Raw genomic sequence first — 57671 nt, 5'->3', positions numbered from 1 at the left:
GTCGCAATCGACGCCAGAATCGCCAGCGGGATCGACACCGCAATAATCACCGTCGAACGCCAACTGCCGAGGAACAGCAGGATCATCAAACTGGTCAGGGCTGCTGCGATTACCCCTTCACGGGCCACGCCTTCGATGGCCGCGCGAACGAACAGCGACTGGTCACTGATCAGGTCGATTTTCAGGTTATCGGGCAGCGTCGCCTTGGAGTCGGCCAGCTTTTCCTTGATCCCGGCGATCACGCCCAGGGTCGAAGCCGAACCGGTTTTCAACACTGGAATCAGTACCGATTTACTGCCGTCCACGTGCACAATGTTGGTTTGTGGCGGGTTGCCGTCACGCACACTGGCCACGTCGCGGATCAGCACCGTGGTGCCGTTGACGGTCTTGATCGGCAGGTTTTCCAGATCGGCGAACGCCGTGGGGGCGTTGTTCAGTTGCAGCATGTACTCATAGCTGCCGATCTTTTCAGTACCAATCGGGGTGATCAGGTTTTGCGTTGCCAGGGCGTTGGCCACGTCTTGCCCGGACAGACCACGCGCCTGCATCTTCTGCGAGTCGAGGTCGATCTGCACCTGACGCGATTTACCACCGAACGGATACGGCAGTGCCGCGCCCGAGACCGTGGTCAACAGCAGGCGCACCTGGTTCAGACCGATGTCACCGAGGCGCTGCTCACTGAGGCCCTTGCCCGACAACGCGAGCTGCACGATCGGCACCGTTGAGGCGCTGTAGTTGAGGATCAACGGCGGCGTCGTGCCCGGTGGCAATTGCTTCAAGATCGCCTGAGACACCGACGTCAGTTGCGCATTCGCGGTACTGATGTTGACCCCAGGCTGGAAGAAGACTTTAACGATCCCGAAACCGTTCAGCGACGTGGCTTCGATGTGCCGCACGTCGTTGACCGTGGTGGTCAACACCCGCTCGAACGGCGACGTGATCCGGCCGGCCATTTGGTCGGGTGCCAGACCGGTGTATTGCCAGATAACGGCAATCACGGGGATGCGGATTTCAGGAAAGATGTCGGTGGGCGTGCGCAATGCCGCCAGCGGGCCGATGATCAGAATGAAGATCGCCAGTACAACAAAGGTATACGGCCGACTCAAAGCTATGCGTACTAGGCCAAGCATTGTGGTTATCCGACTGAGAACCGAGCAGAAACGGCACAGACCAACGCTTGAAAATCAGCGCTGTATGTTCCACTGCATATCCATGGTTACGTGAAAGGGCTTGGCAAAGATATCCAGATTACAGGTATATGCCAACGATTTTTTTGAACCACTTTCGTCGCAGAACATCAGACATCGGTTACTTTGCGCTTCCGTTCGCTAAAAGTCGTGATTCGGTCGACAACAGCTCGTCGAATAAAGCCTTGCCCTTTGATGCTTCCGGGTCATAATTCGAGGCATATGCCTCCATAAAGTGAGCCCGTCCGTGACTCAAATGGCCGAAAAACCCGTATTGCTTGACTCTGCCACTCCACCGCTCAACAGCTGTGCCAACCGTGCCATCCGTCGTGCCGCCCGCCGTATGGGGCAAATCTACGACGACGCATTCGTGTCAGTTGGCCTGCGCGCTACCCAGTATTCCCTGCTGTCACAGATCGTGCGCAGTCAAGGCCCGACCATGCGCGTCCTGGCTAGGGAAATGGTCATGGACCTGTCGGCCCTGGGCCATACGTTGAAGCCACTGGTGCGCGACGGCTTCGTGGTCCTGACCGTGGACCCCAATGACCGTCGCAGCAAAAGGGTCAACTTAACCGAAGCAGGATTAAGGAAGTATGAAGAAGCCTATCTCATCTCCAAAGTCGTGGGAGAGGCGTTCGACACCACCTTCGGCATCGAGGAGGCGGTACAGGTCAGGGCGGCAATGGACCGCATTGCTTCAGATGAGTTTTTGCTACTGATCAACGCCAAACTGGGCTTCTGACACCGCCGTTCGTCGCCGCTGCCGGCACTTCCGGCACGGCGTTTACACCAAATCATGTAACGACTCTTAACTTCGGAGACGCACCATGATCCGTAAAAGCCTGACCTTCCTCGCCTTTACCACCCTGCTGTCCGCCGCGTCGGCCGTGTCCTTCGCAGCCTCCAGCACCACGGACACCACCGGCACCGGTACCGGCACCGGCACCAAGCCTTCGTCCACCATGACCCACAAGATCACCAACAAGAAAGCCACCAACACCAGCCACGTACCGGGCACCAAAGGTCCGAATGACCAAGGTAACAAGGACCAGTCGTCCTCGGGCAAAGGCCCTGGTAGCGGCGCGGACGGTGATACCACTAACGAGATCAAGTAGTGCCCGTAGCGACGGGGACGCATCGGTTGAGCCGCCTTGCCCTGTAGGAGCCAACTTGTTGGCGAGGAATCTGATCTGGTATTTCAGAGATACCGCCTCGCGAACAAGTTCGCTCCTACAGTGAATGGCGTTACACGGTGCATCTCGCATCACGCGCCAAAAACGCCAACAAATACTGATTCACCTCCCCTGCCTTTTCATTCTGAATCCAGTGCCCGCAGTCCTGCAGTACGTGCTGTTCCAGCAAGGGCACCAACGCTGGCATGCGTTTAAGGGTGTAGGCCTCCAGCGTCGCCACCGGGTCTTTATCGCCGATCAAAAATAACGCCGGCTGTTTGACCTGCAACCCAGCCACCGAGGCTGACAACTCCCAATTGCGCTCGAAGTTGCGGTACCAGTTCACTGCGCCACGAAATCCTCGGCCCTCGAACGTTTGCAGGTACACCGAAAACGCTTCGTCACTGCACCAAGCGGGCAAGGACTCAGGGTCTTGCATGCCCTCGAACAGGGTCGCTCCCAGCGGTTTGGCCTGCAGGAAGAAGTCCTTGGGCACGGCGGCCGAACTGTTGTGCATCATCATGCGCAGGGTTTTTGCCACGTCGGCATCCAGTTCGCGCTCGGCAACGCCCGGGGTCTGGAAATAGACGATGTAGTTGAAGCTGTCTGCGTGCATCTGGCGCATGATTTCAATCGCCGGCTTTTTCGCCCGGCCACCGAAAGGTACCGCCATACCGACCACTGACTCGACCCGTTGCGGTTCGAGCAAGGCCAGATGCCAGGCGATTTGCGCACCCCAGTCGTGGCCGACCATGGCGACCTTGGTCTGTCCCAGTCGGTCCATCGCGGCCTGGATATCAGCGCAAATGCTGAACACGTCATACGCCGCCGGATCGCTGGGGGCGCTGGTTTGCCCATAACCGCGCATTTCCGGCACCAGCACCCGATAACCAGCCTCGGCCAGCGCGCTCATTTGATTGCGCCACGAATGCCAGCACTCGGGAAAGCCATGCAGCAGCCACACCGGATAACCGTCGTGCGGTCCGGCGCTGTACAGGCTGAGGGTGATGCCGTTGACGTCAAGCAGTTGATGGTCAAGCGCAGTCATGTGTAAGCCTCCAGGACGGAGGCTTACTGTGCCGCAGGTCGGGGTTCGCCGGCAGTGTTATCCAGCCGGCGAATACCCATTCCTTAGTCGTTGATCAGCTTGCCGGTGCGAAACGGCTCCCGACCGGCGACTTTGGCCAACCATAACCCTGGCTGGGTGTAGCGCCCTCGGTCAATGGCGAACAATACACCGCTGACCCCGGCGCACACGGTGGTGGCGCGGTCGTTCAGGGGGTCGACGACTTCATACAAGGCGTCGCCCTTCTCCACCCATTCACCGGCCTCACGCAGAAAGCTGACCACGCCAGCGTGCGGCGGGAACAGGTATTGCGTGCCTTCGAACGGCATGCCTTCACAGCACTCGGTGGGCGCTGCGGGCCATTGGCCGTCGATGAAGCCGTTTTCGGCGAGGAACCCGAGGATCGCTTCGGCATTGGCCTGGCCCTGATCGACACGGGTATCGCCCATGCTGCCCAGCTCCAGCGTGGTTGCCAGACAGGCCAACGGAATCTCGGCCTCCGGGAAGGCACGGGACAGACGCAACCACGGCAACGAGCAAGATTCGTCGAACGAACTGCCGCCCGAGTCTTCGGTCAGCAACCCCACGCCAGCCTTGAGCCGTGCCGCGAGCGGCTTCCACAGCGGCCACTGTTGTGGCAACGCGTAGATATGGATCGCTGCGTCGAAATCGCAATGCAGGTCGAGGGTGATATCGGCGTCACAGGCATGACGCAGCAGTAACCGATGCATGGCTTCCAGCTGATTGGCGGCTGCCGGCAAACCATCCAGTTCGTCGCGCATGGCCTGACGAATCAACGCCACGTTGGCCTTGCCGTCGTTACCCAACCGTTCACCGATGGCCGCAGCGACCGGCGTCGCCAGCTCGTGGAAACCACGGTTGAAATTCTTGCCGCTGGCCAGTTCGAAACGGCCCAGGTGGCTGCCTTGGACGTGCTGGTCGAGACCAATCGGGTTAGCGACGGGCACCAGCTCGATGACACCTTTAAGCAGGCCTTGGCTTTCCAGGTCTGCCAGGCGCTTTTTCAATTCCCAGGCGGTGCGCATGCCCGGCAATTCGTCTGCGTGCAAGCTGGCCTGGATGTACACCTTGCGCTCACCGGCGCCGTAACGAAATACGCTGAGGCTGCGCTCGGTGCCGAGACTGGACCAGGGTAACAAGTGATCAATGCGTTGCATGTGCAAACTCCCGCGCGTGATGAATGACGCGCATAAAAAAGGTGGCCGGTACTCGGCGTTGAACACGCGGTAAGGGCCACCTTTTCAGCCGATGAGATTACTCGCCGTAGATGTTGAACTTGAAGTACTTGTCCTGCACCTGCTGGTACTTGCCATTGGCGCGGACTGCGACGATAGCATCGTTGAATTGCTGGGTCAGCGCGCTATCACCCTTGCGCACGGCAATCCCGGCACCGCCACCGAAGTATTTCGGGTCGTTGTATTCCGGGCCAGCGAAGGCATAACCCTTGCCCGCGTCAGTTTTCAGGAAGCCGTCATCGAGGTTGACCGAGTCGGCCAATAGCGCGTCGACACGACCGGAAACCAGGTCCATGTTGGCTTCTTGCTGCGAGCCGTAGCGCACCACTTCGATACCGGCCGGTTGCAGGACGTCGGTGGCGTAGCGGTCGTGGGTACTGGCGCGCAGTACACCGACTTTCTTGCCTTTGAGATCAGTGACTGGGTCCTTGAGAACCGAGCCTTCCTTCATCACGAAGCGCGATGGCGTGTGGTAATACTTGTTGGTGAAGTCGACCGACTTCTTGCGTTCGTCGGTGATGGTCATCGAGGACAGGATCGCGTCGATTTTCTTGACCTTCAGCGAGGGGATCAGGCCGTCGAACTCTTGCTCGACCCAGACGCATTTGACTTTCATCTGCTCGCACAACGCGTTGCCGATGTCGACGTCAAAACCGCTCAGCTGGCCGTCCGGGGTTTTGAACGAAAACGGCGGGTAAGCGGCTTCGATGCCGATGCGAACGGTCTTTGCGTCTTCGGCCATGGCGGAAGCGGACAACAGGGACAGCGCCAGAGCGCCGAACATCATGAGCTTTTTCATCTGTAACTCCTTCGTGCGGGAGAATTTCGATTGGCGGGAAATCGAGTGGCCGGCAGTCTAGAGCGGTGTCTGAAACAGAAATTATCAAGTTGCGACAATATGTTACGGATTCGGAACCGACTGGGTGATGACTTCAACCACTCGTCGCCCGGACCCTCGCTTTCGCAGCGGTGCGGCGATCCGATAAGCCTGCTCCCACAGACCCTGTGCCAGGCACAAATTTACTGTCGGAGCTGCCGAAGGCTGCGATCAATCGACATCGCGAAGGCCGTTCCGACCTTATCGCAGCCTTCGGCAGCTCCTACAGACAAGGTCAGCCTCAGGTTTGTATCCAGCCACAAATCCCTGTGGAGCCAACTTGTTGGCGAAGGCTGACTAACAGACACCCGACAACTTCAAGCCTCCTGAAGAATCAAATCCGCCCCCTTCTCCGCCACCATCAACACCGCCGCATGGGTATTGCCCGAGGTCACGTTCGGGAATATCGACGCATCGACAATCCGCAACCCTTTCATCCCATGCACCTTCAACCGACGGTCAACCACCGAGGTCTGCGGATTGTCACCCATCGCGCACGACCCACACAGGTGATAGATCGATCCACTGTTCTCACGGAAGTACTGGATCATGCCGTCATCGTCATTTACCGACGGACCTGGCAACACCTCTTCCACCGTGATGCTCTTCAACGCTGGCGCTTGCATGATTTTGCGAATCAAACGGCTACCCTGAATCACATCATCGATGTCCTTCTCGGTGCTCAGGTAATTAGGATGAATCAACGCCGCATCCGCCGGGTTCTTCGACGCAATTTCGATATGCCCACGGCTGGTTGGCCGGCACGGGTTGAAGCACAGCAGGAAGCCTGAGTACGGCTCGGGCTTGAGGCTGGCCTTGTTGCTTTTCGGAATCTGGTACGACAACGGGTTGAAGTACATTTGCAGGTTCGGGTGCGCCTGCTCGTCGTTACCACGGAAGAAACCACCGGCCTGGTTGACGCTCATCGCCAGCGGGCCCTTGCGGGTCAGCAGGTATTGCAGGCCCAGCTTGAGTTGGCCAAACAGCGAACTGAGCTCGTCGTTCAGGGTCGGGATATTGGCCTTGTAGTAGTAGCTGACGCACAGGTGATCCTGCAGGTTCTGCCCAACTGCCGGCAGTTCCTTGACCAGCGCAATGTCGTGTTTGGCCAGCAACGCTTTATCGCCAACGCCGGACAGTTGCAGGATCTTCGGCGTGTCCACCGCACCGGCGCACAGGATCACTTCCTTGTTGGCCGTGAAGGTCCGCGCCACACCGTGTTGAGTGATGGAAATGCCGATGGCCCGCTGCTGATCATCGAACAGCACGCGATCCACCAGGGCGTAGTGCTCCACGGTCAGGTTCGAGCGGCCAAGCGCCGGGTGCAGGTGGGCGAAGCTGCTCGAGCAACGCTGACCGTTGCGGGTGTTGACGTCGTAGATCCCCGCGCCTTCGAAGTCCGGTCCGTTGAAGTCGTCGCTGCGCTGGTAGCCCAGTTCATCGCACCCCTGAAGGAACACGTCGCAGATCGGGTGGGTGTGCCCCGCCATCGGCGTGATGCTGATCGGGCCGCTGCCGCCGTGGTATTCGCTGTCGCCCAGCGGATGGTTTTCCAGTTTGCGGAAGTACGGCAGCACGTCCTTGAACGCCCAGCCGTCGTTGCCGTTGGCCGCCCAGTCGTCAAAGTCATGGGCCTGGCCACGGACGTAGACCATGGCGTTGATCGACCCCGAACCGCCCTGCACCTTGCCCCGTGGCGCATAGATTTCACGGTTGTTCAGTTGCTTCTGCGGCTGGCTGTAGTACATCCAGTTGAAGGTCGGGTTGTAGTACATCTTGGCGAAGCCGACCGGGATCTTGAACCAGAACGAACTGTCTTTGCCGCCCGCCTCCAGCAGCAATACCGAGTACTGTCCCGAGGCAGAGAGTCGGTTGGCGAGGACGCATCCCGCAGCGCCCGCCCCCGCAATAATGTAGTCGTATTTCATGCACGGTTACCGCGATAAGTCATTGACGGCACCTTCATCGGTGCCACGCCCGCCCTTGTGCAGGGCGGGATGGTTAAATCAGCCTCTGGCCGGCGAGGTGTCTTTGACGTCGGCCGGCGTCGGTGCCATTTGCAGGTGCAGGCGCTCGCCGGTGTACGGCGAATGTTTGCGCACCACGTCCATGTTCAGCTCGACGCCAAGCCCTGGCTCGGTGGACGGGATGATGTAGCCGTCTTCCCACTGCAAGGGCTTGGTCAGCACTTCGGCGTGGAAACCGCCCCAGGTCATGATGCTTTCCTGGATCAGGAAGTTCGGCGTGCAGGTGGCCAGCTGGAAACTCGCCGCGGCACCAATCGGCCCGTTGTACAAATGCGGGGCGATTTGCGCGTAGTAGGCTTCGGCCATGCTGGCGATCTTCTTGGCTTCCAGCAGACCGCCGCAGCGCGCGACGTTCATTTGCAGGATCGACGCCCCGCCGGCTTGCAGCAGCTTGAAGAACTCGTACTTGGTGGTCAGGCGCTCGCCGGTGGCAATCGGAATGCTGGTCTTGGCCGCGACTTGCGCCATGGCCTCTTCCTGGCCTGGTGGCACCGGCTCTTCGAACCACAGCGGGTCGTATTTCTCCAGGCGCTTGGCCAGGCGAATTGCCGACGACGGCACCATCTGCCCGTGGGTGCCGAACAGCAGGTCGCACTTGTCGCCGACTGCTTCGCGAATCTTGCGGCAGAAGGTCTCGCAACGCTCCAGCACTTCCAGCGAGATCTGGTGCCCCGAATAAGCGGTGTACGGGCCGGCGGGGTCGAACTTCAGCGCGGTGAAACCACGCTGCATGTTTTCCACCGCGCACTCGGCTGCCAGGTCCGGGTCGTCGTAGTCGTACTCGCCCTTGCTGTTGACCGGGTACAGGTAGGTGTACGAGCGCAGCTTCTCGTGAACCTTGCCACCCAGCAATTCATACACCGGCTTGTTCGCCGCCTTGCCGATGATGTCCCAGCAGGCCATTTCCAGGCCGCTGACCACCCCCATCATGGTCAGGTCCGGGCGCTGAGTGAAACCGCTGGAATAGGCCTGACGGAAAAAACGCTCGATGTGGTGCGGATCATGGTTCAGCAGGTAGCGCTCGAACACATCCTCAATGATCGGCAGCATGGCTTTCGGGCCAAAGGTCGCAGCGTAGATTTCGCCGACGCCTTCGATGCCGCAATCGGTCTTGATCTTGACGAACAACCAGTACATCCCACCAATGTGCGGTGGCGGCACGGCAACGATATGGGTTTCAAGGGACACGATTTTCATATCAGGCACCTGCCTTGTCATGAGCGATTGATTTATTGATGCGCGCACGCAGGGCCAGGGCGGCGAGCGTCCCCAATAGGCCGACGAACGCGATGTAACTGAAATACAGTTGGTAACCAAAGGCACCCGGGTAGTGCTCGGTAAGGTAGCCGTTGATCAGCGGAATAAAGGTGTCCGGCAGGTAACCGACTACCGAGACGATGCCGATGGCCAGACCGGTGATGCGCAGCGGGATCTTGCAGGAATCGAGAATCGCCCAGTACAGACCGCGAATCGCGTAGGTCATCAGGCCGATGAAAATTACTGTGCCGATCAACAGTCCAAGGCTGTTCAGCGCAGGGAATACCACCAGACCGAGCATGCCCAGGGTCGCCAGCAGCAGCGCCACGATCAGCACCGAAATGTTGGAGAACTTGTCACCCAGCAAGCCGCCACCGATGCCGCCCAGCGGACGCATCCACAACTTGATGGTGGTGATGGTGCCGGCCATGACCGCGGTCATGCCACCGCCTTGCAGGTAATCGGAGAAGCTGTAGGTGGCCCAGAAGATGTGATAACCGCAGAACACAATGGCGGTGCACAGCCACAGCTCGGGGATTTTCACCAGGGTGATCAAGTCGTGCAGCAGGTTGTATTTTTGCTTGTCGACCGCTGTATCAGCCGCAACTGATTTCGGGTCCTTGAGCATTACCAGCACGCAACCGATGGCGATACAGGTAAAGGAATACAGGTAAACCACATGTTTGAAGCCTTCGCCCACCGTTTCACCACGGCTCTCAGTGGCAAACGCGAACAGGCCCAGGGCAACCGTGGCCAGCAATGCTTCCACCAGACCACGACCGCCGTCGAGGATGCCGAAGAAACGACCCTGTTCGGAGTGTTCGGCAATCATCTTGACCCGCTTGAGCACCGAAGCCCAGAAGGTCAATCCGGTGGTCAGGCCCCAGCAACCGAAGATGATCATCAAGCCGCTCATCGATGGCGCAGTGGAATACCACAGGCCTAACAGGCCGGTGGCGACCAACGAGAAGAAAATCAGAAAGCGCGGCGGCAAACGGTCGGCCAGCCAACCGCTGGGCAAATAGCTGATAAGGAAGATGGTCCCGAGCATCGAGTACAGGTAACCCAACTGGCTGTGATCGATGTGGAACACCTCCAGCATGGTGGTCTGGTACACCTGACGCAGATAAAGAATGGGGTAAATAGCACCGGCGGCCAGCACCAGCAGCATCAGTTGGAAATAACGGCTGCCTTTATCGCTCTTGGTCAGAGCAGACGTGGCTTGGGCGTGAACAGTTGCGGGCTTAGACATGAAGCGAACCTCGGGCTACCCACTGGGCGCCCCTCAAATCATTATTTTTATAGAGGGTGAAGCAGCGGCAAGCTTCAAGCTGCACGTGAAATCGGCGCGATCCCTTCATGCAGCTTGTCGCTTGAAGCGCTTAAAACTTCATTACGACCAGACGCGTCTGGGTGAACTCCAGCATTCCGTGCTTACCGTCGTCGCCGCCCAGCCCCGAACGTTTCCAGCCGGCGTGGAAGCCCTGGTACGGATCGGCCGGGGTGCGGTTGATGTACAACTCGCCCGCTTCGATGGCATTCGCCACTTTCATCGTGGTGCGGTAGTTCTCGGTATAGAGCACTGACGACAGACCGAACTGATGATCGTTGGCCATGGCCAGCGCTTCATCGATGTCGCGGTATTTAAGTACCGGCAGTACCGGACCGAAGACTTCTTCCTGGATGATTTCCATGTCCTGGCGGCAGCCGCTGAGCAGGGTCGGCGGGTAGAAATAACCCGGCCCTTGCGGCATCACGCCACCGGTCTCCAGCACGGCGCCTTCAGCCACGGCACGTTCGACCATCGCATGGATGTTATTGCGCGCACTGGCGTTGACCAACGGTCCCATGGACCCGGCTTCAAGGGCGCGGTCACCGAACTTCACCGCGCTGATTTTCTGTTTCAGCAGCGCGAGGAATTGGTCGTAGACGCTTTCCTGCACATAAACCCGCTCCACCGCCGTACACAGCTGACCACAATGCGTGGTCTTGGACGCGATGATGTCGCTGGCGGCTTTTTCAAGGTCAGCATCGGCTTCGATGATCGCCGGGGTTTTACCGCCCAGCTCCAGCGACGGCTTCGCGATGTTGGCCTTGCAGTAGTCGAGCACGATGCGCCCGGCGTTGACGCTGCCGGTCAAGGTGATCATGCCTACCGCTTTGTGGGTGCAAACGCTGGCAGCCGTGGCGTGGTCCATGGTCAGGATATTGACCACACCCGCTGGCAGGCCAGATTGCTGCACCGCTTTGGCGATTTCAAAGGCCGAAATCGGCGTATTGTTGCTCGGCCGCACCACCACCGTGTTACCGGCAATCAACGCCGGAGCGATTTTGCGCAGCAAGGTGTAAACCGGGTAGTTGAACGGAATCAGTGCCGCGACCACGCCAATCGGCTCGCGTTGCAGCAACAGGTTTTCGTTCGGGGTATCGCTGGGAATGATTTCGCCTTCGATACGGCGTGCCCATTCGGCGTGGTAGCGGGTGATTTGCGCGGCATAACGCGCTTCATTGCTGGCATCAGCCACGCTTTTGCCGGACTCGGCAGCCAGCGCAACACCGATATTTTCGGCGCGAGCGTCCAGCGCGTCGGCAAAGGCACGCAGGTGTTCGGCGCGTTCGATACTGGTGAGTTTGCCCCAGGTTTTCTGGGCGACGGCCGCGGCATCGACGGCACTCACCGCCTCTTCTGCAGTGGCGGCCGACACGTGGCCGATCAAGGCTTCAGTCGCCGGGTTGTACACGGCAATCGACACAGCGCTGGCCGCGTCGATGAACTGGCCATTAACAAAATTTCGCTCGGTTGGCATAGGCCGACTCTCGTGCTCTTTTTATGTGAGAAGTCGGCAGTTTTATCGTCCGCACCGGGATGAACAAACGATAATTTCAAACGTAACAAATTCATAAAACGCATGTTAGTCGGGAACAGCGGGCGTGTGCCGATTACATCGACGGCAAAGGCTCTGGCGCGGGGGTTGACGGCTCAAGCTGACGACGGGACAGCCAGATCTCTTCCTCCAGCCACTGGCTGAAAAGCTGCATTTGGGGAGATTGCGTCTGCTCCGGGCGGGTCACCAACCAGTAGGATTGGTGACCATCGACATGCACATTCAGCACTTGGGTGAGTTTTCCGCAGGCCAGATCGCTGGCCACCATGTTCCAGTCGGCGATGGTGATGCCCAGGCCATCGATGGCAGCGTGGATCGCCAGGTCCAGCAGGTCGAATTCGTAGCCGCGCTGGGTATCGACACCCGTGATCCGCGCCGCGTCCAGCCAGTGATTCCAGGTCAGGTAGCGCTGATCTTCGTTCGCCAGCACGTGCAGCAAGGTCAGGCGATTGAGGTCGATCTCGCCGTCCCCCGACTCCCGTGCGTACAGCGAGGGGGAACATACCGAAATGTGTCGTTCCTGCATCAGCAACGAACTGTCGAGCCCGTCCCATTCGCCGTTGCCGAAACGAATCGCGCAATCCAGGGTGCTGGTTTCCGCCAGACTGTCGTGCAGCGCCGTGGTGATGCTCAACTCGAGCCCCGGATGCTGCTGACGCAGGCGTCCGAGACGTGGCATCAGCCAGCGACTGGTAAAGGTTGGCGGTGCGTTGACCCGCAGGCGATTGGAGTGATTTTTTTCCTGAATGCCGCGCACCGTCAGCTCGATCTTGTCGAACGACTGGTGCAAGGCCCGCAGCAAAACGCGCCCGGCGCTGGTCAACTCCAGATGGTGATGACGCCGCTCCAGCAGGCTTTCGCCCAACTGCTCTTCCAGCTGTCGCACCTGGCGGCTCACCGCGCTTTGGGTCACGTTGAGCAACTCCGCTGCGCGGGTAAAGCTGCCGGTGCTACCGGCCACTTCGAAGGCTTTGAGCGCATTCAGCGCGGGCATTTTTCGTTTCAAGGAGGTTACTCGCGGTAGGTGTGGCTGCTAATTAGCATGGCACGCGGGTGGTGCTGAGTAACATTCCTTTTTGGCTCTGCCGCAGACCTGAGCAGAAAATTGAATCACCGATGTTAACGACGACGCCTCCCGCAGTCCGGCTTGCCGGCGTCGGCGCGCCTCAGATCGCTGTCGCCGGCAAGCCGGACGGCTACGGATGTTTGTTGCGCGCCAGTGTCGTTTTCAACAACAAACCGTCGTCCACGTATAAATGGCATGAGTATTTCGCAGCCTCACTATTCATTATAAGCACTGGTCGATTTTGCCAGTTAACCGTTAGGCTCCGTTAACCCTGCGTCGAAACAACCGTTCATTCATCGACGCACTCTGGTTGGGCAATAGCGTTAATTAACGCCCCACTTTGCGACCCTTTAAACAACCCCGCTCTCTTTTGGGAAGCCTGTATGACTTTATTAGTAAACTCTTCCAAAAGAAGCCTGGGGCTATTAGCGTTTATATTTACCGCCTGCAATGCATCCACCCACGGTTTCAGTATATTTTTGTACTCAGCACTGTTGCCGGAGATTCGCCAACACTTTGAGTTGAGTTACAGCCACGCGGCGTTTATTGCCGCCGTGCTGCAACTGTTTTATATGGGGGCTTCGATTGTCAGCGGGGTCGCCGCGGCCTGGCTCAGCCCGGTGAACATGGTGCGCCTGACCATGCTCCTCAGCCCGCTGCTGCTGGCCCTGGCCGTCGCGACGCCCTGGGTACTGCCCTTCGCCCTGTGCCTGGCGCTTGTATCTGCCTGCGCGGTGTCGAATTGGAACGCGATCGCGGCTCTCGCCAGCGAAGTGATTCCTGCCTCGCACCGCAGCCGGGTATTGGGTCTGGCATCGTCGGGCGCGGCGTTCGCCATTTGCCTGAACGGGGTATTGATTGGCCTGCTGCACGGCATTTCACTCAGTCGCTTCTGGCTGATCTGCGCCGCATTGACCTTGGCGGTCACCCTCCTCACCTTGTGGGCCTTGGCGCCGCTCGGTGCCAACGCCTCACCTCGCCCGCACGCCGCGCCCAGCCTGCGCAGCGTGTTACGCGAATGGCTGCGCATCTGTCTGGAACAGCCCATCGCCGTGCATATCCTGCTGCTGAGTGCCTTCATCGGTTGCATCAGCGGACCCTTTCTCAATTTCCTCTCAGCGTTCATCACCGAGCGTCTCGGCGCCAGCCCACAGACCACCGGCGCCTTATGGACCCTGATCGGCTTCGGCGGCGTACTGGGTGGGTTGTTGCTGGGGCTTCTGGCTGATCGCTGGGGGGCATTGCGGGTGCTGATGATCAGCATGGGCGCCTTCGGCCTGACGATTCTCGGCCTGCTGCTGCAACCGTCGATGGGCATGGTCTGGCTGGCAGCCGGGCTGTTTGCGCTGTTTTATTTTCCGTCATGGGGCTTGATGGCGGCCTACCTGAGTGCGCGCCTGACACCCGTACAAAGCCTGCAAGTGGTGAGCCTGAGCATGGTCGGCTATGGACTGGGCAGCGCCAGTTCCAACTGGGCGTGCGGCCTGCTGCTGGAAGGCACTCAGTCGTTCGCCATCATCCACACCTGGATCGCCTGTTGGGTAGTGGCCAGCCTTCTATTACTCCGCGTGATGACCCAACACCAGCGCCGCCGCTCGCTGTTGAGCGGGCAGGCCTGACGCGCCCAACTGCCGCCAAAGAATCCCGACCAGCGCCTCCAGGCCAGGCTCCATGCACGCGGATGAACGCCAAAACATCAGTCGCGCCGGCTCCATCGGCGGGAAGCCGTCGTGTTCATCGAGGATCCGCCAGCCGTCCGGCACCAACCGGCGTGCTGTCACGCCCACTGCGTGCCCGCCATCAATCGCGACACTGATCCCGCGCGGACTTTGGCTGGTGTAGACCACATGCCACGGCCGCCCCGCCTGCGCCAAGGCATCCACCGCGTTAGCCCGAAAAGCACAGCCCTCGGCATACACCGCCAGTGGCACCGACTCGCAAGCGTCGTAGGACCACCCCTCGGCGGTGACCCACACCAGCGGCTCATCACACAAAAACTCGCCCTGTTGCTGATTGGCATGCTGCACGCCCAACACCAGATCCAGCTCGCTGCGCTGCAGGCGTCCTACCAGCGCGGTGGTCATTTCGCAGCAGACATCCGGGCGTACCTTGGGAAACTGCGCCCGGAAATCACGCAGCACCTCAGCCAGACAATATTGCGCGTAGTCCTCAGGCATGCCGACGTGGATGCACACCTCATCCGTGGGCAAGTGCGCGGCGCTGATCGCTTCGCTATGCAGCTTGAGGATGCGCCGCGCGTAAATCAGAAACGTCTCGCCACTGGGCGTCAGGCTGACCGTGCGACTGGTACGAAACACTAACGGCGTGCCGACAATATCTTCCAGGCGCTGCAAACTTTGACTGATGGTGGATTGTGTCTTGTGTAAGCGCTCGGCCGCCGATGAGAACCCCTGGCATTCGACTATCGCTACAAACACTTTCAGTAAAGTGCCATCCAGATTACCCGACATAACTATCGCCTCTGCCGATGGATTCGATCACAACTCATAATTTCCACTCCCTGCGGCTTTAAGTAACTATCCAGCCATCGCCGGGGTAACTTGCAGACCTGCTCCGGGACATCAACAACTTATCTTCAGGAGCCGCCAATGACCCTTCAACTTGCGACCCTTCAACTTGCAGATGCCGAAGTGGGCGACATCAGCGATATCATCAACACCGATCTATACCCCATACATGATTCGGGCCATGTTCAATTACAGGCACTGATCGACCACGCTCGGGCCGAACTGGCGGCCGATGGTTGCTGCCTGCTGAAGAATTTCCTGCGCCCCGAGGTACTGGAACAGGCGCGGGCCGAAGGTCAGGCGTTGTCGGGCAAGACTTTTTATTCAGTGCGCAAGGTCAACGCCTACTTCACCGAAGACGACACCTCACTGCCTCAAGATGACCCACGCCGCACATTCATGGAGCGCACCAGCGGCTTCGTGACCCGCGACATGATCGCCCCCGACACCCTCATTCATCGGCTGTACGTGTCACCGATGATGAAGCGCTTCATCTGCGCCTGTCTGAACGAGACCGAGATTTTCGAATACGCCGACCCTTTCGCCGGACTGGTGATTAACGTCATGCCCGACGGCACCGAGCAGCCTTGGCATTTCGACACCAACGAATTCATCGTCAGCATGATGACCCAGAAGCCCGAAGCCGGCGGCATGTTCGAGTACGCGCCAATGATCCGCTCGCGCAGCCAGGAAAACCTCGGCGCAGTGGGCAAGGTGGTGCGCGGTGAAGACCACAGCCGGGTGAAAGTGCTCGAACTCAATCCGGGTGATTTGCAGATATTCAAAGGCCGTTTCTCGGTGCACCGGGTAACCCGCGTCGAGGGCGCCATCGAGCGCAATACGGCGATCTTCGCCTACTCGGAGAAGCCCGGAATCATTGGCCGTGCGCAACGCACCAAACAGCTTTACGGACGCCTGTCCGAAGCGCATTTGCAAGCCGAACGCAACCTGGTGCGCAGCGACGCACTGCTCGATTGATCGCTAAAAAATAACGAAATCTCTAACCGTATCTGTCCTGCGAGGAACCCCCATGAGTCTGTCCGGCCCTAAACGTGCGCTGATTGATTGCGAACCCACCGATGCCGAGATCCAGCAAATTCAGCTGGACCGCCTGCAACGGGTGCGCAACGAACTGAAAAAGCGCGACTACGCCGCCTGCGTCCTGTTCGACCCGACCCACATGCGTTACGCCACCGGCTCGCGCAACATGCAGGTCTACTCGGCACGCAACCCGGCGCGCTATGCCTTTATCCCGGCCGAAGGCCCCGTGGTGATTTTCGAATTCGGCGGCTGCCTGCACTTGGCGGAAAACCTCAATACCGTCGACGAAGTACGTCCGGCCAAGGCGATCTCCTACTACTTCTGCGACAGCTTCCTGAGCAACGTCACCGCCGACTGGGCCGCCGAGATCGACGATCTGGTGCGCAAATGTGGCGGTGGCAAACGCATCGCCATCGAGAGCGCGACCTCAGCCGCCGCGTTCGAATTGCAAAAACTCGGCTATCAAGTGTTCGACGCTCAGGAACCGCTGGAACGCGCACGCTGTATCAAAGTGCCCAACGAACTGAAGATGATCCGCGCCAGCCTGCGCGCCACCGAAGCTGGCGTGAAGCTCATGGAAAGCAAGTTGGTGCCCGGCATCACCGAGAACGAACTGTGGTCGCACTTGCACCAACACGTGATCGCCACCGACGGCGACTACGTGGAGACCCGCCTGCTGTCTTCCGGCCCGCGCACCAACCCATGGTTCCAGGAATGCAGCACCCGCCCTATCGAAGCCGGTGACCTGGTGGCCTTGGACACCGACGTGGTCGGTCGCTTCGGCTACTACGCTGACTTCTCCCGCACCTTCCTCTGCGGCGAGCAAGCCGCCACCGCCAAACAGCAGGAACTGTACAAGCTGGCCTACGAACAAGTGCAGACCAACGTCGAAATGCTCAAGGCCGGCCGTAGCTTCAAGGAATACGCGGAATTGGCCTGGCGCATCCCCGACAACTACAAGGCCAACCGTTATTTCGCCCTGGTCCACGGGGTTGGCATGACCGGTGAATACCCCTACGTGGTGCACCGCGAAGACATCGATTCACTGGGCTACGACGGTGTGTTCGAAGCCGGCATGACCATTTGTGTGGAGAGCTACATCGGCCACGACGCCGGGGGTGAAGGGGTCAAGCTGGAGGAACAGATTTACATCCACGAAAACGGCATTGAACTGCTCTCGGATTACCCGTTCGATCCGCGTTTGTTGCCGAGGTAACTGACCGAAAACTCACTGTAGGAGCTGCCGCAGGCTGCGATTCGATCGCAAGATCAACGTGCGACTGGAGGCCCTTCGCAGCCTTCGGCAGCTCCTACAGGGGATCGGGTTAGACATCAGGAACGCGTCTGGATGGGCAGGACGATGAGTAATATGCGTTTTCCGAACGTTTGCTCGCTGAATTTATCGTTTGTTCAGAACCGGCGAGATGACAAAACTGCGGACATCTCAAATAAAAACAACATGAGAGCTGCCCTATGTCGTCCTATCCCACGTTCCGCCTCCTGAACGCTCCGCGCTTTGCTCTGCTGCCAACGCCACGTCTGTCCTGCGCCGGTTTTATCCACGCCAGACAGCGCTAGTTGCCGTTTCGTTGCACCCATCGAACACGCATCAACGCCCACGTTTCGGAGAGGCTCATGAAAGACTTAAAGACCCTGGACGGCTCCGCGCCGCATCCAGCCGTAGCAGCGCTGTGCACCCAAGCCAAAAGCGGCCAGATCAGCCGTCGTCAATTCCTGCACACCGCCACCCTGCTGGGCATCACCGCAGCCACCGCCAGCAGCTTCGTCGGCTCGGCCTTGCTGAGCAGTCCGGCCCAGGCCGGTGAAGCCCTGACCCCGCGCAGTGGTGGCAGCCTGCGTTTCGCTTGCGCCATTCAGGAAATCCAGGACCCAATGCTGATCACCTGGATCGAAGCCTCGAACCTGATCCGCAACTCACTGGAATACCTGACCTGGGTCGACGTCGACAACATCACCCAACCCTATCTGGCAGAAAGCTGGAAGCCCTCGGATGACCTCAAGGAGTGGACCTTCAATCTGCGCCAGGGCATCAAGTGGAGCAACGGCGACGAGTTCAACGCCGACGACGTCGAGCACAACTTCAAACGCTGGACCGCTGCCGACTCCAAGTCGGTCAACCGCACGGCGTTCCAGGACATCACCGGCTTCGAAAAACTCAGCCCGTACCAGTTCAAGCTGACGCTGAAGCGGCCGATCCTGGCCATTCCGGAAATGCTCAACGCCTTCACCTGCGCCATCGTTCACCGCGGCTTCAAGCCGGGTGACGACTGGGCGAAAAATCCAGTAGGCACCGGCCCGTTCAAGTTGACTTCGTTCGCGGTCAACAAAGAGGCGACCTTCGCTCGCCGCGCCGATTACTGGCGCAAGCCGGCCTACCTCGATGAAGTGCGCTACATCGACATGGGCACCGATATCTCCACCCACCTCGCCGCGCTGCAAGCAGGGCAAGTGGACGTGCTGTACCGCATCACCGTGGCCGAACTGGACCTGGCCAAGCGTCTGCCCAACGCCAAACTGCTGACCGGTAAATCCGCGCAAACCGTAGTGATGCGCATGGCTTGCGATCAAAAGCCGTTCGACGACGTGCGCATCCGCAAGGCCGTGGTGCTCTGTGCCGACAACGAAAAAATGCTCAAAATCGCCTATCGCGGCATGGGTACCCTGGCCGAAGACCACCACGTTGCGCCGTCGCACCCGGAATACTTCCCCCTACCGAAACGTCCGCGTGACATCGCCAAGGCCAAGGCGCTGCTGGCCGAAGCCGGGCATCCGAACGGTATCGATATCGACCTGATCGTCGGCAATACCCAAGGTCGTTACGAGCAGGACTGCGCGCAGATTCTGCAACAGAACTGCGCCGAAGCCGGGATCCGGATCAACCTCAAAGTGATCCCTGCCACCCAGTACTGGCCGATTTGGGACAAGGCCGCGTTCAGCCTCACCTACTGGGCTCACCGTCCACTGGGCGTGATGTCGCTGGAGTTGGCCTACCGCAGCGGCGCCGCCTGGAACGAAAGCCATTATAGCGACCCGGCATTCGATGCCGCGCTGGACAAGGCGATGGGCATCGTCGATCCCAAACAGCGCGCCGTCGCCATGCAAAACGTCGAGCAGATCCTGCAAGACGCCAGCGTCATGGTTCAGCCGTTCTGGGGTGACAACTTTACGGTCACCAGCCAGAAGGTTCAGGGGTTCAAGATTCAGCCTTCGCTGTTCTACCCGGTGGATGAGACCTGGTTAAGCGCCTGATCCGCAAAAAATGAGCTCGCCCACCCAGGTGCGGCGAGCCAGCAACTTCTTTAGCCGGAGCATGCATACATGGCTGACTTTCTGTGGCGCAAGCTACTGGCCCTGGCAGCGACTTTATTGTCAGTGTCCCTGATCGTGTTTTTCGCCCTTGAACTGAACATCGAAGACGTTGCCACCAACGTCCTCGGCCCCTACTCCGCTCCCGACCAACGCGCGGCGTGGCTGATGGAACATGGCTACAACCAGCCCTTCGTCTGGCGCTATCTGGTGTGGCTGAAAGACTTCATCTCTGGCAACTGGGGCACCTCGGTGCACTTCCGTGCGCCGGTGATCGACCTGTTGCTGCCCAACCTTGGGCAAACCCTGATCCTCGCTGGTCTCGCGCTGCTGGTGATCGTGCCGGTAGCGTTGACCCTTGGCGTGCTGGCCGGTATTCGTCAGGGCTCGGCCGTGGACCGGCTGGTGTCATTCCTGGCGATCGTCACCACCTCGATTCCCGACTTTGCCAGCGCGGTGTTTGTCTCGGCGATCTTCGTCTTCTGGCTCAACTGGCTGCCGGGTGTGAGCAGCATGAGCGATGGCTTCAACGTCCTGGAACTGGCCATGCCATTGATGGTGTTGAGCCTGTTCGGCGTCGGCTACCTGGCGCGGATCACCCGTGCCTCGATGGTCGAAGTGATGCAGGCGCCGTACATCCGCACCGCGCGGCTCAAAGGTGCGTCGACATCGCGCATCGTGTTGAAGCATGCGCTGCGCAACGCCCTCATCGCCCCGGTGACGGTGATCATGCTGTACATCCCGTGGCTGCTGTCGAACGTGATCGTGGTCGAGGTGTTTTTCGCCTACAAAGGCTTCGGCTCGCTGCTCTACACCGCCTCGCTGAACCATGACGTGTACCTGATCGAAGCCTGCGCCATGGTCAGTGGCCTGGTAGTCGGCACCACCAAGATTTTCTCCGACCTGGCCTACACCTGGCTCAACCCACGCATCACCTTAAGCAGCATCGGCGGAGGTGCCCAATGAATCTTCTACGCGCCTTCAAAAGCCCGCTTGCGGCGCTGGGCTTGTTGCTGGTCGGCGGCTGGGTCTGCATGGCATTGTTCGCGCCATGGCTGGCGCCCCATGACCCGCTGGAAAGCTTCACTCCATTGCTGACACCACTGACCCCGGATGACACTGGCCTGCGTTTCCTGATGGGCACCGACGTGCTCGGCCGCGACGTGCTCTCGCGCTTGATCTGGGGCACTCGCACGGTGTTGTTCTGGTCAACCCTGGCAACGCTCACCGCCTTCACCGTTGGCATCGCCATGGGCCTGTGCGCCGGCTACTTCAAAGGCTGGACCGACTCGGTGCTGTCCTACGTCGCCGACACCGTGCTGTCGTTCCCGGTGCTGGTGTTGTACATCGTAATCATCATTGCCCTCGGCGCTTCGGCGCTGAACATTCTGATCGCCGTGACCTTCACCAGCGCCCCGGCAATCTTTCGCATCATGCGCGCGCTGACCATCGACATTCGTTCGCGGGACTACGTGCTAAGCGCCATCACCCAAGGCGAAAGCGCGACCCGGATCATGCTGGTGGAAATCCTGCCGAACTGTGGCGGTCCGCTGATCGTCGATTTCTGCCTGCGCATCGGCTACACCGCAATCATGATCGGTGCCCTCGGTTTCCTCGGCCTCGGTCTGCCGCCACCGACTCCAGACTGGGGCGGCATGATCAACGAAGGCCGGAGCATGGCCGTGGCCTTCCCGCACCTGGTGATCTTCCCCTGCATTGCCATCTCCACCCTGATGCTGGGCCTCAGCCTGCTGGCCGACGGTCTGGATGAAAACGCCCAGAAAGGCACAAGGAGTTGAGCATGAGCAACCCACAACAAGTACTGCGCGTGCAAGGCTTGTCCATCGAACTGCCCGCCGGTGCCGACCGCAACCACGCGGTCCACGACATCAGCTTCGACGTGCGCAAGGGTGAAATCCTCTGCGTGATCGGCGAATCCGGCTCCGGTAAATCGGTGCTGTCCGGGGCGATCATGGGCGACTACGCCAAAGGCCTGCGCCACAGCCAGGGCAGCATCGATTTCCTTGGCGACGATGTGTGCCAGATGGGCGAAAAGCAACTGCGCAACCTGCGTGGCAACCGCATCTCGATGATCTTCCAGGAGCCGATGGCCGCGCTCAACCCGGCGATCCGCATTGGGCGTCAGGTGGAAGAAATCTTCGAAATCCATGCGCCACAGATGAGTCCGGCAGAGCGTCATGAACGCATGATCGCACTGCTCGAATCGACCCACCTGCCCGAGCCGCCGCGCATCGCCAACAGCTATCCGCACCAACTGTCCGGTGGCCAGTGCCAGCGGGTGGTGATTGCCATGGCGCTGGCGATGAACCCGGATCTGTTGATCGCCGATGAACCCACCACCGCCCTCGATGTGACCACGCAGGCGCAGGTGTTGTCGCTGGTGCGCGAACTGCGCGGTCGTGGTCAGCACGGCATTCTGTTCATCACTCACGACTTCGGTGTGGTCGCGGAAATTGCCGACCGCATCGCGGTGATGGAAGGCGGCAAAATGGTCGAGATCGGCGAGCGCGATCAAGTACTGAATGCGCCGAAGCACCCCTACACCCGCAAGCTGATCAACGCCGTGCCGCAGCTCAATCCTGAATTGCACGTCCCTTGCGCTGACGGCGACATCGCCCTGCGCATCGAGCACCTGAACAAGACCTACAACGTTGGCGGGCGCACGGTCGCGGCCCTTAAGGATGTTTCGCTGCAACTGCCTCGCGGCAAGACCCTGACCATCGTTGGCGAGTCTGGCTCCGGCAAGAGCACCCTGGTCAAGGTCGCCATGCGTTTGATCGACAGTGACAGCGGCCATGTGTGGCTGGGCAACACTGACTTCCTTGCCCTTAACGACCGCACCCTGTCCAGCGAACGTCGGCGGATCCAGATGATTTTCCAGGACCCCTACGGCTCGCTCAACCCACGGCACAGGGTGGGCGACATCATCGCCCGCGCCGCACGCCTGCGCGGCTTGTCGAAATCCGCAGCCTGGGCCGAAGCCGGCGATCTGCTGGAACAGGTCGGTCTCAAGCGCGACGCCCTGAATCGCAAACCCCGGCAGTTCTCCGGTGGACAGCGGCAACGGATCTGCATCGCCCGCGCACTGGCGATGCAGCCCGAGGTGTTGATCGCCGACGAAAGCGTATCGGCACTCGATGTCTCGGTGCAGAAACAGGTGCTGGAACTGCTGGCCGACCTTCAGCAGAAGCTCAACCTGAGCATCTTGTTCATCACTCACGACCTGCGCGTGGCGGCGCAGATCAGCGATTCCATCGCGGTGATGCGCCAGGGCGAAGTGGTGGAGTACGGCAGTGCCGAGCAAGTGTTGTTGCGGCCGCAACACGCCTACACCCAGACCCTCCTGGCGGCGGCGCCCGGTGCGTCGTTGGCGGCGTTAGAGGCGGATGCCGAACCACTTGGTCGGAGCATCACCCACCACTGATTCAAGCTTTTTACCCGTTTAGTCCATGCCGCAGTGTTGCTGCGGCCGGGATTGCTGTTGCCAAAAAAAACCTAAAAAATACGGAGCAAACACTGTGCACACGAACTCACGCCGCGCCCTGCGCTCGCTTTCGCTGATCCCTCTGTTGGGTACCCTGGCCGCCCCGGCCATGGCGATCCAGGTCACCGACAACCTCGACCTGGGTGGCGCGATCCGTGCGCGCTGGGACTACGATCCTGACCGCGACATCCAGAAGTTCAACTTCGATACCGCGTTTCTCACAGCCAAGTACACCTCCGACACCTGGATCGCCAACGCCAAGTACCGTTTTTACGGCCGTGCGTACCCCTACCAGTACACCAACCACGTCGGTGCGGTGCAGTTCGCCGAGTCGGCCTGGGTCGGCTACAAGTTCAACCCGAATCAACAGGTGCAAGTGGGTTTGAACCAGGTGCCGTTCGGCTTGCAGCCGTATTTCGGCAGCACCTTCTACGAAACCCTGGGCAACGTAGCGGGCCTGGAAGACGTCGAGCAAGTGGGGGTGAAATACATTCAACAGAGCGGCGACTGGAACATCCAGACCGGTTACTACCTGCGTCCGGCGTGGCAAGGCAAGGGCACCAGCAAGGGTGACACCTACTCCAGCGTGGTCTCCAACGCTGACAGCTACGTCGCCGACGGCAGCAACAACCAGGAGCGCAATACCGTGGTGCTGCGGATTGCCAAGGCCATGGACCTGGGTAACTGGAAATCCGAAGTCGGTATCTCGGGCCTGACCTCCACCCTGAAAAACAGCGACACCGACGAAGACGGCCGCCGCAACGACATCGCCCTGCACTACAAAGGCAAGAACGGCCCGTGGGGCGTGCAACTGCAAGCGGCGCGTCAGCAGATGTCACCCCGCAACCCTGGCAACACCGACCTGGTGACCTTCGGGGGTTACGACGGCACCTACAACGTCGCCGCCCGGGGCAACCTGTACGTCGCCGACCTGAGCTATGACATTCAGGGCAAATACCTGGCCGACCTGATCAGCGGCATCACCGTGTACGCCAACTACAGTGGCTTCGACAAGTCCGGCGACGACTTCAAAACCTCGCAACGGGCGATTTTCGGTACCTCGTTCTCGGTGGGCAAGTTCTACATCGCCTCCGAATGGATCTTCGGCAAAAACGACCCGTTCATTGGCGGCAGCAGCTACACCCAGAGCCTGGGTGCGGGTGGCAGCAATCAGTGGGAAAACCAGCTGTACACCAACATCGGGTTTTACTTCTAGTCGATCTAGATTGATGTGCGATCCCCTGTAGGAGCGAACTTGTTCGCGAGGCGCTGTTATTGACACACCGCGTCAAGCTTCTCGCCAACAAATTGGCTCCTACAAAGGGTGTTGCACGGTTTTAGACGAGAGTCAGTTTCACGTCGACGTTGCCGCGCGTGGCATTCGAGTACGGGCACACCACATGACCGCGGTTGATCAGGTCTTGGGCTACTGCTTTATCCATCCCCGGCAGCGACACTTTCAACTCAACGGTAATCGCAAAACCGGTGGCTGTCGGGCCGACGCCGACCACGCCTTCCACCGATACATCCTTCGAGATAGCAATTTTGTCGCGCATGGCCGCGAACTTCATGGCGCCGATGAAACAGGCGGCATACCCCGCAGCAAACAGCTGTTCAGGGTTGGTGCCGTCACCGCCGCCACCGCCCAGCTCTTTTGGCGTGGTGAGTTTAACGTCCAGGATGCCATCAGAGGACAGCGCCTTGCCGTCACGGCCGCCGGTGGCGGTTGAGTGGGCAACATATAGAACTTTGTCAGGAGCCATTTTTCTTATCCTTCTCATTTTGATTGAAAAGTGGATACGAGCTGCTGTGCAGGGGATCAGCCGCGCCATCACCGCAATGAATGAAACTTGTCCTCCTGACCGACAGCCCCGGATAGTCTAGCTCCCGTCAGGAGAAGCGCATGAGCGATTACAAAACCTTTAGCCGCACTGATCACCAGGGCGTGTCCGTCATCCAGTTCGATCATCCGCCGATCAACCTGATGGACCGCGAGCTGTTCATCGATTTACTGAAGCTGGCCAAGGCTCTGGAAGCCGACACGGAAACCAGGGTGGTGATTTTCCGCAGCGCCAACCCGGCGTTCTTTATCGCCCACTACGATCTCGGCAGCCAGTTGACCCAGCCTGGCCCGCCGTTGCCGGAGGGTCAGGCCAGCTTGATGAGCCAACTGTTTACCCGCTTCAGCCGTCTGCCACAGGTGACCATCGGCGAGTTGCGCGGACGTGCCCGGGGCGCGGGTAGCGAGTTTCTGTTGGCGTTGGACATGCGCTTTGCTTCGCGGGAAAACGCCGTGCTCGGCCAACCGGAAATCGCCGTGGGGCTATTGCCCGGCGCCGGTGGCACGGTGCGCTTGAGCCAACTGTTGGGCCGAGGCCGGGCGCTGGAAGTCTGTTTGGGCGGCGATGATTTCGATGCCGATACCGCCGCGCAGTACGGCTGGATCAACCGCGCCGTGCCCGATGCGCAACTCGAAGAACTCTGCATGACCCTGGCACGCCGTATCGCCAGCTTCCCGGCCAGCGGCATTGCCCATGTCAAAGCGGTGGTGGACCAGGTCAGCCCTGCGCACCCGGCGGCGTTGATTAATGAATCACAGCGTTTCGGCGCCGACATGAACTCAGCACAGACCCTCGAACGGGTGCAGTGGATGATGGACAACGGCGGCCAGGTCGACAGCCTGATGGAACGCGAACTGGGGACCCAGGTGGCGCGCTTTCCAGACTAAGTCGGCCAGGCCCGTAAAGCGGCCTCGGCCACAGACTGCAACTTGTCGCGACCCGCACCGTCGCGCGCCTGCACCGACATGCCTTGGATCACCGTCAGGTAGAAACCAGCGAGCGCAGCGGCATCGCTGCCTGCCGGTAACTCGCCTTCATCGATCCCGCGTTGGATTCGCGCCTTCAGACTGGTTTCGACACTCTGACGAAGCTGCACGATGGCCTGGTGTACCTCGTTGGCTGGCGGCGAGGTCACGGCGGCACTCATCAGCAGGCAACCTTGCGGCAAATCGCTGCGGGTTTGCTGCACGGCGGCGGCGAACAGCACCAGCCTCACCGCGTCGCGGGCGGTTGGCGCGTTGTCCAGCGCCGAGTGCAAATCCAGACCGGGGCGATTCTGGTAGCGGTGTACGGCTTCGAGGAACAGCCGCTGCTTGTCGCCAAACGCGGTGTACAGGCTCGGCGGCGTGATGCCCATCGCCGCGATCAAGTCGCTGATCGACGCCGCCTCGTAGCCGCGACTCCAGAACACGCGCATGGCCGCGTCCAGCGCCAGCGCTCGATCGAACGATAAAGGACGCCCGGTTTTACGCGGAGTTTGGGGTAAGTTCTCTTTCATAGTGATCAATACTAAATGAGTTGACGGCTTCGAAGCAAAAACCTAGCATCTGTATTTCATAGTAATCACTATGCAACAACCGGTTCAGCTGCTTCACTTCCGACAAAAACAACACCCGCCGCCATTGGAGGCCTTCATGACCAGCACCCTGACTCAGTTCTCGATCCACGCCGTCAGCAACCGCTATTGGCGCGTCACCTTCAACAACCCGCCGATCAACCTGGTCAACCCGGAAACCATTCTCGAACTGCAAGACATCGTCGGTCGCATCGAAGCCGCACCCGAGCTGCAAGTGGTGGTGTTCGATAGCGCCCACCCGGACTTCTACTTCGCCCGCTACGACCTGGCGCGCGCCGCCGAAACCCCGGTCGCGCCCGGCCCGACTGGCTTACCGACCTGGATCGACCTGACCACACGCCTGACCCGTGCGTCGGTGATCAGTATCGCGTCGATCAGGGGCATCGTGCGCGGTGGCGGCAGTGAATTTGCGTTGGCCTGCGACCTGCGTTTCGCCAGCCTCGAAAAAGCCTTGTTCGGTCAACCGGAAGTGCCCGCCGGCGTGCTGCCTGGTGGCGGCGCGATCGAACGCTTGCCGGACTTGGTGGGGCGTGCACGGGCGTTGGAAATCATCATCAGCGGTGAGGATTTCGATGCCCAACTGGCCGAGCGCTATGGCTGGATCAACCGAGCCCTGCCCGACGCCGAACTGGATACCTTCGTCGACGCCATGGCGCAGCGGATAGCTTCGTTCGACCGCTACGCGGTGAGTGAGGCCAAGCGCTTGCTCAACCGCACCACCCTGCCGGCAGACCGCGATTTACTGGAGACGCAGGCTGCCTTCTTGACCGCCACCCAACGGCCACAGGTGCGCGAGCGTGGCCTCAAGGCGCGGGCCAAGGCGATCGAAGTCGGCGTTGATTTCGAGAAACGTTTGGGGCATTACCTCGGGGCGCTGTGAGCAACCGCAAAAGGTTTGGTTTCTGACCTACCGCTTTCGTCAACACGTTGGCTCACACAGGGATTTGTGGTTGGACAAAAATCTACGGTTGCCCCCCATTTTGTAGGAGCTGCCGCAGGCGGCGATAAGGTCGGAACGACCTTCGCGATGGCTATTGTTCGCAGCCTGCGGCAGCTCCTACAGGGATTGTGTGTTGCCTGGGAACATAGAATCTCCCACAGAGGCCTGGATCGCCGCAGATTTTGCGTCAGCCTCAAATCATAGCGGGAACCCCCTTGTTGGCGAAGACTGATTCGCGAACACCCTAAATGTTGTTTTTGCCTGGCTGGATTTGACGTCACGGACAGCTTTGCTCAAGCTACCGACCTCGATTTGCTTATCCAGGATTACCGCGTGACTGCCCTTCGTCTCCATTGGCACCGCCTTTTACTCTGTGCAACCCCACTCTTCGCCCTGCTCGCTGCCTGCGACGGTGGCTCGCATAAACCGGAAGTCGCCAAGCCCGACACCTACATCAGTGCCAAGTGGGAAGACCTGCCCGCCACCAGCGATGCCGATCTGATTGCCGGCTTTAATGCCTGGTACTCAGCCTGCCCGCGCATGGCCAAGGACCCCGTCTGGGCGACCCCGTGCGCCGCCGCCGCGCAACCGCCCACCACCCCGGCGGCGATTCGTGACTTCCTCAAGGCCAATCTGCAGGTCTACGGCCTGCGCGCCGGCGATGGCAATGACCACGGGTTGATCACCGGCTACTACGAGCCGATCTACACCGGCAGCCTGCAAAGCAGCGAAAAAACCCCGGTGCCGGTGTATGGCGTGCCGGATGACCTGATCATCGTTTCGCTGGACAGCATCTATCCCGAACTCAAGGGCAAACGCCTGCGGGGTCGACTGGAAGGCCACGTGCTCAAGCCGTATGACGATGCCTCGACCATCGGCAGCAAAGGCTCGAACGCGCCCGTACTGGCCTGGCTGAGCAACCCGATGGACCTGCAATTCCTGCAGATCCAGGGTTCCGGGCGCATTCAACTGGAAAGCGGCCGGCAACTGCGCATCGGCTATGCCGACCAGAACGGCTACCCGTATAAACCGGTGGGTCGCTGGCTGGTGGAACACGGCCAGTTGAAGAAAGAAGAAGTCAGCATGGGCAAGATCCACGACTGGGCCAACGCTAACCCGGACAAAGTGCCAGAGCTGCTAGCCAGTAACCCGAGCTACGTGTTTTTCAGCCAGCGCCCGGACAGCAACGAAGGCCCGCGCGGGTCGTTGAACATACCGCTGACCACCGGCTACAGCGTGGCCATCGACCGCAAAGTGATTCCGTTGGGCAGCCTGCTGTGGCTGTCCACCACCCGCCCGGACGGTAAACCGCTGACCCGCCCGGTCGCCGCCCAAGACACCGGAGGCGCCATCGCCGGGGAAATCCGCGCCGACCTGTTCTGGGGCACCGGCGATCAGGCCGGCGAGCTGGCGGGCAACATGAAACAGCAAGGTCAGATCTGGCTGCTGTGGCCCAAGGGTGCGCCGTTGCCGGTTAACGCACGACAATAACCTTCAGGCAACATCCTCTGTGGGAGATTCTAAGTTCTCAAGCAACACATTTGCCCCCCTGTAGGAGCTGCCGCAGGCTGCGATAAGGCCAGAACGGCCTTCGCGATGTCGATTGATCGCAGCCTGCCGCAGAACCAGTGTGAGCAGGCTTGTCTGCGAAAACGTCGTACCTGATACACCGCATCAAGCCATTCGCCAACACGTTAGCTTCCACTGTGTTCAGTGCTGATCGCAGATCCTGTGTCAGAGCCGGATTTCTGTGTGAACTCTCCACTCCACTCATCCGAAAGCCGCACGACCTTCTGCCGCCCTATCATTGACACACATGTAAAACATGTCAATACTGTCAAGCATGACAGCAATGTCAAAGATTGTGCGCAAGCATGCCCCCCTTCACCTGGCCTCAGGATTTGATCATGACCGGTTCTTCTCCCCAAACGCCGTCCCGCAACAGTCACCCGCTGTATGCCATTTTCGCCGGACTGTGCGCCAGCCTGGTCGGTATCGGTCTGGCGCGTTTTGCCTACACCCCGCTGATTCCTTCGCTGATCGAGGCCCATTGGTTCGCCGCCACCGATGTGATTTACCTCAGCGCCGCCAACCTCGTGGGTTACCTCGCTGGTGCTTTGGCCGGGCGGCCTCTAGGGCGGCGAATCACTTCCCGACGCACCCTGCAACTGATGATGCTGTTGGCGTCGCTGGCGTTCTTCGCCTGTGCCTTGCCGCTGTCGGTGAGCTGGTTTTTCGCGTGGCGATTCCTCTCTGGCCTCGCCGGCGGCAGCATCATGGTGCTGGTTGCCAGTACAGTATTGCCGCACATTCCTGGCGAACGCAAAGGCATGGCCAGTGGCGCGATTTTCCTCGGGCTCGGTCTCGGAATTGCCGCGTCCGGCACCCTGGTACCGTTGCTATTGGAGTTGGGGCTGCGCGAGACATGGATCGGCCTGGGTCTGCTGTCGCTACTGCTGAGCCTCCTCAGTTGGGCCGGCTGGCCAAACGCCGGAGCCCCACAAGCCGCAGCAGAATCACCGAGCAAGAGCGCAACACCTATCGCCATGCGCGTCATCTACCTGCAATACGCGCTGGTCGCCATTGCGCTGGTACCCATGATGGTATTCCTGGTGGACTTCGTCGCCCGGGGCCTGGGCTGGGGTACGCATACCGCGGGGTTGTTCTGGGTGGTTTATGGCCTCGGCGCGATCGCCGGCCCGATGGCCTACGGCGTTCTGGCTGACCGGATCGGATTCGCCGCCGGTAATCGCGTGGCGTTGGTACTGCAAGCCTTTGCCGTGGCCGCGCTGGTGCTGTCGACCCAACCCTGGGTGCTGGTGCTGGCGGTGTTGGTGATCGGCAGTTTCCCGCCAGGCATCGTCCCACTGACCCTGGGTCGCGTTCAGCACGTTCTGGCCGCTAACCCTGCCGCGCAGAACGCCGCGTGGAGCCGCGCCACGACTATTTTTGCACTGTTCCAGGCGCTGGCCGGTTATGCCTACTCCTACTTGTTCGCCGCGAGCCATGGCAACCACGCGCTGCTGTTCAGTATTGGCGGCGTCGCCGTGGTCGTCGCGCTGGTGGCGGATGGGCTGTTACTGGTGGGTATGGCCCGCCAGCGACGAGCAATGGCCTGATTTTGCAAAAACCTCAGAAACCCGCACACTCCCGCCGACACCAATGGCCATTCCCCGGGGGAATAATATGGATCGGCTCGCTGCAATGGAAACCTTTGTCTGTGTCGTGGAGACGGGGTCTTTCTCGGCTGCGGCCAGGCGCTTGAATGTGGGGCAGCCCGCCGTGTCTAAAACCGTTGCGCAACTTGAGGAGCGTCTGTCAGTACGCTTGCTGATGCGCTCCACTCGCGGCCTGACGCCCACTGAAGCCGGACTGGCATTCTTCGAGCGCGCCAAACGGGTGATCGACGAGGCCAACGAAGCCGATCTTGCTGCGCGTGGTGCCGGTACCAGTCTGACTGGCACTCTGCGCATTTCGGCCGCCGTGACCTTCGCCCGGTTGCACATCCTGCCGCATCTGGGCGCCTTTCTGGACTTGCATCCGCAACTCGACGTCGACGTGATCCTTGATGATCGTTCGGTCAATCTGGTGGAAGAAGGTGTCGATGTGTCTCTGCGCATGGGCGTGCTCAGCGACTCCAACCTGATCGCGCGCAAAATCGCCGAATGTCGGCGGTTGGTGGTGGGCACCCCGGCCTATTTCGAACGCTACGGCGAACCTCAATCACCGGCGGATCTGATCAACCATCAGGCGGTGATTTATTCGCAAGGCGGTGGCGGCACCAGTTGGTCGTTCAACAACGGCGACGCCGAGCAAACCATCACCGTTGCCGGGCGAGTCCGGGTCAGCGCGGCGGAAGGCGTACGGATCGCGGTCCTCAGCCACTTGGGGTTTACCCTGTCATCCGAATGGATGTTCACCCCGGAACTGGCCAGCGGCGAAATCAAAGCTGTGCTGCCCGACTGGCATCTACCGGGTATGGACCTGTGGGCGGTGTTCCCCAGCGGGCGCATGGCCAGCGCCAAGGCCCGGGCGTTTGTCAGTTACGTTGAACAGATCATGGCTTAAGGCAATACACATGCCCTCTGTAGGAGCTGCCGAAGGCTGCGATCGGTTTGGGCCCGCACTCGGACGCAGCAGTCGTGTTTTCAGCAATGTTGAAGGTCATTCGGACCTTATCGCAGCCTTCGGCAGCGCCTACAGGGGATCTACGCGATTACCCGCGCAACGCCGGCAACAACTCCGACGGATCAGGGCGTAAGGTGTAATCTGCATTGACCTCGGCGTACGTGATCACCCCATCCTGACCAATCACAAACCGCGCCGGCATCGGCAGCACCCACTCAGGGTTGTTGTTGAAGGCCGGCAGGTCGTTACCGAAGCCTTTGTACAGCTCGACCAGGTAGTCTGGCAGGGTAAAACGCAGGCCGAAGGCGGCGGCCACGTCGCTCAGGGTATCGCTGAGGATCGGGAAGCTGAGGTTGTTCTGGCGCACCGATTTGCGGCTGTTGACGCTGATCTGCGGCGAGATCGCCACCAGGTTGGCGCCCAGTTCGCGGAAGGTTGGCAGCGCTTCTTCCAGCGCTTGCAGTTCCATGTTGCAGTACGGACACCACACGCCACGGTAGAAGCTGATCACCAACGGACCTTTGGCCAACAGCTCGGCCGAAGAAACCGGTTTGCCGTCCGGGTCGTCGAGGGTGAAGGCCGGGGCTTTGTCGCCGACTTTCAGGGCGCGCTCGGCCTGACCGGAGGCGATCAGTTCGGCGGTAGCGCGCTTCATGATCACGTGGACTTCGGCCGGGGCGTTGTACGGTGGTTTGCCAGCGACGAAATCGGCTTTGAAGGCGTCGAGTTTTGCTTGCAGGGTCATGGTCATTTCCTGGGAGTGAAGGGGTTTATTCGCCAGACAAGAATCCCCCGGCTGCCCTCGGTGCAGTAGAGCGCTCGAGGGCATAGGATTTATTCTTCCCGGGAATACCCCCTACCCTTCACCCGTGCAAGGTTTTCGCCGCCGCCAGCAGACCACGAAACTGTTGATAGCGGGCTTGCAGCGCCGGTTGTTGCGCGGCATCGGGCAGGTAACGCGCCTTTACCGGCATGCCCGCCTGCATCAGCTTGAAGCCGCGCCCACGGGCGAGAAAACCCAGCTTCGCCGCACCAATGCAGGCGCTGAGTTCGCTGCCGTGCAGGGTGTAGATTTCGCGGTCAAGGATATTGGCCAGCAACTGCGCCCAGTAGTCGCTGCGCGCACCACCGCCGACCAAGGCACAGGCGTTGACCTGTGCTCCCGCCGACTGCACCGCGTGCAGGGCGTCCAACAGGCCGAAACCGACGCCCTCCAGCACTGCGTAACCGAGCATCGCCGGCGAGCAGTCATGGCCGAGGTTCATGAAACCACCGCGCAGCAGCGGATCATTGTGTGGCGTGCGTTCCCCTGCGAGGTACGGCAGGAACAAGGGCGTCGACGGCGGTACCGGCTGCTCGATGGGCAATGTCGCCTGCACCTGCTGCAGCAACGTCTGCTCGTCGGCAGAGCCGGTCAGGCGCGTGACCCAACGCAAACAACTGGCGCCCGCCAGCATGGCGCCCATGGTGTACCAACGGTTCGGCAGCGCGTGGCAGAAACTGTGCACCGCACTCGCCGGATTGCCCGCCGAGTGATCAGTGATCGCGACGATCGCCGCGCTGGTGCCCAGGGTGATGAACGCATCCCCGGCATTGATCGCACCGATGCCCACCGCCGACACCGGGTTGTCCCCTCCGCCACCGGCAATCACTAGCCCACTGGCCAAACCCAGACGTTGCGCCGCCGATACACTCACATGCGCAGACGCAGCACCGCCTTCCACCAACCTCGGCAGTTGACCAAGCGTCAACCCCGTCGCACGGACCATCGGCTCGTACCAGTCACGTCGCGCCACCTCCAGCCATAAAGTGCCGGCCGCGTCCGAGACATCGCTGATACGTTCGCCGCTCAACTTCAGGCGCAGGTAGTCCTTGGGCGACAGCACACAGGCAATCGCGCTGAACACCTCGGGTTGATGTTCTTGCAGCCACATCAGCTTGGGGGCGGTCAGCCCGGCCATCGGCAAGCTGCCGGTGATTTCGGCGAACTCAGGGTGTTGGCGCGCCAGGTCATCGGCCTGCGCTACGCAGCGCGAGTCATCCCACAAAATGGCCGGGTACAGCACCCGGTCGTCGTCACCCAGCAGCACCGCGCCATGCATCTGCCCGGACAAGCCGATGCAGCCGATTCGCGCGTAGACGTCTGGATGTTCATCACGTAATTGATCGAGGACACTGACGCAAGCCTGCCACCACTCCTCGGGGTTTTGCTCCGACCAGCCGCTGTGTAGACGTGAAATATTCAGCCGCGCACTGGCATGAGCCAGTACGGTGCCGTGCTCGTCGAGCACGATGGCCTTGAGCTCGGAAGTACCCAGGTCGATTCCGAGTGAGTGACTGCTCATAAATAGTGATTTCCGCTCATGGAACCGCTCAAAGACAACCGCAGGAATTTCGAATACGCAGGGTCGGCGCCAGGCGCACGCTCAGTGTTTCACTGTCAGGCGCTTCGATACGCCGCAACAGTAACTGCACCGCACGCTCGCCCAAAGCCTTGACCGGCTGCGCGATCACCGTCAGACGCGGAACAAAGAAATCAGCCCAGTCAAAATCATCGAAACCCACCAGCGCCATCTGCTCCGGCACCGCGATCTTCGCATCGCGCAGGGCATGCATGGCGCCCAGGGTCATCAGGTTGTTGGCGGCCACGATGGCCGTGGGGGGTTCGACGAGTGCCAGCAACTGACGCGTGGCGACCCGCGCCGGTTCGCTGCTGGACTCGCCCTGCACCAGCAACACTGGCGCAAAGGCCAGGCCCGCCGCCTCCAGTGCCGCCCGATAGCCGGCGACGCGCTCATCGCTGGTGCTGAAGCCACTGCGTCCGGCGATAAAACCGATACGCCGATGACCATGTTCGATCAAATGCGCAACCAGCGATTGGGTCGAGTCGTGGTTTTCCACCCCGACCTGATCGAAGCCTTTCTCCACCAGACGGTCGACCAGCACCGTCGGAATCTCGTTGGCCTGCAGATACTCCAGCGCCCGACGCTCGCTGCCCGTTGTCGGCGCCAACAAGATGCCGTCGACCCTCCGGTGGTGCAACGCCTTGATCACCCGCAACTCCTGTTCGGGATCGTCATGGGTATCGACGAACAGCATCATGATGCCGTGCTTGGCGCACTCGGTTTCAATCGCGTGCACCGTCTCGCTGAAGTACTGGTTGGTCAGTGCCGAAATCGCCACGCCAATGGTGTTGGTGGTCGAACGCGCCAGCGAACGGGCCAGGGTGTTGGGGATGTAACCCAACGCCTGGACCGCCGCTTCCACCGCCTTGACCGTGGCCGGGCTGACCTTGCGCGTGCCGTTGAGCACATGGGACACGGTTGAGGTCGAGACCCCGGCAAGCCGCGCCACATCGTCCATTTTCACCACTGCGCGTACTCCGCCCGATCACCGATTCAACGTTTGCTTGACCAACCGCTGTAGGTGCCGATGTTATCGCGAGTGATCAGCTTCGGCGTCAGCAAGGTCACGGCATCGGCCGGTTTCTTGTCGTTGAGGATGTCGTTGCCGATCACCACCGCATCCTGGGCCATGGCCCATGGGTCCTGGCTGGCAGACGCTTGCACCGAGGACTCGGATTTCAGCGCGTTCTCAATGTCTGGCGCGCCGTCGACCGAGGTGATGATGATGCCGCTGCGTTTCAGTTGCTTGGCCGCCAGGTCGCTGCCGATGGCTTGCGGGTCATTGATCGCGAACAGCGCATCGACTTTAGGGAAGCGGGTCAGGTAGCCCTGCATCGCGTTCAGGCCACCTTCGCGGGAGCCTTTGGCATCTTGATCATCGGACAGCACCTTGATCCCCGGTGCGGCGGAAAACGCGGTTTTGCAGCCGGTCACGCGGTCGGTCACGGCAGTGACTTGTGGGCCGTTTTCGATGATCACGTTGCCCTTGCCGGACAGCTTGTCGACGATGAACTGACAGGCCAATTTGCCGGCCTCGACGTTGTCGGTCTGCACCGTGGCGTCCACGCCCTTGGCGCTGACGTCCACCGCCACCACGACGATTCCGGCCTTACGCGCTTTCTTCACCGCGGATTCGATGGCCGACGGATCGACGGCGTTGAGCAGGATCAGGTCGACGCCCGCCGAGATGAAGTTATCGATCTGGGTGAATTGCTTGCTCAGGTCATAGTCGGCCGACACCGAGATGACCTTGGCGTTGGGGTTCAGCTCCAACGCCTTGGCCTTGGCCCCTTCGGCCAGGGTCACGAAATACGGGTTGCCCAGCGAACCGAGGCTGATGCCCACCGATTTCAGTTCGCGGGCTTCGACGGCCTGGGACATCAACGCTGCCAGGCACAGAGAAACGACTGCAGGGAATTTACGCTTGAAGTTCATGGATACTCTCTTGTGATTATGGATGAACGCTTAAACAACCACTGAAATCAGGTTCGCGCGCCGGACTGGCGATAGCGATCCAGCGCCACCGCGCCAATGATGACGATGCCTTTGATGATGTACTGCCAGATGTCCGACACCCCCAACAACACCAGGCCGTTGGTCAACACCGCGATGATCAGCGCGCCGATCAGCGTGCCGCCGATGGTGCCGACGCCGCCGGTAAAACTGGTGCCGCCCAGAATCACTGCGGCGATGGCGTCCAGCTCGTAGGATTGCCCGAGCTGCAAACCGTTGGCAGCGAACAGCCGTGATGCACTCATCACCGCGCCCAGCCCGGCCAGTGCACCGGACAGCGCGTAGACAAACAGCAGCACCTTCCACACCTTGATTCCCGACAGACGCGCCGCTTCCGGGTTGCCGCCCACCGAGTAGATCTGCACGCCAATTACCGTGCGGCGCAGGATGAACCAGGAAACCCCGATCACGCAGACCGCGATCACCACCAGCCACGGCACGCCGAGGATCGAGTCATTGCCGATGAAGGCAAACGGCAAATCAGGGTTAAACACGGTCTTGTCGTCGGCCAGCAAGCGCGCCAGGCCGCGCATGGCGGTCAACGCACCGAGGGTGACAATGAACGGCGGCAGACGCATGAACGCGATCAAGCCACCGTTGACCAGACCCAGCAGCAAGCCAACGCCAATCCCGGCAAAAATCCCCAACATGCCGAATTGCGGCGACATCGAGGCTTGCAGCGCCACCACCGCCGACGCCGCGAGAATCGCCCCGACCGAGAGGTCGATGCCGGCGGTCAGGATCACAAAGGTCATGCCCGCCGCCAACACCACATTGACCGACGCCTGTTGGGTGATGATCGACAGGTTCTGCAGGGTCATGAAGCTGTCGGTCATCAGGCCGAAGCCCACCAGCAGCAACAGCAACACCGGCAACATGCCCACGGTGCGCATCAGTTCGCGGACCCGCTCACGCTTGCTGACGGCCGCTACGCCGGCGGGATTGTTGGCGGTCAGACTCATGGCGCTTGCCTCTGTTGTTGTTATTGATGAATGAACATGGCCAGTTGCGCTGTTCGAATCAGCCATGGGCCGCCACCTGCTCGCTGCCGGTGGCGAGGTCGATGATCGCCTCTTGGGAAATCGCCTGGCCCGAGGCGCCACCGACTTCGGCAACCAGTTGCCCTTCGCGCATCACCAGCACCCGGTCGCAGGTGCCGATGATCTCCGGCAGTTCGCTGGAAATCACCACAATGCCGACCCCGGCCTTGGCCAGTTCGTTGATGATTCGATAGATTTCCGACTTGGAACCGATGTCCACGCCACGGGTCGGTTCGTCGAGAATCAAGACGTGGGGTTTGACCTCCAGCAAGCGCGCCAGCAGCACCTTCTGCTGATTGCCACCCGACAACGCGCCGACATTGACCTTGCCCGACGCCACCCGAATCGACAGCGACTTGATTGCCGCCAGCGCGCGTTCGGCGCCACGGCCACGGTCCAGCACGCCACCGGCATGGGCATCAGGAACGCAGGCGCAGACGTTGATGTTGTCGCGCACGCTCATGTCGAGAAACAGGCCCTGGGCCTTGCGATCTTCGGTGAGGTACACCACCCCGGCGCGAATCGCATCGGTGGGGCTGCGCAGTTCGCTCACGGCCTTGCCGGCGACTTCCAGCGTGCCCGAGGTGCGTGGGTCGGCGGCGAAAATCAGCCGCGCCAGCTCCGTGCGCCCGGCGCCGACCAAACCGGCGATGCCCAGCACCTCGCCAGCGTGCAGGTCGAAACTGCAACGGCGCACGCGCTTGCCATCCGCCATGTCACGCACGCGCATCACCACTGCACCAGGGTCGTAGGCGGCGTGTTCTTTCTTGTAGAAGCCCGACAGGTCGCGGCCGACCATCATCTTCACCAGGGTTTCGGCAGACAACGCGTCACGCTCCAGCATGCCGACGTATTCGCCGTCGCGCAGCACCGACACCCGATCCGACAGCTCATAAATCTCGGCCATGCGGTGGCTGATGTAGATGATCGCCAGCCCCTGATCGCGCAACTGTTTGATCAGGGCGAACAGGCGGTCGGTCTCGCGTGAAGACAGCGGCGTGGTCGGTTCGTCCATCACCAGGATTTTTGCGTGGGCGTGCAGGGCGCGGGCGATCTCCACCAACTGCCGTTCGGCAATCGACAGCCCGCTGACCTTGGTCGCCGGCTTGAACTCGGCGCCGAGCCGTGCGAGCACCTCGACACACCCCGCCTCCATCGCTTTACGGTCGATAGTCCAGCCACGGCGCAGTTCGCGCCCGAGGTAAATATTCTCGGACACGCTGAGGTTCGGGCACAGGCTCAATTCTTGATAGATCACGGCAATGCCATGCGCCTTGGCGGCACGCGGGTCGTAGCTGGCGATGCGTTGACCGGCGATCCGGATCTCGCCACCGTCATCGGCCTGGTAGGCGCCGGAGAGGATTTTCATCAGGGTGGACTTGCCGGCACCGTTCTCCCCCATCAAGGCGTGGACTTCACCGGGATAGACGCTCAGCCCCACGCTTTTCAGCACGCGCAGGCCGTTGAAGGTCTTGGAGATGCCATGCATTTCGAGCAAGGCAACAGGGGCAGAGGCGAGGCTCATGGATTACCCTCGGATTTTTATTTTTTTCCTCGGTCTACGGCAGAAGCGAGCGCTTCGCGTGACCTGGTTGAGGCCGACTCTAGCCAGATATTTTTTGTTACGCAAGCGCTTGCGCAAAGGTTTTTAAGCGTGATGAAACGTTTCAGCTTGCTGAAATTTTGCTGAATCGTCTGCTACGGGGATGCACGATTTCTTAGCAGTCCGGCTTGCCGGCGTCGACGTCTGCAAAACGCCATCGCCGGCAAGCCGGACTGCTACAGGGGAATTTTTGTCTGAGGCTTAAAGCGCGGTGCCGAAGCGTTGAAAGCGCGGCATGAAGTAATGATCCGGATCGAACGACGCCAGCACGCGAATCGCGTGACCGAGCATTTCACTGCGTGGCACGAAGCCGATGAAGCGCGAGTCCTTGCTGTTATCGCGATTGTCACCCAGCACCAGGTATTGATCGGCCGGCACCGTCACCGCGCGCATGTTTTGCTGCGGTGGGTTGACCCGCGGCAAGACTTGCATCATGTGCTCCATTTGCCCCAACTGTTCGCGCGCCTGCACCGCATCGCCGACCTGATGCAGGTCCAGGTATTTCGCCGGTTGACCATTGATGGTCAAGTGATCGCCGCTCATGGCGATAACATCGCCCGGCAGACCGATGATGCGCTTGACCAAACGTTCGTTCTCGACCTTGGAATTGAACACCACCACATCGCCGCGCTGAGGATTGCCCAACTGCGCCAGCGCGTGGCTGGTGAACGGAAACTTGAGGGTGTAGGCCAGCTTGTTGACGAAGATGTACTCGCCCTCCTCGATGCTTGGCTGCATCGACCCCGACGGCACGATATACCAGTCACCCAATGACGAACGCAGCGTGAACACCAGAACCAGGAACCACAGCGCGCGACTCTTCAACACATTGCTCAGCTGTACTGCCATTACCTATCTCCTCGCCACGGGTCGGCGTGCCTGCGCCAGTGTCGCAGAACTCTGCATTGATGGGCGAGTTTCTTGGGCGCAAACTGGGGTGATGCAAGCCCGCGTTCTCACCCGACCACCGAACGTTGAGGGATGAAGATGAGCAAGATCGAGGGAACCTGTCACCCGGACCCCACCGCTGTGTTTCATCCCGGCGAGCAAAAAATCCAGGAAGCGTTCGGCGTGCGGCAACAAGTAGCGCGGATGGGTCACCGGGCGATCGTGCCGTACATTGATGAGTACTTTCAGGACTTCTATGCACGCCTGAACTATGTGGTGCTCGCGGCCAACGATGGCAACGGCCAATTGTGGGCGACCCTGCTGCTCGGCGAGCCCGGCATCATCACCTCCCCTGATCCCCACAGCCTGCAAATCAGAGCCGAATTCGATGCGCAGGACCCGGTGGGTTCGGCGCTGTACGCCGGCGCCGCACTGGCCGTGCTCGGCATCGACTTCGCGTCAAAAGGTCGGCTGCGCGCCGGCGGCCATGTCAGCGCCCCTGTGCATCATGGCCTGCTGCGTATTGCGGTGAATCAAAGCTATGGCAACTGCCCTAAATACATCTGGCCGCGCCGGCCACCCGAGCCCTCCGCCACCAACGCCGTGCCCACCCACGACTGGACTCGCCTCGACGATCCGCGCGTGCGCTCGATCATTGAGCACGCCAATACCTTCTTCATCGCCAGCCAGCACGACGACCCGCAAATGCCCCAGGCCAGCGGCCTGGATGTCTCGCACCGCGGCGGTCAGACAGGCCTGCTGCAGATACAGGACGCTGCGCTGATCTGGCCGGAGTATCAGGGTAACTACTTCTTCAATACCTTGGGCAACCTCGTGCTCAACCCGTCCTGCGGGTTGTTGATCCTCGACTTCGACAGTGGCAGCGTGGTGCAACTGACCGGCTCGGCAGCAATCATCTGGCTGGACGAGCAGGACCCCAAGGTCGAAGGCAATGCGCAAGTCAACTGCAAGGTGCGCTTTATCCCGGACAAGGTGCTGCTGCGCAGTCACGCGATGGCCGGTGGCTGGCGCAGCTTTGACAGCGCCTACGGCACCCTCGGTTACCTTTGAGTCGAGGCTGGTCACCTGCGTCAAGACCCTCAATACCCGCGCCGGTCACTGACCCGGACGCAGGACAAAGTTGCCCACCAAACTGGCTAACTGACTATTTGCTGCTAACTTTCTGAGTGGCAGATCAAGGAGTCTGAGCGCCATGAACACCTCCGTATTACCACAGGCCATTGTGCTCACCCCTTCGGCGCCACGTTCGCTGCCGCGCTCAAGACCATGAACTCTCCGCTCTGCGAAATGGATAGCGCCAGCACTGTCGCGCACCCGGAACAACCAGGCCAGCAGTCACTGGAACTTCTATTTGTCGTTCGTCCCTGTTATTCCCGGTTTCATATTCTGAAATGGAGTCAAACGCGATGAGAAAAACGACGTTGCTTCACGCCCTGCTCTGTTCCGCCGTGATCGGCCTGGCCGGTTGCGCCAGCTCGCAAGTGGACCCCACCCAGTATTCGGGTTTCCTCAAGGATTACAGCCGACTCAAACCCGCTGAAAGTGCCTCGGGTACGCCGGTCATGCGCTGGATCGATCCCAAGCTGAATGTGCGCAATTACACTCAGGCTTATATCGAGCCGAGTCAGTTCTATCCTGCCCCACGCCCGACTGCGGTGGTCTCCGCACAGACCTTGCAGCAGATCACTCGTTACTATGACGCCGCCCTCAAGCGTGAACTGGGCAAGGTCATGACCATCGCGTCTGCACCGGGGCCTAATACCATCGTCGTGCGCCCGGCAATCACAGCGGTCTCGACCAAAAACGAAGGTTTCCAACCTTACGAAGTGCTGCCTATCGCGTTAGCCGCAGCGGCCGTCAACACCGCTGCGGGTGGACGTGACCAAAGCGTGGAAATCGCCACCGAAGCGGCATTCCTCGATGGTGGCAACCGCGCCGTTCTGGCCCAGGTCGTGCGCAAGGGCGCCGGCGAAAATCTGGAAAACGATAAAACCCAATTGACCGTGAACGACGTCAAGGCCGTGCTCGACGGCTGGGCGAAGGACATGCGTTTGAGTTTTGAACAGGTTAAAAACAAATAATGGGAAAATCTGGTGCGGGGGGCCTGAGGGGCTCCCTGTGCTGGAATGGGTGGTGCCCGTAGCTAACCACATCCGTATTTGCTTCAACCTTCCTCAATCAACCGACCAAAACAACTCCAGCCACGAGTAATTATTAGTCGCTTTATTCGCCATCTCAAGGCTGACGGTCATGTCGCCGCTGCCGTCTTCAACCACCAGGCCGACCAGGTCATTTTGCAGGTCTTCTTTCAGGTAATCGATCAGCGTTCTGGCCGTGCGGACCGCATTGCCCGACGGGGCGTCCTTGGTGTAGTTACCCAGCGCCCCCTGGAAAAACCGCGCCATGTCATTCAGCTCGCCGACTGAGACCTCAGCGTACTCGGTCACCTCATCATGCTGTAAGGCACTCAACAGATCCCCGCTCAACTGGTTGTGAGCCTGGCTGTAGGCAAACTCATAGCGGAATAAAAACCCACCTTCCGGGTACACCAGATTTGAGGCCTGGGCGAAGGTTTCAAGAAAAGCGACTGTTCGTTGCGAGAGCATAAATCACTTATGAAGGGTCATTGGCCGGGGTCGGGTACAAAACGCGCACGCTGTACCTCTGCTGTAACGGCCGCAAAGCCCATTCCTGTAATCGGCTCAATACCTGAAGCTCCGGACGGCTACGGGTGTGTGTGCTTTAAGCCAATTTTCACCCCCCGGTTTTATTCCCTGAAAAATAAAATAAATACCTGGGAATAACTTTCCACCTCACGACGTCATACCTGCAGATTCACTCAACTACCTGCGGAGAATGACCATGAAAACTTTAATCCTGACCCTCGCCACCCTCGCCTTTTCCGGCACTCTGTTCGCTGCGCAAACTCAAACTGCGCCGATCATCGACAGCCCGAGCGCCTTTCATCGCCTGGACATCGCCAAGGTTGAGTCCAGCACCAACCTTCAAGGCCTGTGCGGCGTGCAGATGGCCCAGTTGGTGTATCAAGACCACATGAACCGTGAACACCAGTTGAACTACGACGTGATTGGCGATGGCTGCCCAAGCGACAACTGAGTCTGCGCCTATAACGCCTTGGATTGAATAGCGCGCCCTGCGTTAGTTAGCTGAATACCGATGAAGCGTGTCACCCGACGATTCAGCACCGGCTGAAGTTTCGTCAACGGCAGCGGCTTGCCTGATGTTTGTTGGCAGGCCCTTTGAAGTCCTTACTGTTAGTTGGAGAACCACCATGAAAACCACTCTGATCACGCTCGCCGCACTGGCCTTTTCCGGCAGTTTGTTTGCAGCGCAAATGCCTGATACGGCACCGATCATCGACCAGACCGGCACTCTGGTGCATCTGGATATCGCCCATGTCTATTCCAGCACTGACCTGAGTGTCGTCTGCGGTGTGCAGCCGGCGAAGCTGGTGTATCAGGATCACATGGGCCGTACGCATCAGCTTGACTATGAGGCGCTCGGTCGCTGCCCGGGTGACAATTGAGACGGGCGTACTGCGCAATGTGCTACTGCCGACGATTAAGCTGCAACCCAGTAGTGCAGGAGCCAACGTGTTGGCGAACAGCTGGAAGCGGCATGCCTGATGCACCGCCTCGCGAATCCGTTCGCTCCTGCATTAATTGATTGCGTTCCCCATGGCCCAATCGTGAGCCTGCTCGGCCCGATTGACGCTCATGCCTGTCTGTTAGCGGCTCAACATCGAGTTGCCCCTCCGGCGAGCCTCTGCCCGCCCCGGCGCTCCTGCATCGACCTCTAATAACATGGGAACCCACCTATTATGACCAAGGCAAAACTGAGCCTCGCCTGGCAGATCGTCATCGGTCTGTTGCTGGGCATCGCCGTCGGCGCGCTGCTCAATCACTTCAGCGCGGACAAAGCCTGGTGGATCGGCAGCGTGCTGCAGCCGACGGGTGATGTGTTCATCCGCCTGATCAAGATGATCGTGATTCCGATCGTGATTTCTTCACTGATTGTCGGCATCGCCGGTGTCGGCGATGGCAAGAAGCTCGGCCGCATCGGCCTGAAGACCATGATCTACTTCGAGGTCATCACCACCCTGGCGATCATCGTCGGGTTGATATTGGCCAATCTGTTCCAGCCTGGCCACGGCATCGACATGAGCCTGCTGGGCACCACCGACATTTCCCAGTACGAGAAAACCACCAGCGAAGTTCAAGCCAATCACGCTTTTATCAGCACCCTCCTCAATCTGGTGCCGTCCAACGTATTCGCCTCGATCGTGCGTGGCGATATGCTGCCGATCATCTTCTTCTCGGTGATGTTTGGCCTTGGCCTGTCGAGTCTGAAGGACGAGCTGCGATTGCCACTGGTCAGCGTGCTCGAAGGCGTGTCGCAAAGCATGTTCAAAGTCACCCACATGATCATGCGTTACGCGCCGCTGGGGGTGTTTGCGCTGATTTCGGTAACGGTGGCCAACTTCGGTTTCGCCTCGCTGTGGCCGCTGGCGCGTCTGGTGACCTTGGTGTACGCCGCTATAGCCTTTTTCGGCATAGTGATTTTCGGTCTGGTGGCGCGGCTGTGCGGGTTTTCCGTGTTCAAGCTGATGCGCATCCTCAAGGCCGAGATGATCCTCGGTTACTCCACCGCCAGTTCGGAAACCGTCCTGCCGCGCATCATCGAGAAGATGGAAGCCTACGGCGCGCCGCGAGCGATCAGCCGCTTTGTGGTGCCCACCGGTTACTCGTTCAACCTCGACGGTTCGACCCTTTATCAGAGCATTGCAGCGATCTTCATCGCCCAGCTGTATGGTATCGACCTGTCCTGGGGCCAGCAGATTACCTTGGTGTTGACCCTGATGGTGACCTCCAAAGGCATCGCCGGGGTGCCGGGGGTGTCGTTCGTGGTGTTGTTGGCAACCCTGGGCAGTGTCGGTATTCCACTGGAGGGGCTGGCGTTTATTGCCGGGGTTGACCGGATCATGGACATGGCCCGTACCGCATTGAATATCGTCGGCAATGCCTTGGCGGTGTTGGTCGTCGCGCGCTGGGAAGGCATGTACGATGATGCAGCCGGCGAGCGTTACTGGCAGTCGCTGTCCGCGCCTCAGACCTATACCGAGCAAGGACTTGCACCTGTGAACTGAATGTCCGAGGTCGACTCGATGGCCCATAGATCCCCCAAGCTCAGCGACAGATCACCTGACGTGTTTCGTTTCGAGATCAGCGAAAGCAGCGGTTACGCCCAGGACTGGCATGCCCACGACTGTCATATGCTGCTGTTGCCGCGTCAGGGTGGGCTGTTCCTGTCGACTGAAAGCACGCCCCAGGCGCTGCACCTCTCGCGCCAGTCGTTTTCGCTGGTGCCGGCGGATTTCGCCCACTCGACGCACGCGGCGCCGGGTCAGGAAAAACACGTGGCGCTGTATGTTGACTCGAACTTCATCGAGCATCAGGGGCGCCTCGAAGGCTACCAGCGCTTTGCCGAACAGGCCCATCGCTCGGGCATCTGGCAAGGTAGCGAAGCGCTGGACAGTATTCTGCGACTGCACGATCAGCTGGCGCTGACCTCCTCGCCCGAGGCGTTTCAGCGCCAGTTGCCGCACCTTAATCACCTGCTGTTTGAAGAGTGTGCAAGGCTGATCGCGCGTCAACAGCCGGCGCTGCCGCGAACGGAACTGCAGCAAAACGCGCTGCTGGTGCGGGATATCCAACGCTACGTGCGCGAGCATCTGCAGGACGAGTTGAGCGTCGATTTGATCGGCTACCAATTCCACCTGTCCCGACGTCACCTGACGCGCTTGTTCAAGGCGTTCACTGACGAGACGCTGGTGGACTTCACCAACCGTACCCGGGTGGAGACCGCGGCGCGAATGATCTCTACCACCTCGCGTTCGATTCTGGAGATCAGCCTGGCGGTGGGCATCGATTCGCCGTCGTATCTCGCGCGATTGTTCAAGCGTTATCTGGGGCTGGTGCCCAGCGATTTGCGCAAGCTTTGAATGGTCAACGTCTGCACTGACACCTTCGCAGCCTTTGGCAGCTCCCTGGAGATTTGTGTTCCTCGGCGGTTCCTGTTGGCTTGACTCGGTATCTCATGGCCCAAACGTGCGGATCCACGACCCGATCCACTTAGCACGTACAAACAACCCTGCGCACAATCGTCCTCGTCCCTAGTGTTACGAGGTCAGCCATGAATGATGTGCGTGTTGTAGAAGTGTTCAAATCCACCCAGGGCGGCGGCAACCCCGCACCGATCGTGATCGACGCCGACGGTCTGGGTGCCGAGCAGATGACCGCGATTGCCCGCGCTTACGGGCATGAAAGCGGCTTTGTTTTCCCGCCACAAGCCACTGTCGACAACGACTATCAATTTCGCTTTTTCGTGCCGCTGCACGAGATGAGCATGTGCGGACACGCCACCATAGGCACCGTCTGGCTGCTGCAAAAGCTCGGAAAGTTAAGCCAACGCCAACTGTCCATCGAGACGTTAAGCGGCACCGTTTCCGCCCATATCCACGGCGAAAACAGCGAAGATCCGTTCATTGAAATTTCCCAACCCGCTGGCGTCGTCACGCCGCTGACCAAGCCTGAACTGCGGGCACAGATCATCGAAGCCATCGGCCTTGAGCCTGACGACATTCTTGACCTGCCGATTCTCAACGCCAGCACCAGCCGGGTGAAAACCCTGATCCCGGTGAAGAACCCGGAACGCCTGGACGCCGCCCGCCCCGACTCGGCACGTATTGAAAAACTGTGCGAACAACTGGACTCCACGGGGCTGTACCTGTTCTGCCCGCACCAGGGCGTGGCCCGGCGGTTCGACAGCCGACAATTTCCCAAGGCTTCGGGTTATCCGGAAGACGCCGCCACCGGCATTGCCGCCACGGCGCTGGCGTTTGGCTTGCTGAAATACGGCCTGATCGAGGCCAGCGAAACGCCGATCCTGATTCACCAGGGTCGGGCCATGGGTCGGCCTTCTGATATCTATGTGCGCTTCGATCTGCGCGCCGGTAGCCAACCAGCCGGCTGCTTCGTCGGTGGCTACAGTGCGTTTGCCGAACAACAGCAACCGTCCGGAGCCGATCATGCCGAGTGAGTCGATTGCACAATGGTTGCCACTGTCTGAGGTGGCCCAGCCGTTCAAGGCCAGGCTCGATGCGCTGTACCCGACGTCGCCGCACACCTTCAGCGTGCCCGCGCATTTTCAGTTGAGCGTGCTGGACGGCGACCTGCTGTGGGTCTCCGGCCAGGTGCCACGCTTCAATCAGGAGATTCGCTACTGCGGCATCGTCGGTCAGGGCATTTCGCTGGAGCAAGCTCGGGAGGCGGCGCGGTTGTGCGTGGCGAACTTCCTGTCGATCGTGGCGGCGGCGTGCGAGGGCGATTTTAGCCGCGTCGAACAGGTGATTCGAATCACCGGCTACGTGCGTGGCGAGGCGGATTTCGCAGCGCAGTCGGAGGTGATCAACGCGGCGTCGCAGGTGTTGACGGAGGTGTTCGGCGAGCGCGGCCGGCATGCGCGTTCGGCGATCGGCGTGCACTCGTTGCCAGGTGGCGCGGCGGTTGAGATTGAGGGTGTGGTGCGGTTGAGGCGGCGTGCCTGAGCCACCGCTATAGGTCATTCGCAGGCAAGCGATCGTCTGTAGGCGCTAACTTGTTAGCGAGGCGGTATATCCTGACCCACCGCGCTCGCGAACAAGTTCGCTCCTACAGATGATCGCGTTGCCTGCGACGGACTGCTTTACCTCAGGTCAAAACGGTCCAGGTTCATCACTTTGGTCCAGGCCGCAACGAAGTCTTTGACGAACGTCTCCTGCGCGTCCGCGCTGCCATAGACTTCAGACAAGGCCCTCAGTTGCGCGTGTGAGCCAAACACCAGATCGACACGGGTGCCGGTCCATTTGACGGCGCCGGTCTTGCGGTCACGGCCTTCAAACAACTCGTTCTCGGCCGAAACCGGTTTCCATTCAACGCCCATGTCCAGCAGATTTTTAAAGAAGTCGTTGGTCAACGCCTCCGGTTGCTGAGTAAACACCCCGTGTTGGCTCTGCTCAACGTTGGTGTTCAACACCCGCAAGCCGCCCAGCAGTACCGTCATTTCCGGCGCGGTCAGGGTCAGCAGTTGCGCCTTGTCGACCAGTAATGCCTCGGCCGACACCTTGTATTGGCCTTTAAGGTAGTTACGGAAGCCGTCGGCGATCGGTTCGAGGAAGCCGAACGACTCGACATCGGTCTTCTCCTGCGAGGCGTCCGCGCGTCCCGGCGTGAACGGAACCGTCAGCGTGTGGCCGGCATTTTTCGCCGCCTGCTCGACCCCTACGCCACCGGCCAACACGATCAAGTCGGCCAGCGAGACTTTCTTGCCACCACTGTTGAACCCACTCTGAATGCCTTCGAGGGTGTGCAGCACGCCCGCCAGTTGTTGCGGCTGGTTGGCCGGCCAATCCTTTTGCGGCGCGAGACGCAGACGACCACCGTTGGCACCGCCGCGTTTGTCGGAACCCCGGAAGGTGGAAGCCGCCGCCCACGCGGTCGATACCAGCTGCGACACCGACAGGCCCGAAGCAAGGATCTTGCTCTTGAGTGCGGCGATGTCATTGGCATCCACCAGGGCATGATCGACCTGCGGAATCGGGTCTTGCCACAGCAGTTCTTCACTCGGCAGTTCCGGGCCGAGGTAGCGTGAAAGCGGTCCCATGTCACGGTGAATCAGCTTGTACCAGGCGCGGGCGAAGGCGTCGGCCAGTTGCTGCGGATTGGCCAGGAAGCGCCGGGAAATCGCCTCATACGCCGGGTCGAAGCGCAGCGCCAGGTCGGAGGTCAGCATGGTGGGTGCGTGGCGTTTGCTCGGGTCGTGGGCGTCCGGCATTTTGCCAGCACCGGCACCGTTCTTCGGCGTCCATTGGTTTGCGCCCGCCGGGCTCTTGGTCAGTTCCCAGTCGAAGCCGAACAGGTTCTCCAGGTACTCGTTGCTCCATTGGGTCGGCGTCGAGGTCCAGGTCACCTCTAGGCCGCTGGTGATGGTGTCCCGGCCTTTGCCGCTGCCATAACTGTTCTTCCAGCCCAGCCCTTGTTGCTCAAGGGGGGACGCTTCCGGTTCAGGCCCGACATTGGACGCAGGACCGGCGCCGTGGGTCTTGCCGAACGCGTGGCCGCCAGCGATCAGGGCCACGGTTTCTTCGTCATTCATCGCCATGCGACCGAAGGTTTCACGGATGTCCAGCGCCGACGCCACCGGATCGGGATGGCCTTCGGGGCCTTCCGGGTTGACGTAGATCAGTCCCATCTGCACCGCACCCAGCGGATTTTCCAGATTGCGCCCCGACGGATCAGTACGGCTCTCTTCGCTGCCGTGTTTGGCCGGTTCGGCCACCAGATCGCCCTGGCCCGGCTGCTCCATCAATTTGCTCTTGCCATAACGCTCTTCGCCGCCCAGCCAGGTGGTCTCGGAACCCCAGTAGACGTCTTCCTCCGGCTCCCAGACATCCGCACGGCCGCCGGAGTAACCAAAGGTTTTGAAGCCCATGGTTTCCAGGGCGACGTTACCGGTGAGGATGATCAGGTCACCCCAGGAAATCTTGCGGCCGTACTTTTGCTTGATCGGCCAGATCAGCCGGCGCGCCTTGTCCAGGCTGACGTTGTCTGGCCAACTGTTCAGTGGCGCGAAACGTTGCTGGCCGGCACCGGCGCCGCCACGACCGTCACTGGTGCGGTAAGTCCCGGCACTGTGCCAGGCCATGCGCACGAACAGCGGGCCGTAGTGACCAAAGTCCGCAGGCCACCAGTCCTGGGAATCCGTCATCAGCGTCCGCAGGTCCTGTTTGACTGCCGCAAAGTCGAGGCTCTTGAACGCTTTGGCATAGTCGAAGCCCTCGCCCATCGGGTCGGATAAGCTCGAGTGCTGATGGAGAATCTTCAGGTTCAGTTGGTTCGGCCACCAATCGCGGTTGGTTGTGCCACCGCCAGCGGCGTGATTGAACGGGCATTTCGATTCAGTTGACATGTTTGATCTACCTTTGGTCGTGTTCATCCAGCTGTCCGGCCTGTTTCAGGCGGCAGACAGCGACGAGTGGACTAAGTGGCACGGGGCCAGCTATTCGATCAGCCGATCGGTGTGGCCACACGGGGAATCTGACTCTCGGCAATCGGGCAGCAGCCACCAGGGGCCAGGACTGGCTTGACAAGCTTTGCGCTCATTCTTATCTCCTTATCAGGTTTCAACGGGCCGGCGTGCGCCGACGCTAGATCAAGACTAGACCGCTCTGAGCAGAGGTCTAATAGTCAGAGTATTGACCGTCGATAGTCATACTCTGTTAGCCGATCCAGGCACGCGTTGGATGAAATAAGCTGTTGGTTAACCCGCCATTGCCGCCAACGCCTGCTCCAGATCACGGCGCAAATCATCCGGGTGTTCGATGCCCACCGACAGCCGCACCAGGTTATCAGTGATTCCCAACTGCGCCCGGCGCTCGGCCGGCAGCGAGGCGTGGGTCATTTTCGCCGGTTGGCTGATCAGGCTTTCCACTCCGCCCAGACTCTCCGCCAGGGTGAACAGCTTGGTCGCTTCCAGGAAACGCCGCGTGCCGTCGGCGTCGGTGGCCAGGTACAGGGTGATCAGCCCGCCGAAGCCGCGCATCTGCCGCGCCGCCAGTGCATGTTGCGGGTGGCTTTTCAGACCCGGGTACACCACTGAGGTCACCTTGGGGTGCTGCTCCAGCCATTCAGCCAGTTGCTGGGCATTGTCGACGTGCCGTTGCACGCGCAGCGCCAGGGTGCGCATGCCGCGCAGGGTCATGAAGCTGGAGAACGGGTCAAGAATGCTGCCCACCGCATTCTGCAGAAACGTCAGTTGCTCGATGAGTTCGGGCCGGTCCGCCACCACAATCACCCCGGCGATCACGTCGGAATGGCCGTTCAAATATTTGGTCGCCGAATGCACCACAATGTCGAAGCCGAAATCCAGCGGACGTTGCAGATAAGGCGAGGCGAAGGTGTTGTCGGTCACCGTGACGAGGCCGCGCTCACGGCCCAATTTAGCCACCATGGCCAGATCGGTCAGCCTCAGCGTGGGGTTGGTCGGGGTTTCGACCCAGAGCATTTTGGTGTTGGGCCTGATCGCAGCGGCGATCACCTCAGCGCTGGCATCCGGCGCCACGTAGCTCACTTCCAGGCCCGCGCTCGGCTTGCGCACGCGCTCGAACAAGCGGTACGTACCGCCGTACAAATCGTCCACCGCGACGATATGGCTGTTCACCGGCAAGCTATCGAGCAGCGTCGCAATCGCTGCCAGACCTGAGGAAAACGCATAACCCTGCGCCCCGCCCTCCAGCTCGGCGATGGCCTTTTCCAACGCCTGGCGCGTCGGGTTATGGCTGCGCCCGTACTCATAGCCGGCATGCGTGCCCGGCGACTGCTGACGGAAGGTCGAGGTAGCGTAAATCGGCGGCATCACCGCACCGGTCCAGTCCGGCTCGTAACCGGCGTGCACGGCGAGGGTTTCGAACTCAGCCATGATGGCTCCTTTGCTCAATCGGATTAACGGAACAGCGACGCCCCCTCAACGCAAGGTTCGCCGCCAGAGACTCAGCACATCGCTTTTGGTGATCAATCCGAGAAATCGACCGTGTTCGACGATCAGCGCCACGTAGCCCTTATCAAAGGTTTGCAACAGGCGCTCCAGCGACACGTCCGGGTCCAGGGTTTCCAGGCTGGTGACCATTGCCTCACGCACCGGTCGCTGGAAATGTCCCGGCCCGTCCTTCACCGCCCGCAGCAAATCCCACTCGTCGATCAAGCCGACCACCGTGTCGCCGTCCATCACCGGCACTTGATCGATTTCATGAAAGCGCATGCGCGCATACACCGCTGACAGCGTTTCATCGGGTTTGCAGGTGATGGTAGTTCCTTCGTCATAACGGCGCGCAATCAAATCCCGCAGATTGCCCTCCTCCGGCCGGGTGATCAGCCCATGGTCGATCATCCAATAGTCGTTGAACATCTTCGACAGGTACTTGTTGCCACTGTCACAAATGAAGGTCACCACCCGCTTGGGCGTGGTCTGCTCACGGCAATAACGCAAAGCGGCCGCGACCAGGGTGCCGGACGACGAGCCGGCCAGCACGCCCTCCTGCTGCAGCAACTGACGCGCGGTCAGCAGGCTCTCGGTATCGGAGATGCGATAGGCGCGCTTCACCAGCGAGAAGTCCGCCAGCCCCGGAATAAAGTCTTCACCAATGCCCTCCACCAGCCAACTGCCGGCCTCGCCGAAGTGACCGGTCTCGACGTAATCGGCCAATATCGAGCCTTCAGGATCGGCAAGGACGATCTCGGTGTTCGGCGCTACTTTCTGGAAGAAATGGGTCAGCCCGGCCAGCGTCCCGGCCGACCCCACGCCCACCACCACGGCGTCCACGCGCTGCTCGAGCTGACGCCAGATTTCCGGGCCGGTGCCGGTTTCATGGGCCAGAGCATTGGCCGGATTGTTGAATTGGTCGATGTAAAAAGCGTTCGGCATTTGCTCGGCAATGCTGCGCGCCAGGTCCTGGTAATACTCGGGATGGCCCTTGCCGACATCCGAACGGGTCAAGCGCACCTCGGCCCCCAGCGCCTTGAGGTGGAAAATCTTCTCGCGGCTCATCTTGTCCGGCACCACCAGCAGCATGCGGTAGCCCTTTTGCGACGCGACCAATGCCAGGCCCAGACCGGTATTGCCGGCGGTGGCTTCGATGATGGTCCCGCCGGGTTGCAACTGGCCGCTTTGTTCCGCTGCTTCGATCATGGTCAAGGCGATGCGATCCTTGATCGAACCACCGGGGTTCTGGTTTTCCAGCTTGACGAAAAGCTCGCACAGTCCGGTGTCGAAATGCGTGAGGGGAAGCATTGGCGTATTGCCGATCAAATCGAGCAAGGGATTGGCAGGCATGATTTGGGCTCACTTCATCACCGCCGCTCAGGGCGTATTGCGCCCAAGTATAGTGCGTCAACTTGCGGGCGCAGACGGTCTGACCACTGGCAACGGCGTTCGCCAAAACAGGTAAGATTGCCACTATTCCGAAAATCAACCAGGTACCGAGCAATGCCGGAAATCACTGACGAATCGTTCTACGACCGTGCAGACGCACACATCACCTTGTCGAACGAGCAACTCAAGGCCGTCGAAAACCTTGGCAAGGTCAGCGCATCGATGATGTTTGGCACCACCCGCTTCAACGCCTGGGTCAGCGCCCGCGGCTTCAAATCCGGCGAGGAAATGGCCCAGGCGCGGGAGGCGATGTTGAGCTATTTCTGTGAGCAGTTCCGAATGATGCTCGAAGACAACCTCGACGATCACATCAACAACTTCAGTCAGTACATGGGAGATCGCGACGGCCTGTAGGGATGTCTGTGCTCAAACCACTGTAGGAACGGGCTTGCCCGCGATGGCGGCGTACTTGATACACCGCATCAACCTGATCGCCGGCAAACCAGCTCCTACAGGTTTGGGGGTTACACAGGTCTCGTTTCAACCACAGAACCACGATTGAACCGCGCTCTTCTGCAGGATCAGCCCACCAACCCCGGCGGCGGCCCCAGCTCCGCACGCAGCTTACTCAGCGCCGCATAGGCCTTGTCTCGATAGGCCAGCAATTCGGCGCGTTTCTCGGGGTCGATGTCGAGAAAACCATGCCCGGACTTCAGCCCCAGGTTGCCGCCTTCCACCAGTTGCGCCAACGCATCCGGAGCCGCAAAGCGTTCGCCGTAGGTGCCCGCCAGGGTTTTGTAAGAGGACGCGTAAACATCCAGCCCGGCCATGTCGCCAATGGCGAACGGCCCAAATAACGCCAGACGGAAGCCGAACGCGTTGCTAACCACCAGGTCGACCTGCTCCGGTGTGGCCAGGCCCTCCTCCACCACCAATACCGCTTCTTTGTACAACGCAAACTGCAAGCGGTTGGCGACGAAACCAGGCGTGTCGGCGACCCGCGCCGGTACTTTACCGACGGAGCGAATCAGCGCTTCCAGGGTGTCCACGTGCGCAGTCAGGGTATGTTCGCTGGCAATCAACTCAACGCCGGGAATGAAAGGCGCCGGGTTCATCCAGTGCACGCCGAGAAAGCGCTGCGGGTGGCTGACAAACTGCGCCAGTTGGCCGATGGGGATCGCTGAGGTATTGGTGCCGATAATGGTATCGACGGCGCAGGCAGCGGAGATTCGTCCCAGCACCTCACGCTTGATCTCCATCGACTCCGGCACCGCCTCGGTGATGTAGTCGACGCCCTCCACGGCTTCCTCAATCGAACCGGCAGCAGTCAGGTTGGCTTCGAGCCGCGCCCGGCTGTCGGCGGGAAACAACCCGGCGTCGGCGAAGGCTTGAGCCTGTTGAAGCAGACGCTCGCGGCTCTGGCTGGCGACGCGGCCGTCCACATCGCCCAACACCACCTGTGCGCCGCCCAACGCCAACACCTGGGCGATGCCGCCGCCCATGTAACCCGAACCGATGACAGCGATTTTCTTGATGGTCATGCTGCAATTCCTCTGTACAAAAAGTTGAACGGTTCGCCGATCACAACTGTTGATCGCTGCGGTCTTTGAGGGTGAACAACGCCAGCGCGGCGATCACGCCGCCGAGGGCCAGATAAGCGGCTACCGCGTAACCGGTGCCGAAGCTGACCAGCAGGAACGAGGCAATCAACGGCGCCGGGCCGCCGGCCACCAGCGAAGACATTTGGTAACCGACACCGGCCCCGGTGTAGCGCACGTGAACCGGGAATTGTTCGGAGATCAGTGACGCCTGGGCGCCGTACTGGATAGCGTGCGGCACCAACGACAAGGTGATTGCGATGAAGATCCAGGTCTCGTTGCCCGAGTTCAGCACCCAGAAATACGGGAAGGCCATCAGCACCAGAACCAGACAACCGGCGTAGTACATCCGCCGCCGACCAAAGCTGTCCGCGAGGTTGGAAAAGATTGGCAGCAGGATCAAATCCAGCACCGCCGCCGCTAGGGTTCCCAGCAGGACAAAGGTGCGCGAGACGTGGGCAGTCTGCGTCGCGTAATCCAGAATGAAGGCAGTAAAAATGTAGAACGGCATCTGCTCGGACATGCGCAGAAAGGCGACTTTGACGATCTCCGGCCAATAGTGTTTGACCACGAACTTCAGCGGACTTTTCTCGATCTGCTGGCTCTGTTTTTTCGCCGCGAACGACGGCGTTTCTTCAATGGTCAGCCGTACCATCAGACCGATGATTACCAGAAAACCCGAGAGCAGGAAGGGTATGCGCCAGCCCCACTCGAGGAAGTGCTCGCCGGTGAAATAGCTGGAGCCCATCACCGCCGAGGTCGACAGGATCAGGCCAATGGAGGTGCCCAGCTGTGGCCAGGCACCGGCCGCACCGCGCTTCTTCTGATCGCCCCACTCCAGCGCCATCAACGCCGCACCACCCCACTCACCTCCGACGCCAAAACCCTGAACCAGGCGCAGCAGAATGAGGATGCACGGTGCCCATAAACCGATGCTTTCGTAGGTGGGCAAGAAGCCAATCAGAAAGGTTGCCAACCCGGTCATGACCAGGGTCACGATCAAGGTAGTCTTGCGTCCGACCCGGTCGCCGAAGTGACCAAACACGGCCGCACCGATCGGGCGAATCGCGAAGGCGATGGCAAAGGACGCGAACGACAGCATCAATGACACCAGTCGATCATGCGTGGGAAAAAATAACATCGGAAACACCAGGGCCGCCGTCGCCCCGTAGATGTAGTACTCGTACCACTCGATGGTGGTACCGATCAGGCTGCCCAGCGATGCTTTGCGGCGTTGCCGCAGTTGATGGTCGGTCGGCCTGGCTGGCGCATCCGTACTGGTGCCGGCGGAAATACCGCCGAGGGTGGTGTCGAGAGTAGACATGAAACTGCCTCCGTTATTGTTATTGGAAAGGCAAAGCGGGTAGTCGTCCATGCAGGCCCTTGGGCTTCCGCTCTGTCGCGCTACATCGTATGTCGGTGTTATTATTTATCATTATTTGTTATTTTTTAACATTGTCAAGTGATGTCAGGTAAGATTTGTCACAGACCACAGGCCTCGGGATTTTTTGATGAACACCACTGCACTTGGCACTCGAACGCTGTACCTGATTCGCCACGGCGAAACCGACTGGAACGCCCAACGCCGGTTACAGGGGCGTAGGGATATCCCGCTGAATGCCACAGGCCGGTTGCAGGCTGCCGCGTCCGGACTGTGCCTGAATTGGCTGCACCCCGCCGCCGCGCAGCTGGATTTCATCGCCAGCCCGCTGCTCAGGACCCGCGAAACCCTGCAGATCATTCGCCGGCACCTGGGGCTGGAGGCGCAGGACTACCGCACCGACGAGCGGCTGATGGAAATCGATTTTGGTGAATGGGAGGGCCTTGATTGGCAGCAGATTGCCGAGCGCGATCCGCTTGGGTTTGCTGCCAGGCAAACCGATCCGTTGAACTTCACTCCCGCTGGCGGTGAGAACTATCCGCAGGTGTTCGAGCGCGTCGGCAGCCTGCTTGAATCACTGCAGCGCGACACGGTGCTAGTGGCCCACGCCGGGGTGCTGCGCAGTTGCCTGGCGCTGCTCGCCGAGGTTGAGCCACGCAGTGTGCCCACGCTGGAGATTCCTCAGGATCAGGTGCTGGTGATTCGCGCCGGCAGCTTTGCCTGGATGAGTGCCAGTAGGGCTCTTGACGGGAATTGATGATAAACACGGTTACTGTAGGAGCGGGCTTGCCCGCGATCCACTTGATGCGATGAGTCAGACCGGCCGCCATCGCGGGCAAGCCCGCTCCTACAAGGGATCGCGTACATTCAAGCCAGGATCAGTTCGGTACCCAACTTGCGAATCCCCGCCGCCGCGTCGGCCGTCAGTGCAGCGTCGGAGATGATCGGGTCGAAGCGTTCAAGACCGGCAATGCGGTACATGCCGAAGGTGCCGTACTTGGAACTGGTGGCCATCAACACCACCTGCGACGCCGAGGCCATGGCCGCCTTCTTGACCTCGATCTTGGCCTCTGACGGCGTGGTAATACCGCGCTGCAAGTCCCAGGAACTGCTGGAGATAAAGGCTATGTCGGTGGCCAGATTACGCAGCGTATCGGCCGCCAGCGTGCCGATGCTGGCCAGGTTGTCGTGATCGAGTTCGCCGCCGGTATGGATCACTTTCACCTGCTTGGCGTCGGCCAGCGCCATGACAATACTGAAGTCGTTGGTGACCACGGTCATGCCGCTCAACCCGACGATGTGCGGCACCAGACACAGCGTGGTGGTGCCCGCGTCGAGGTACAGCGTCATGCCCGGCTTGATCAACTGTGCCGCGCGTTCCGCCATGCGCTGCTTCTGCTCCGGCTCGACAATCACCCGATTCTGATGGCTCGGTTCGCTGTACAACTGACTGGCCAGACGCACCCCGCCAGGCACCGAGAACACCAACCCTTCCTGCTCCAGCGCGGCGATATCCCGGCGTGCGGTCATGTGTGAGCAATTGAAGATTTCGGTGAGCTGCACGACGCTGAGCGTCTGCTGGCGACGCAACCGGCGAATGATCATCTCGCGGCGCTGCTGCGGCATCATCGGCTGACCGTCGGGTGACGGAATGGGCGCTTCGGTCATGGGGTTTCTTAGGCATTGGGCGAAGCGCATAGAGTAGCGCAGTGCGCCCACTATCACCTCTGTCGATTCCGACCATAAAGCGTAATGCGTTCCGCCTTGTTCAACCGCCGCATAGGATGTCGACAACGCCCCTACCCTGGATTACCGATCATGCCAGCCCAACTCGTCAACGCACTCGTCTTAAGCATGGTGATTGTTTTCGTGATTAACCGTTCTGTTGCCTACCTGGGTCATCGCAAAGCGATTGCCGCGGAGAAGTCGTCCAGCCGGAAAATGTAAGCGGTCTCAGTTTCCCGAGACCAGCTTGAGGCCGATAACGCCTGCCAGTATCAGAATACCCGGCGGCTGGAGCACCTGTGAATGGAGCGACACGATGGATAGGCCAAGCCGC

51 protein-coding genes (1 of these 51 running past the window's edge) are annotated in these 57671 nt (G+C 60.2%); 25 read left to right on the top strand and 26 right to left on the bottom strand.

The features are described 5' to 3' along the window. On the bottom strand, positions 1–1130 hold the beginning of the coding sequence (locus tag ACF0H7_RS12200) for an efflux RND transporter permease subunit (RefSeq protein WP_397453005.1). The gene continues 2059 nt to the left of window position 1, outside the view; the window shows 1130 of its 3189 coding nt (coding positions 1–1130); the start codon lies at positions 1128–1130; its stop codon lies off the left edge, out of view. Between the two features lie 313 nt (positions 1131–1443). Between ACF0H7_RS12200 and ACF0H7_RS12195 the strand changes: the two genes are divergently transcribed. Next, the gene (locus tag ACF0H7_RS12195) at positions 1444–1929 is read left to right on the top strand and encodes a MarR family winged helix-turn-helix transcriptional regulator (protein ID WP_397453004.1); all 486 of its coding nucleotides are present in this window, start codon (positions 1444–1446) and stop codon (positions 1927–1929) included. An 85-nt stretch (positions 1930–2014) separates the two neighbouring features. Next, complete coding sequence (locus ACF0H7_RS12190) at positions 2015–2302, top strand: hypothetical protein (protein ID WP_397453003.1); 288 nt, start codon at positions 2015–2017, stop codon at positions 2300–2302. A gap of 130 nt (positions 2303–2432) precedes the next feature. Here ACF0H7_RS12190 and ACF0H7_RS12185 read toward each other — a convergent pair whose 3' ends face one another. The 8 genes from ACF0H7_RS12185 to ACF0H7_RS12150 form a co-directional block, all read right to left on the bottom strand. Beyond that, a complete protein-coding gene (locus ACF0H7_RS12185; protein ID WP_397453002.1) occupies positions 2433–3407 on the bottom strand; it encodes an alpha/beta hydrolase in 975 nt (324 codons plus the stop codon). Between the two features lie 83 nt (positions 3408–3490). Then, positions 3491–4603 (bottom strand): succinylglutamate desuccinylase/aspartoacylase family protein, encoded by a 1113-nt coding sequence (locus ACF0H7_RS12180; protein ID WP_397453001.1) that lies wholly within the window; start codon positions 4601–4603, stop codon positions 3491–3493. A 97-nt stretch (positions 4604–4700) separates the two neighbouring features. Continuing rightward, positions 4701–5480: an ABC transporter substrate-binding protein gene (locus tag ACF0H7_RS12175; protein ID WP_397453000.1), complete on the bottom strand. Its 780-nt coding sequence runs from the start codon at positions 5478–5480 to the stop codon at positions 4701–4703. A 395-nt stretch (positions 5481–5875) separates the two neighbouring features. Continuing rightward, complete coding sequence (locus ACF0H7_RS12170) at positions 5876–7486, bottom strand: GMC family oxidoreductase (RefSeq protein WP_397452999.1); 1611 nt, start codon at positions 7484–7486, stop codon at positions 5876–5878. 78 nt (positions 7487–7564) lie between these two features. Further along, positions 7565–8782, bottom strand: coding sequence for a mandelate racemase/muconate lactonizing enzyme family protein (locus ACF0H7_RS12165; protein WP_397452998.1), 1218 nt, complete (start codon positions 8780–8782; stop codon positions 7565–7567). Position 8783: 1 nt separating this feature from the next. Beyond that, positions 8784–10094 carry a nitrate/nitrite transporter gene (locus ACF0H7_RS12160; protein ID WP_397452997.1) on the bottom strand — a complete coding sequence of 437 codons (1311 nt, stop codon included), beginning with the start codon at positions 10092–10094 and terminating at the stop codon, positions 8784–8786. Between the two features lie 130 nt (positions 10095–10224). Further along, entirely contained in the window at positions 10225–11649 is a 1425-nt protein-coding gene (aldA, locus tag ACF0H7_RS12155; RefSeq protein WP_397452996.1) for an aldehyde dehydrogenase, read from the bottom strand. Positions 11650–11782: 133 nt separating this feature from the next. Next, entirely contained in the window at positions 11783–12733 is a 951-nt protein-coding gene (locus tag ACF0H7_RS12150; RefSeq protein WP_397452995.1) for a LysR substrate-binding domain-containing protein, read from the bottom strand. 443 nt (positions 12734–13176) lie between these two features. On the opposite strand from ACF0H7_RS12150, the gene ACF0H7_RS12145 reads away from it, so the two are divergent. Next, positions 13177–14412, top strand: coding sequence for an MFS transporter (locus ACF0H7_RS12145; protein ID WP_397452994.1), 1236 nt, complete (start codon positions 13177–13179; stop codon positions 14410–14412). On the opposite strand, the gene ACF0H7_RS12140 is transcribed toward ACF0H7_RS12145, so the two are convergent. After that, positions 14353–15264, bottom strand: a complete 912-nt coding sequence (locus ACF0H7_RS12140) for a LysR family transcriptional regulator (RefSeq protein ID WP_397452993.1) — start codon at positions 15262–15264, stop codon at positions 14353–14355. The two genes, ACF0H7_RS12145 and ACF0H7_RS12140, sit on opposite strands and share 60 nt — an antisense overlap. 138 nt (positions 15265–15402) lie before the next feature. Here ACF0H7_RS12140 and ACF0H7_RS12135 point away from each other — a divergent pair, with 138 nt between their 5' ends. From ACF0H7_RS12135 to ACF0H7_RS12105, 7 genes are all read left to right on the top strand, one after another. Beyond that, positions 15403–16299, top strand: coding sequence for a hypothetical protein (locus ACF0H7_RS12135; protein ID WP_397452992.1), 897 nt, complete (start codon positions 15403–15405; stop codon positions 16297–16299). Positions 16300–16351: 52 nt separating this feature from the next. Further along, positions 16352–17578 carry a M24 family metallopeptidase gene (locus ACF0H7_RS12130; protein ID WP_397452991.1) on the top strand — a complete coding sequence of 409 codons (1227 nt, stop codon included), beginning with the start codon at positions 16352–16354 and terminating at the stop codon, positions 17576–17578. Positions 17579–17997: 419 nt separating this feature from the next. Then, positions 17998–19632 carry an ABC transporter substrate-binding protein gene (locus ACF0H7_RS12125; RefSeq protein ID WP_397452990.1) on the top strand — a complete coding sequence of 545 codons (1635 nt, stop codon included), beginning with the start codon at positions 17998–18000 and terminating at the stop codon, positions 19630–19632. A gap of 69 nt (positions 19633–19701) precedes the next feature. After that, a complete protein-coding gene (locus tag ACF0H7_RS12120) occupies positions 19702–20655 on the top strand; it encodes an ABC transporter permease (protein WP_397452989.1) in 954 nt (317 codons plus the stop codon). Further along, the gene (locus ACF0H7_RS12115) at positions 20652–21488 is read left to right on the top strand and encodes an ABC transporter permease (protein WP_397452988.1); all 837 of its coding nucleotides are present in this window, start codon (positions 20652–20654) and stop codon (positions 21486–21488) included. The genes ACF0H7_RS12120 and ACF0H7_RS12115 overlap by 4 nt, the downstream gene beginning before the upstream one ends. 2 nt (positions 21489–21490) lie before the next feature. Next, the gene (locus ACF0H7_RS12110) at positions 21491–23134 is read left to right on the top strand and encodes a dipeptide ABC transporter ATP-binding protein (RefSeq protein ID WP_397452987.1); all 1644 of its coding nucleotides are present in this window, start codon (positions 21491–21493) and stop codon (positions 23132–23134) included. A 169-nt stretch (positions 23135–23303) separates the two neighbouring features. After that, entirely contained in the window at positions 23304–24410 is a 1107-nt protein-coding gene (locus ACF0H7_RS12105) for a hypothetical protein (RefSeq protein ID WP_397453883.1), read from the top strand. A gap of 121 nt (positions 24411–24531) precedes the next feature. Here ACF0H7_RS12105 and ACF0H7_RS12100 read toward each other — a convergent pair whose 3' ends face one another. Then, entirely contained in the window at positions 24532–24957 is a 426-nt protein-coding gene (locus ACF0H7_RS12100; RefSeq protein WP_397452986.1) for an organic hydroperoxide resistance protein, read from the bottom strand. 140 nt (positions 24958–25097) lie between these two features. On the opposite strand from ACF0H7_RS12100, the gene ACF0H7_RS12095 reads away from it, so the two are divergent. Then, complete coding sequence (locus ACF0H7_RS12095) at positions 25098–25922, top strand: enoyl-CoA hydratase/isomerase family protein (RefSeq protein WP_397452985.1); 825 nt, start codon at positions 25098–25100, stop codon at positions 25920–25922. Here ACF0H7_RS12095 and ACF0H7_RS12090 read toward each other — a convergent pair. After that, on the bottom strand, positions 25919–26533 hold the full coding sequence (locus ACF0H7_RS12090) for a TetR/AcrR family transcriptional regulator (protein ID WP_397452984.1): 615 nt from the start codon (positions 26531–26533) through the stop codon (positions 25919–25921). The genes ACF0H7_RS12095 and ACF0H7_RS12090 overlap by 4 nt on opposite strands. 136 nt (positions 26534–26669) lie before the next feature. Between ACF0H7_RS12090 and ACF0H7_RS12085 the strand changes: the two genes are divergently transcribed. The 4 genes from ACF0H7_RS12085 to ACF0H7_RS12070 all read left to right on the top strand — a co-directional run bounded on the left by ACF0H7_RS12085 (position 26670) and on the right by ACF0H7_RS12070 (position 31619). Then, positions 26670–27491, top strand: a complete 822-nt coding sequence (locus ACF0H7_RS12085; protein ID WP_397452983.1) for an enoyl-CoA hydratase/isomerase family protein — start codon at positions 26670–26672, stop codon at positions 27489–27491. A 393-nt stretch (positions 27492–27884) separates the two neighbouring features. Next, positions 27885–29042: a murein transglycosylase A gene (locus tag ACF0H7_RS12080; protein WP_397452982.1), complete on the top strand. Its 1158-nt coding sequence runs from the start codon at positions 27885–27887 to the stop codon at positions 29040–29042. Between the two features lie 416 nt (positions 29043–29458). Further along, positions 29459–30670 (top strand): YbfB/YjiJ family MFS transporter, encoded by a 1212-nt coding sequence (locus ACF0H7_RS12075; RefSeq protein WP_397452981.1) that lies wholly within the window; start codon positions 29459–29461, stop codon positions 30668–30670. Positions 30671–30737: 67 nt separating this feature from the next. Further along, positions 30738–31619, top strand: a complete 882-nt coding sequence (locus tag ACF0H7_RS12070) for a LysR family transcriptional regulator (RefSeq protein ID WP_397452980.1) — start codon at positions 30738–30740, stop codon at positions 31617–31619. A gap of 148 nt (positions 31620–31767) precedes the next feature. Here ACF0H7_RS12070 and ACF0H7_RS12065 read toward each other — a convergent pair whose 3' ends face one another. The 7 genes from ACF0H7_RS12065 to lepB form a co-directional block, all read right to left on the bottom strand. Continuing rightward, positions 31768–32424 carry a peroxiredoxin-like family protein gene (locus ACF0H7_RS12065; RefSeq protein WP_397452979.1) on the bottom strand — a complete coding sequence of 219 codons (657 nt, stop codon included), beginning with the start codon at positions 32422–32424 and terminating at the stop codon, positions 31768–31770. A 118-nt stretch (positions 32425–32542) separates the two neighbouring features. Beyond that, positions 32543–34024, bottom strand: coding sequence for a xylulokinase (gene xylB, locus ACF0H7_RS12060; protein ID WP_397452978.1), 1482 nt, complete (start codon positions 34022–34024; stop codon positions 32543–32545). Between the two features lie 28 nt (positions 34025–34052). Then, positions 34053–35051 carry a LacI family DNA-binding transcriptional regulator gene (locus ACF0H7_RS12055; RefSeq protein ID WP_397452977.1) on the bottom strand — a complete coding sequence of 333 codons (999 nt, stop codon included), beginning with the start codon at positions 35049–35051 and terminating at the stop codon, positions 34053–34055. Between the two features lie 26 nt (positions 35052–35077). Then, a complete protein-coding gene (locus ACF0H7_RS12050; protein ID WP_397452976.1) occupies positions 35078–36019 on the bottom strand; it encodes an ABC transporter substrate-binding protein in 942 nt (313 codons plus the stop codon). A 47-nt stretch (positions 36020–36066) separates the two neighbouring features. Next, complete coding sequence (locus tag ACF0H7_RS12045) at positions 36067–37059, bottom strand: ribose ABC transporter permease (RefSeq protein WP_397452975.1); 993 nt, start codon at positions 37057–37059, stop codon at positions 36067–36069. A 58-nt stretch (positions 37060–37117) separates the two neighbouring features. Next, positions 37118–38662, bottom strand: a complete 1545-nt coding sequence (locus ACF0H7_RS12040; protein ID WP_397452974.1) for a sugar ABC transporter ATP-binding protein — start codon at positions 38660–38662, stop codon at positions 37118–37120. Positions 38663–38941: 279 nt separating this feature from the next. Continuing rightward, positions 38942–39589 (bottom strand): signal peptidase I, encoded by a 648-nt coding sequence (lepB, locus tag ACF0H7_RS12035; protein WP_397452973.1) that lies wholly within the window; start codon positions 39587–39589, stop codon positions 38942–38944. Positions 39590–39727: 138 nt separating this feature from the next. Here lepB and ACF0H7_RS12030 point away from each other — a divergent pair, with 138 nt between their 5' ends. Continuing rightward, complete coding sequence (locus tag ACF0H7_RS12030; protein ID WP_397452972.1) at positions 39728–40699, top strand: pyridoxamine 5'-phosphate oxidase family protein; 972 nt, start codon at positions 39728–39730, stop codon at positions 40697–40699. A 356-nt stretch (positions 40700–41055) separates the two neighbouring features. Then, entirely contained in the window at positions 41056–41730 is a 675-nt protein-coding gene (locus tag ACF0H7_RS12025) for a DUF3313 domain-containing protein (protein ID WP_397452971.1), read from the top strand. Positions 41731–41823: 93 nt separating this feature from the next. Here ACF0H7_RS12025 and ACF0H7_RS12020 read toward each other — a convergent pair whose 3' ends face one another. Next, a complete protein-coding gene (locus ACF0H7_RS12020; protein ID WP_397452970.1) occupies positions 41824–42255 on the bottom strand; it encodes a hypothetical protein in 432 nt (143 codons plus the stop codon). A 256-nt stretch (positions 42256–42511) separates the two neighbouring features. Here ACF0H7_RS12020 and ACF0H7_RS12015 point away from each other — a divergent pair, with 256 nt between their 5' ends. The 6 genes from ACF0H7_RS12015 to ACF0H7_RS11990 all read left to right on the top strand — a co-directional run bounded on the left by ACF0H7_RS12015 (position 42512) and on the right by ACF0H7_RS11990 (position 47276). Further along, entirely contained in the window at positions 42512–42766 is a 255-nt protein-coding gene (locus ACF0H7_RS12015) for a DUF2790 domain-containing protein (RefSeq protein ID WP_397452969.1), read from the top strand. 175 nt (positions 42767–42941) lie between these two features. Beyond that, the gene (locus ACF0H7_RS12010) at positions 42942–43196 is read left to right on the top strand and encodes a DUF2790 domain-containing protein (protein ID WP_397452968.1); all 255 of its coding nucleotides are present in this window, start codon (positions 42942–42944) and stop codon (positions 43194–43196) included. Positions 43197–43490: 294 nt separating this feature from the next. Continuing rightward, a complete protein-coding gene (gene gltP, locus ACF0H7_RS12005; protein WP_397452967.1) occupies positions 43491–44816 on the top strand; it encodes a glutamate/aspartate:proton symporter GltP in 1326 nt (441 codons plus the stop codon). A gap of 18 nt (positions 44817–44834) precedes the next feature. After that, positions 44835–45671, top strand: coding sequence for a helix-turn-helix domain-containing protein (locus ACF0H7_RS12000; RefSeq protein WP_397452966.1), 837 nt, complete (start codon positions 44835–44837; stop codon positions 45669–45671). Between the two features lie 191 nt (positions 45672–45862). Next, positions 45863–46768, top strand: coding sequence for a PhzF family phenazine biosynthesis protein (locus ACF0H7_RS11995; protein WP_397452965.1), 906 nt, complete (start codon positions 45863–45865; stop codon positions 46766–46768). Continuing rightward, positions 46758–47276, top strand: coding sequence for a RidA family protein (locus ACF0H7_RS11990; protein WP_397452964.1), 519 nt, complete (start codon positions 46758–46760; stop codon positions 47274–47276). The genes ACF0H7_RS11995 and ACF0H7_RS11990 overlap by 11 nt, the downstream gene beginning before the upstream one ends. Before the next feature lie 137 nt (positions 47277–47413). Here ACF0H7_RS11990 and katG read toward each other — a convergent pair whose 3' ends face one another. The 3 genes from katG to ACF0H7_RS11975 form a co-directional block, all read right to left on the bottom strand. Beyond that, complete coding sequence (gene katG / locus ACF0H7_RS11985; protein WP_397452963.1) at positions 47414–49675, bottom strand: catalase/peroxidase HPI; 2262 nt, start codon at positions 49673–49675, stop codon at positions 47414–47416. A gap of 351 nt (positions 49676–50026) precedes the next feature. Then, positions 50027–51184 carry a trans-sulfuration enzyme family protein gene (locus ACF0H7_RS11980; protein ID WP_397452962.1) on the bottom strand — a complete coding sequence of 386 codons (1158 nt, stop codon included), beginning with the start codon at positions 51182–51184 and terminating at the stop codon, positions 50027–50029. A 45-nt stretch (positions 51185–51229) separates the two neighbouring features. Next, complete coding sequence (locus ACF0H7_RS11975; protein WP_397452961.1) at positions 51230–52594, bottom strand: pyridoxal-phosphate dependent enzyme; 1365 nt, start codon at positions 52592–52594, stop codon at positions 51230–51232. Between the two features lie 153 nt (positions 52595–52747). Between ACF0H7_RS11975 and ACF0H7_RS11970 the strand changes: the two genes are divergently transcribed. Next, positions 52748–53047: a DUF3144 domain-containing protein gene (locus tag ACF0H7_RS11970; protein WP_397452960.1), complete on the top strand. Its 300-nt coding sequence runs from the start codon at positions 52748–52750 to the stop codon at positions 53045–53047. A gap of 167 nt (positions 53048–53214) precedes the next feature. On the opposite strand, the gene ACF0H7_RS11965 is transcribed toward ACF0H7_RS11970, so the two are convergent. Both ACF0H7_RS11965 and ACF0H7_RS11960 read right to left on the bottom strand, forming a co-directional pair. Next, positions 53215–54174: a 3-hydroxyacyl-CoA dehydrogenase family protein gene (locus ACF0H7_RS11965; protein WP_397452959.1), complete on the bottom strand. Its 960-nt coding sequence runs from the start codon at positions 54172–54174 to the stop codon at positions 53215–53217. A 40-nt stretch (positions 54175–54214) separates the two neighbouring features. Then, positions 54215–55555 carry an MFS transporter gene (locus ACF0H7_RS11960; protein ID WP_397452958.1) on the bottom strand — a complete coding sequence of 447 codons (1341 nt, stop codon included), beginning with the start codon at positions 55553–55555 and terminating at the stop codon, positions 54215–54217. A 187-nt stretch (positions 55556–55742) separates the two neighbouring features. Here ACF0H7_RS11960 and ACF0H7_RS11955 point away from each other — a divergent pair, with 187 nt between their 5' ends. Next, a complete protein-coding gene (locus ACF0H7_RS11955) occupies positions 55743–56369 on the top strand; it encodes a histidine phosphatase family protein (protein ID WP_397452957.1) in 627 nt (208 codons plus the stop codon). A 110-nt stretch (positions 56370–56479) separates the two neighbouring features. Here ACF0H7_RS11955 and ACF0H7_RS11950 read toward each other — a convergent pair whose 3' ends face one another. Beyond that, on the bottom strand, positions 56480–57280 hold the full coding sequence (locus tag ACF0H7_RS11950) for a DeoR/GlpR family DNA-binding transcription regulator (RefSeq protein WP_397452956.1): 801 nt from the start codon (positions 57278–57280) through the stop codon (positions 56480–56482). Between the last annotated feature and the right edge of the window lie 391 nt (positions 57281–57671).

The organism is Pseudomonas sp. NA-150 (genome assembly GCF_044336365.1).
Classification (GTDB): domain Bacteria; phylum Pseudomonadota; class Gammaproteobacteria; order Pseudomonadales; family Pseudomonadaceae; genus Aquipseudomonas.
This window is presented reverse-complemented; position numbering and strand designations above follow the sequence as displayed.

Bases quoted from the DNA above. Each gene is read 5' to 3' on its own strand.
- ACF0H7_RS12125 (WP_397452990.1), top strand. From the start codon at position 17,998: ATGAAAGACTTAAAGACCCTGGACGGCTCCGCGCCGCATCCAGCCGTA.
- ACF0H7_RS12040 (WP_397452974.1), bottom strand. From the start codon at position 38,662: ATGAGCCTCGCCTCTGCCCCTGTTGCCTTGCTCGAAATGCATGGCATC.
- ACF0H7_RS11955 (WP_397452957.1), top strand. From the start codon at position 55,743: ATGAACACCACTGCACTTGGCACTCGAACGCTGTACCTGATTCGCCAC.
- ACF0H7_RS12145 (WP_397452994.1), top strand. From the start codon at position 13,177: ATGACTTTATTAGTAAACTCTTCCAAAAGAAGCCTGGGGCTATTAGCG.
- ACF0H7_RS11960 (WP_397452958.1), bottom strand. From the start codon at position 55,555: ATGTCTACTCTCGACACCACCCTCGGCGGTATTTCCGCCGGCACCAGT.
- ACF0H7_RS12165 (WP_397452998.1), bottom strand. From the start codon at position 8,782: ATGAAAATCGTGTCCCTTGAAACCCATATCGTTGCCGTGCCGCCACCG.
- ACF0H7_RS12100 (WP_397452986.1), bottom strand. From the start codon at position 24,957: ATGGCTCCTGACAAAGTTCTATATGTTGCCCACTCAACCGCCACCGGC.
- ACF0H7_RS11990 (WP_397452964.1), top strand. From the start codon at position 46,758: ATGCCGAGTGAGTCGATTGCACAATGGTTGCCACTGTCTGAGGTGGCC.
- ACF0H7_RS12065 (WP_397452979.1), bottom strand. From the start codon at position 32,424: ATGACCCTGCAAGCAAAACTCGACGCCTTCAAAGCCGATTTCGTCGCT.
- ACF0H7_RS12105 (WP_397453883.1), top strand. From the start codon at position 23,304: ATGGCGATCCAGGTCACCGACAACCTCGACCTGGGTGGCGCGATCCGT.
- xylB (WP_397452978.1), bottom strand. From the start codon at position 34,024: ATGAGCAGTCACTCACTCGGAATCGACCTGGGTACTTCCGAGCTCAAG.
- ACF0H7_RS12115 (WP_397452988.1), top strand. From the start codon at position 20,652: ATGAATCTTCTACGCGCCTTCAAAAGCCCGCTTGCGGCGCTGGGCTTG.
- ACF0H7_RS11970 (WP_397452960.1), top strand. From the start codon at position 52,748: ATGCCGGAAATCACTGACGAATCGTTCTACGACCGTGCAGACGCACAC.
- ACF0H7_RS12135 (WP_397452992.1), top strand. From the start codon at position 15,403: ATGACCCTTCAACTTGCGACCCTTCAACTTGCAGATGCCGAAGTGGGC.
- ACF0H7_RS12120 (WP_397452989.1), top strand. From the start codon at position 19,702: ATGGCTGACTTTCTGTGGCGCAAGCTACTGGCCCTGGCAGCGACTTTA.
- ACF0H7_RS12075 (WP_397452981.1), top strand. From the start codon at position 29,459: ATGACCGGTTCTTCTCCCCAAACGCCGTCCCGCAACAGTCACCCGCTG.
- ACF0H7_RS12085 (WP_397452983.1), top strand. From the start codon at position 26,670: ATGACCAGCACCCTGACTCAGTTCTCGATCCACGCCGTCAGCAACCGC.
- ACF0H7_RS12130 (WP_397452991.1), top strand. From the start codon at position 16,352: ATGAGTCTGTCCGGCCCTAAACGTGCGCTGATTGATTGCGAACCCACC.
- gltP (WP_397452967.1), top strand. From the start codon at position 43,491: ATGACCAAGGCAAAACTGAGCCTCGCCTGGCAGATCGTCATCGGTCTG.
- ACF0H7_RS11950 (WP_397452956.1), bottom strand. From the start codon at position 57,280: ATGACCGAAGCGCCCATTCCGTCACCCGACGGTCAGCCGATGATGCCG.
- ACF0H7_RS12190 (WP_397453003.1), top strand. From the start codon at position 2,015: ATGATCCGTAAAAGCCTGACCTTCCTCGCCTTTACCACCCTGCTGTCC.
- ACF0H7_RS12015 (WP_397452969.1), top strand. From the start codon at position 42,512: ATGAAAACTTTAATCCTGACCCTCGCCACCCTCGCCTTTTCCGGCACT.
- ACF0H7_RS11995 (WP_397452965.1), top strand. From the start codon at position 45,863: ATGAATGATGTGCGTGTTGTAGAAGTGTTCAAATCCACCCAGGGCGGC.
- ACF0H7_RS12020 (WP_397452970.1), bottom strand. From the start codon at position 42,255: ATGCTCTCGCAACGAACAGTCGCTTTTCTTGAAACCTTCGCCCAGGCC.
- ACF0H7_RS12170 (WP_397452999.1), bottom strand. From the start codon at position 7,486: ATGAAATACGACTACATTATTGCGGGGGCGGGCGCTGCGGGATGCGTC.
- ACF0H7_RS12000 (WP_397452966.1), top strand. From the start codon at position 44,835: ATGGCCCATAGATCCCCCAAGCTCAGCGACAGATCACCTGACGTGTTT.
- ACF0H7_RS12010 (WP_397452968.1), top strand. From the start codon at position 42,942: ATGAAAACCACTCTGATCACGCTCGCCGCACTGGCCTTTTCCGGCAGT.
- aldA (WP_397452996.1), bottom strand. From the start codon at position 11,649: ATGCCAACCGAGCGAAATTTTGTTAATGGCCAGTTCATCGACGCGGCC.
- ACF0H7_RS12110 (WP_397452987.1), top strand. From the start codon at position 21,491: ATGAGCAACCCACAACAAGTACTGCGCGTGCAAGGCTTGTCCATCGAA.
- ACF0H7_RS12195 (WP_397453004.1), top strand. From the start codon at position 1,444: ATGGCCGAAAAACCCGTATTGCTTGACTCTGCCACTCCACCGCTCAAC.
- ACF0H7_RS12180 (WP_397453001.1), bottom strand. From the start codon at position 4,603: ATGCAACGCATTGATCACTTGTTACCCTGGTCCAGTCTCGGCACCGAG.
- ACF0H7_RS12140 (WP_397452993.1), bottom strand. From the start codon at position 15,264: ATGTCGGGTAATCTGGATGGCACTTTACTGAAAGTGTTTGTAGCGATA.
- ACF0H7_RS12095 (WP_397452985.1), top strand. From the start codon at position 25,098: ATGAGCGATTACAAAACCTTTAGCCGCACTGATCACCAGGGCGTGTCC.
- ACF0H7_RS11965 (WP_397452959.1), bottom strand. From the start codon at position 54,174: ATGACCATCAAGAAAATCGCTGTCATCGGTTCGGGTTACATGGGCGGC.
- ACF0H7_RS12070 (WP_397452980.1), top strand. From the start codon at position 30,738: ATGGATCGGCTCGCTGCAATGGAAACCTTTGTCTGTGTCGTGGAGACG.
- katG (WP_397452963.1), bottom strand. From the start codon at position 49,675: ATGTCAACTGAATCGAAATGCCCGTTCAATCACGCCGCTGGCGGTGGC.
- lepB (WP_397452973.1), bottom strand. From the start codon at position 39,589: ATGGCAGTACAGCTGAGCAATGTGTTGAAGAGTCGCGCGCTGTGGTTC.
- ACF0H7_RS12160 (WP_397452997.1), bottom strand. From the start codon at position 10,094: ATGTCTAAGCCCGCAACTGTTCACGCCCAAGCCACGTCTGCTCTGACC.
- ACF0H7_RS11975 (WP_397452961.1), bottom strand. From the start codon at position 52,594: ATGCCTGCCAATCCCTTGCTCGATTTGATCGGCAATACGCCAATGCTT.
- ACF0H7_RS12185 (WP_397453002.1), bottom strand. From the start codon at position 3,407: ATGACTGCGCTTGACCATCAACTGCTTGACGTCAACGGCATCACCCTC.
- ACF0H7_RS12030 (WP_397452972.1), top strand. From the start codon at position 39,728: ATGAGCAAGATCGAGGGAACCTGTCACCCGGACCCCACCGCTGTGTTT.
- ACF0H7_RS12090 (WP_397452984.1), bottom strand. From the start codon at position 26,533: ATGAAAGAGAACTTACCCCAAACTCCGCGTAAAACCGGGCGTCCTTTA.
- ACF0H7_RS12175 (WP_397453000.1), bottom strand. From the start codon at position 5,480: ATGAAAAAGCTCATGATGTTCGGCGCTCTGGCGCTGTCCCTGTTGTCC.
- ACF0H7_RS11980 (WP_397452962.1), bottom strand. From the start codon at position 51,184: ATGGCTGAGTTCGAAACCCTCGCCGTGCACGCCGGTTACGAGCCGGAC.
- ACF0H7_RS12050 (WP_397452976.1), bottom strand. From the start codon at position 36,019: ATGAACTTCAAGCGTAAATTCCCTGCAGTCGTTTCTCTGTGCCTGGCA.
- ACF0H7_RS12045 (WP_397452975.1), bottom strand. From the start codon at position 37,059: ATGAGTCTGACCGCCAACAATCCCGCCGGCGTAGCGGCCGTCAGCAAG.
- ACF0H7_RS12025 (WP_397452971.1), top strand. From the start codon at position 41,056: ATGAGAAAAACGACGTTGCTTCACGCCCTGCTCTGTTCCGCCGTGATC.